Origin of the sequence: Paenarthrobacter nitroguajacolicus (assembly GCF_029952445.1) — a bacterium.
Taxonomy (GTDB): domain Bacteria; phylum Actinomycetota; class Actinomycetes; order Actinomycetales; family Micrococcaceae; genus Arthrobacter; species Arthrobacter nitroguajacolicus_B.
Map to the genome: position 1 here is coordinate 1 of NZ_JAQPPK010000020.1, position 57671 is coordinate 57671.

The window sequence follows — 57671 nt, forward strand, 5'->3', positions numbered from 1 at the left end:
CATCCACTGGTACAACAACGAAAGGATCTCCACCAAACTCGACGGTCAGAGCCCGGTCCAATACCGGACCCAGACCCTCGCAGCCTAAAATCCCAATTAGCCAGTCCAACAATCGGGGACCAGTTCATCAGGGGGTGAGTGGGCTGCGTATGATCGGGCTCGGTCGCGAGCTGACACTGAGTGGGGACCAGCACCTGGCGTTTGGAGATGATTGTTGAAGCTTCCTTGACAACGGCTAATAGGAGATCGCGACAGTTGCGGCGCCAATATCAGTGCGACAAAATTCGGGAGGTAGCCCACCATGGGCACTATTCGTCTCAGCTTGGTTCCAACGTTGATCTATGCGGCCCTTTCGACGGCGATAGTTAGTTCCCTTGGCATGCTTCTGGTGCCTTCAATTTCCGTTCAGATGGGCGTGGACGTCGGCACCGCGCAATGGATGCTTACGGTGAACCTGCTCGTTGGCGCCCTTGCAACTCCGGTGATGGGTCGACTCAGCGACGGGCCGCACAAGAAGAATCTGCTTCTGATTTCCCTGGCGGTCATTTTCGCTGGTTCTGTGATCGCCGGGACAGCAACTAGCTTCCCGGTGTTCTTGGTAGGCCGCGCCTTGCAAGGTCTGACTTATGGCGTTGTGCCCGTGACAATCGCCCTCGCGCGTAGATACGTTGAGCCGGTCCGGGTTCAATCATCGATCTCGACTCTTTCGGTCACAGTGGCCTCGGGCATCGGGATTGGGTATCCCCTGACGGGCATCATTGCCGGTGTCTGGGCCTATCAATTTGCGTTCTGGTTTGCGGCTCTGTTTGTTCTCAGTGCGGTCCTCGTCGTGTGGCGAAAGATCCCCAAAGGGCCGGACCAAGCGGCTCCCGTGTTCTCCTTTGACCTCTTAGGGGCTTGCGCCCTTGGGAGCGGCCTTGGGCTGCTGCTGTTGGGCATAAGTGAAGGACCGAAGTGGGGCTGGCTGTCGGCCTGGACCCTTGCGTCGTTGTCGCTATCAATCATTCTGTTGGGTCTTTGGATTCGTCTAGAACTCAAAATCGAGCATCCGCTTATCAACTTGCGGGCCATGCGCCATGGAGATGTCCTTCTAGCCAATGTTGCGGCCATTGGACTGGGCGCCGCCCTGTATATCGGTCTATCCGTGGCGAGCCTAGTTGCTCAGGCCCCCGCATCAACCGGGTACGGCCTTGCAATTCCGGTCTTCTGGGCGGGCTTCGTCATACTTCCTCTATCGGTGGGAAGTTTCCTCGCGAACGAAATCGTGCGTCGGATCTCCCTCAGAACAGGCCTGGCGCCCTTACTTCCTGTTGGGGCACTCCTCATGGCTGTCGCCGGTACTTTGCTGTGGTTGACACATGCCTATTTGTGGGAGATTCTGCTGGGCACGTTGGTATTCGGACTGGGGGTGGGCGCAAGCTATGCCGCCATGCCCGCCCTGATTGCTCAAAACGTTGCTGCAGAAGAACTGGGCAGCTCCGTCAGCTTCAACCAAGTCCTTAGGACGGTTGGCAGCTCGTTTGGCACAGCAGCATCGGCCGCAATCATCGCGGCGCACTCCACAACTGACCACCAACCAACAGGAGATAGCATCAGCATGACGCTCGAACTCGGTGCAGTCGTGTGCCTCATGCTCTGCTCTGCGCTGTTACTGAATTCGTTATGGAGGAAGCGCGCTCGGCGCGGCCAGTGCAACACTTGATGCGCGTTACGGCCGCCCTGCCGTGTGATTCGCTGGTGAGGCTGCCTGCGGACTCTCCTTAGTACCTGACCGTCGTTTCCGACCGAGTGGAGGTTTAAGGACTTGCAAGACGCCCCTCGTCGATAAACGTCCACCGCGGGTATCTTCAGAGCGACGCGGCCTGGATGCTCGACCGGCCCTGCTTCGTACTGAGGCATCCCGTACTTCCACTCGGTTTTCGCCTGGCCCACCACGGGTTCCAGTTCGATAGGAATCTTGGCGCTGCTGCCTGTGGGCGACGCGTCGCCCACAGGCAGGCAACGCCCTATGCGTACGCCCGTGAAGTGCTGCAGCTTTCGCTAGAGCCCTGCATGTCTGACTTAAGGCTGCGTAGTCTTCCCTGACTTAAGGCTCACTAGTCATACAATGGTAAATAGAGCTCGTACGCACAGGAGGAAAAGATGCCGGATATGCCAACAGTGTCGATGCCGTTCCCCGCGATGCCTGTTCTACGGCCTCGACAGCAAGTCGAGAGCCAAATCAAGCAAGCCATTCTCGATGGTTCGCTGGGAGACGGAGTCCGTTTGCCGGCCGAACATGCTCTGGCTCAAACTTTCAACGTCAGCCGGGCAACGATTCGGGAGGCATTGAGATCTTTGGTTGAGGCAGGTTTACTGACCAAGGGACCTGGTATGACAAGTGGCCTCTTTGTGCAAAGAGTCGACCACAATACATTCGCTCGTGTAGTTTCTGACCGGTTAATTAGCGTCTTGGATATCGGGTCGGTATCCACGGATGAAGTTTCGAATTTTCGGGATCTGCTTGAGGTTCCCAGCGCACGTCTTGCGGCAAAACATCGGCGGGATGACCATCTCGTGGAACTCCACGACATCATCGACCGTGAGCGGGCGTCCACCTACGATGATCCCCTCATTTCCGAACTGAATGCACAATTCCATGGTGTGATCGCAAGTGCGTCGGGCAACCGTGTGCTTGCCGCCTTTGTGTCTGCGCTGCACCGCACGGCGCGCCCCCTCGCCTTCGTAAACACCGATGAGGCGCTGGGGAAGGAATCGGTCACGCATCACATCAGGCTTTATCGGGCCATCCAAGCCCAGGATCCGGTGGCTGCTGCAGAGGCGATGCAAGCGCATTTGAACTACCTGCGCGACCACGCCATCGCAAAGGGCCATGGTCACAATGAGTCCCCCGTTCCCGACCGGGCTAGTACGAACGGGCACTCGACTGCCCGCGCGACTAGGGCTTCTTGACCTATCGCCATCCGCCTCAGACGGCCGCAAGCGCGCACTGGCCCTCAGGCAAGCCGAGCCGAATTTTGCGCACTATCGGACGTCCGGTGTCAGGTTAACTGCAATCCGGAGCAGTAGAATCCGTGCAGAGTGTGAGCAAATCGGACCAAAACAAGAACCTATGACGAGTTGTTTACTGAATCTGGTTATCTGGAACAGAGCTGATCGATCTTCGGGCTGCAATTGGCTACAGTCCAGGTAACTGCCTCCCGAAGGCTGGCCGAGGCCGGATCCATTACGTTCGTCTAGAAACGCTTCCTCCGAGCAAACACCGGCCTCGCCGGGGGCAGTAGTGGCTTACCGCGATGGGGCCTTGCTCCGGGGGCCACGGCTTTTCCGGCCTCAAATGTCTTCTGCGCAAACGTCACCGAGAAGACACCTTGCCAAACATGCCGGCGAGAGGGGAGAGCAATGAAGTGCGGGCGAGGACCCACCCGGCCGCGATAGCCAGCACAGATCCAAGGAAGATCCAGAATCCAAGCCAGCCGTCGGCATCTTGTGCGGCGTACATGTGGTTGAGGTTGCGCAGGAACCCCGTGAGCATTACGAGGGAGACGTGCAGGACGATGAAAACGACGAAGTACAACATCACCGGGTAGTGGACAGCCCGCGCCCACTCGACGGGGTAGGCCTTCGATAGCCGCTGGGCTCGCTTCGGCCAGAATCCCGACATCCGGAACCCGGAAAGAGCAGCGAGCGGCGCCGCGAGGAAGACCGTGGTGAAGTAGGCAAGCTGCTGCAGGCTGTTGTAGTTGTTCCATCCGTTCTCGACCGGCCACTCGAACGATATGTACTGCAACGCAGCTGATAGCGCGTTCGGAAAGACGTCCCAGCTGGTCGGGATGAGCCGGGCCCAGTGCCCGGTGAGAAACAACAAGACCACGAAGATCAAACCGTTCGCCAGCCAGAGGATGTCGAGGCACTGATGTAACCAGAGGGCGATGCTGATCTTGGTCTTACCGTTCCGCGAAGTCCAGTAAGCCTCGGGGCGCTTCTCATGGCGCACGCGTAGGCCAGAGCGGATGATCAGGACCATCAGGAACACGTTGAAGAAGTGCTGCCACCCTACCCACGGCGCTATCCCGGGTGTCGCAGGAGTCTGGTACTCCCCCGGGAACCGTGTCAGGAAGTCCTGTGTGGCCGGCATGCTGAGCATGGCTCGGGCGAGGAAAACCACTGATACGGCAACCACTCCGGCGGCGATGACACCGAGCAACTGGACCAGGGTCCGTCGGCGCTTTGCGTTGCGTTCCGCCTCGGCGTGCGTAGGGGCATCTTCCGGCGTGTTGGTTCGCATGAGGGTCTGAGACGCGGCCACGTCGTGACTTGCTGGGAGAGGCGAATCGGTAACCGGCGCCGCTTCGTCCTCGGTGGCTTCCAAGACTGCAGGAGGTGGGTCTACCTGCCTGACGGTTGCGGTTCCTGAAGGAGGCCAGGGCTCTCCCCCGAGGACGCGTGGAAGGCCCCGTCGAAGAGTGGAACCGCTCTCTTCGGGCGTCTGATGCTCGGATGCCGTCGACGTAGCCTTTACGAGTTCGTCAACGACCGAGGCTTCGACGTGGCGCGCGGGTTTGAAAGAGAGCGCGGCATGGTCGGTTAGACCGGCTTTGGACGCTGGGCGCGACTCGCGATGGATGCCGGCTGGGGAAGCCAATGCTATGCGCGAGCTGGACGGAGGCCATGGATCCCCGCCGGTGACGCGAGGCAGGCCCTTGCGCAACACGGGCCTGACCGTTTTGGTCTCGTCGAACGAGGTTGTCTCGGATGTCGGAGACGGTCCTGCAAGCGACGTCGGCGGACAGGTGTTCGCAGCCGTGCTTGTCTGGGCTGAGCTGTCGGTAATGCTGGATCCTGGGCCGGCTTCGGCCGGGGAGTAGCTTTTCTCCGCAAACTTGGGCTCAATACCTGCGGGTGGCCAGCCTTCGCCACCGCGGGTGCGGGGCAGTCCTCTGCGTACCGTCGTCATCGTTATTTCTTCCGCCCTCGCAGCGCGTCTACCACCTGTGGCACGACCGTGAACAGGTCACCGACGATCCCGAAGTCCGCCACGTCGAAGATGGGCGATCCGGGATCCTTATTGATCGCAACGATTGTCTTGGCTGTCTGCATACCGGCTCGGTGCTGAATGGCCCCCGAGATGCCGATCGCGACGTATAGCTGCGGCGAGACGGACACTCCGGTCTGCCCTACCTGATGTGGGAAAGGAATGAAGCCGGCGTCAACGGCGGCACGGGAGGCGCCAATCGCGGCATTGAGCTCGTCCGCGAGGTCCTCGACGAGTGAGAAGTTTTCCTTGGACCCCAACCCGCGACCGCCGGAAACGACAACCCTGGCGCCGCGCAACTCGGGGCGGGATGAGGCGATCTGTAATGCTTCGACAACAGTACCCACCGCGACCGCAGCTCCGGACGGCTCCACTGTAAGTTTCTCGACGCGGGCTTCCGGTGCCGACTTTGCCCGGGTGTCGATCGTGCCCTGGCGGACTGTAATGACCGGGGTTCCAAAGGTGGGCGCCGAATGGGTAAGGTAGGCACCTCCGTAGACCGAGTGGTGCGCCACGATGCCCTCGTCGTCACGGGCGACATCGACGGCGTCCACTGAAAGTGCCAGATGCTCGCGCACTGCCAGGCGCCCCGCGACGTCACGCCCGGCGATCGAGTTTGAGATTAGTACCGCGTCCGGCTGGACCGTGCGGTAGGCAGCCTGCATTGCGTCCACGATGGGTACCGCAATGGGTCCGTCGTCGACGTCAGTGGTGAGAACGAGCTGCGCTCCTGCGGCGACCGCGGAATCCACCGCGTCCTTTGCGCTGTCCGCCGGTGCTGCCACCAGCGCTACCGGAGTGCCCAGCTGAGCGGCAGCGCCGATCAGCTGGGCGGTCGAGGGCGCCGCGGCACCACTCGGAGTCACATCGATGAGGACAAGGATCGGGCTCTCATAGTGGGGCATCGTTACACCAGCCTGTTCTTCACAAGGAAATCGATGAGCTGCACGGCCGCGTCGCCTTCGTCCACGATCTTCACGCCACCTGCGCGTGGCGGCTTCTCCGATACGGCGGTGAGAATTGTCTGGGGCGCCTCGGCCGGGTCGGCCGTCACGCCCAGATCCGCGAGGGAGAGCACCTCAATTGGCTTCTTTTTAGCTGCCATGATGCCTTTGAAGTTTGGGAAGCGTGCTTCAGGAAGCGCCTCTGTGATTGACACGACGGCCGGAAGGGGCGCTGTTACCTGCTGCGATCCGTAATCGGTTTCACGAGTTGCGGTCACGGCATCGGGTGCAATCTGCACGGCGCTGAGGTTGGTCGCTTGGGCGTAATTTAGGTGTTCGGCGAGCATTGCGGGTATTACCCCGCCGGCCCCGTCCGTGGAGAGATTGCCCGTAATGACCAGATCCGCTCCGCCGCGCCGGATCGCCGCCGCCAGGACCGTGGCGGTCAGGCCCAAGTCCGCACCGTGCAGTGCCTCGTCGACGACGTGCACGGCGGAGCCAGCGCCGATCGCAAGTGCCCGGCGTATGGATGATGTCGCAGACTCCGGCGCCATCGACAGCGCCACAACCTCTGCGTCAGGGTTCGCGTCTGCATATTTGAGCGCGACTTCGAGTGCCCGCTCCGTGATCTCGTCGAGCACTACCTGGCCTGCCCCACGATCGGCGAGGCCCGTCTCCATGTCGAGCCGACGGTCCTCATAGGTATCGGGCACCTCTTTTACCAGGACGAAGATCTTCATCATCTACCTCTCAAACTCACGGCTTGGGCCTTCAGCCCTGCTGTGCATCGATGGCCATTGTCAGACCGCAATAAGTGTTCCCGGTACAGCAATGGAATCGCAGCCCTTCGTCGTCCATTCCAACTCGCTCGCAGCTCTCGCTGCTTCATTCAGCCTCTCGATGATCCCAGGCGAGAAAGGCGTTACTTTTCTGGTGCCATGGTCCACATTGAGAAGCAGACTTTCCAAAGTGCAGGCAATTCGCTGTCTTTTCACATCGCGAAGCATCGCCACGGTCCGTACTCCGCAGGAAGACGCCTCCACGAGACGTACATGCGTCGTGTACTCGGCCCCGAGTCGCAGCTCGGAGAGGTATCTCGCATGGTGGTCGACAGAGAACAGCCCGCACTGATGCCTGGGTGCGTAGTCGTAACCCAGCCCACAGTACTCGAGCCCACGAATTGTCGTGGTCGTCAGGATACGCAGATACACGTTGACGTTCATGTGATCGTTAAAATCAATGTCCGCAGTCCCGACGACACCCCGGTCGACGACAGGAAGCCGGAGCACCTCGTCGTCGACCGGACGTCCGCCTCGCATAAAAGATTCGCTCCCTTTAGCTGGTCGCTTGTTCGAGCGGCTTCACACCCATGATCTCGCGGTACTCAGTGGGAGTGGCTACCTGGCGCCCGAGCGCCTCGACGATCTGCTTGATCTGCAGGAATGCCTCGAGGTTGCTGGTGAGTTTCTCGTCTTTATGCGGGTACTTCCAGACTGTGTCCTCCATACCGACGCGAATGTGCAGACCGAGAAGGGCAGCGGCCGTGGCAAGGAAGACAGAGGCGCGGCCCGCAGCGCAGACGAAGATCTTTGCCTCGGGGTCCACATCCCGCACCAGCTCGACCATACGGAGCAGCCCGGTGAACATCTGATGCGGGTTCTCCATCGGGCTGGCGCCCGGGATGGAAGGCAGTACACACCATACCTGGCCCGGCCCGAGCAGACCCGAGCGGAACAGGAATCGCTCTGCGTTGTTCACGTCTGCGTCGGTGTACACCGCAACGATGGGCGCGGCGCCGGCCTCAAGGATGAGGCGGGTTTTCTCGATCATGAGCGGAGCTGGCTTTGCGAACAGCGCGTCGCCGTTGTAAAGCACTGCTGTGTTGACAGGGACGCCGTCAAGGATGTTCTCCTTGATCGCGATTTTCATCTCGTCCCACTCGCCCTGCAGGGCCGTAACGTAGCAACCGTCGACCGAGATGCCAGGAAATTCCTCGCGCAGCGGGTTCACGACGGCCTTGAAGCGGTCGCGATCGAGGGTGTTGTAGCCGTTGTCGCCGCGCATGTGCAGGTGTATCGCGCTGGCGCCGGCGCGGGCGCATTCCTGGGCGTCCTTGAGTATCTCTTCAGTGGTAATGGGCTGGTTGGGGTTGGCGTTCCGAGTGTAGAAGGCGCCGGTAATCGCGGACTGCACGACAATCTTGTCGGAAACGTCCCACTTCGGCTGGATCTCCCCCTCGTGGAAATACGAGCGTGACGGATCGATGATTTCCGGGAAGCCGTAGGGCCGCCAGATCAAACGCCCGTCAGCGCGCTCGACGCCCTTCTCGACGCGATCCCAGTGCACAGTGTTGTCGTTGAGTCCCATTTCAGATTTCTCCTTCATTTGTCAAGCAACGGTGGTAACCACCGGTGATGATTGTCAGACAATTGGTTTTCTTATTGATATTTGTGTCAGTAAGGGTGTTAGAGCTGCTTCACCAAGGGCTCACCGATATAGTCGCCGTCTTGGATGTAGCGCAGCGGCCGCCCGGTTTCGATCTCCTCAATTACGTGAGCCATGAGACCGGGCAGGACGGAGAGAACCGCGAACGCCACAGTCTGGTTCGCGGACCAGTCCAAGTCGCGGCCGATGGCCGCGAGAGCACCGTCGATGTTGATGGGGATGTTTGTCTTGCCCGTCCTGGCAATAAACGCCCGGTTGATCGCTTGGATTTGTTTGATTGAGTTACCGTCAAGGCCGAGTTCTTCCGCGAGATCGAACAGGATATCGGCACGGAAGTCACTTGTCTTGTGCGTAGGGTGTCCAAATCCCGGGAGGCGCTTCTTCTGCGAGACGTACTCTTCGACGACTCGTTCGGCGCCTTCCTCGAACGTTCCGTCGCCACGCAGTTCGTCGGTGTGATCGAGTAGGTGAAAAGAGTGTTCGGGCGAGAGCGTGTTGCTGCCTGCGGCGAGGATACCTCCGGCGACCGCGGGAATGAATTGCGGGTTCCCGGACGCGATGTACCGAGCGGCGGTGATGGTCGAAGCGACGTAGCCGTGGTCGAGGAGACTGTTGAGCACGCCGTCGACCAATCGGGTTTCGGCTTCGTCGGGCAGTCTACCCGTGATCGAGAGGAAGGCGCCTTGGGTGTAGGTTGCCTTCCTCATGATTTCGGCGAGGGAGTACCCGCGGAGGTTCACGATGCCCTCGGTCACCTCGCTGACGCTGGTGCTGAAGTAGGCCATGCTATTTTCCTTCCTGTTCACGTCGTGCATCCGACGTGAGGTCTGTAACGCCGCGGGTGCGCAGCTTGTGCTTTTGGATTTTGCCGGTCGGGGTCATAGGTAGCTCGTCGACGAACTCGACGTAGCGCGGCACCGCGAACTTCGGCAGCATCGCCGCAGCTCGATCCCTTATCTGATCGGCGGCGAGGGTGCGGCCTTCTCGGCGGACGATGGCAACCATAACTTCCTGGCCGGCCACTGGATCAGGAATGCCGTAGCATGCCACCAGTTCAACGGCGTCGAGGGTGAGGATTGCCTCCTCGACTTCCTTTGCGGAGACGAACTCGCCGAAGCGCCGCATTGCATCATCGACCCGGCCTTCGAACCAAAGGTTCCCATTTTCGTCGAAGCGTCCCCGGTCACCGGAGTGATACCAGAGATTCCGGCAGGCTGAAACGGTCTTCTCGGGGTTGCCGAAGTAGCCTTGGAACATCGAGAATGGCACGCACGATCGAATGCAGATCTCGCCTATTTCCCCAGCGGGCAGCTCGTCGTCCATTTGGTCGCGAATGGTTACTTCGAACTCCGGAATCACCTTTCCGGATGAGCCGATGGCCCGTTCGCCGCGCAGGTCCCCCCAGACCGGAATCGTGCCTTCAGTGGAGCCGTATCCATCGATGATGCGCATATCGAAGCGCTGCTCGAGTTCGAGGTAAAGCTCTTTGGGTACCATCGCGCCATATGCCACACGGATCGTATTCTTCGGGTTTCCTTCCTGGGCGCCGAGTAGCGCGAGCAGCGCACCAACGAACACGAAGACCGTCGCGTGGGCATCGTTCACTTCCTGCCAGAAAGTTGCACGCCGGAATCCTGGAGCGATGAAGACCTCGGCACCAGCGACCACCGCGGCCATTACGCCGTAGCCCTGCGCCTGGTTGTGGTGCAGCGGAAGGACCACAAAGATCCGGTCATCCGACTTGATCTCGGCCTGGCGGCGGGCCTGCCAGCCGTTCATGTAGTGCTGGCCATGCGGGAGGATGACCCCCTTGGCAGGCCCGGTCGAACCGGAGGTGTACATAATCGCAGCGGGATCCGCGCGGGTCACTTCAGGAAGCTTACCGATCCGACTGGTGCCCAGCTCTGCCAACGACACTGTCTTGAAGGGCGATCCTATGTCTCCGCCTACGATCACGATCGTGGTGAGATCGGGTAACTCGTCACGCAACTGGGTGAATTGAGCGATATAGTCCACGTCAACGACGGCAGCGACTGCTCGGGAGTTGCGCATCGCATGCAGAAGCCGTTCGCTGCCCATTTCGGGGTTTAGTGGCACCTCCACAAGCCCCGCCGTGGCGAGCCCAAACCAAGCCGAGATGAAGTCCGGCCCGTTGTCGAGCATGATCGCAACGCGATCTCCTTGGTTGATGCCCAGGCTAAGGAATCCAGACGCGGTACGTTGCGCGCACTCCCAGACTTCGCGGCGGGTCGATTCCCCGCCCCCATGGGCAAGGAAGACTCGATCCGGATCCTCCGCGGCGTTGCGGGCGAGCAGCGCCGGCAGAGTGCGCAAAGACGGATCGTCCATTTTCATCCCCGCAGCGCCCCTTTAGCGTCGATGCGTGTGCGTAGCAGCACCAGCTCTTCGGCTGTGGGGCCGGCGGTGATTGGCACGTTCTCGGGGACGATGATGCTGAACCCCGTGCTCTCGACGACCTTGTCCACAGAGACACCGGGATGAACCGACTTCAGGCGGGCACTGCGCGTTTCTTCGTCGAAGTCGAACACGCACAACGGGGTGATGATCGAGCTGGGACCGCCATTGGGAAGCCCCAGGTCCTCACGCAAGTTTTTCTCACCGCGACCGTATCCAAGAGCTGAGATATAGTCGACGCGATCGACGAGGACGCGGGGGTCATGCGAATTGGTCACCAGATGCCACGTGCCGTTCTGGGCCGTGGCGTTGGTTGTACCGATCGGACCGGGACCGCGGAACTTCAGGTTCTTGTAGTCGGAGCCGATGCCGATCATGTTCGAGTTGCCGAAGCGGTCGATTTGGATGCCGCCACAGAAGAACACTCCGTTCGCGCGGTGCCGCTGATTGTTCAACAACTGGTCATGCTGGTAATACGCCTCGGACCACTGCATTGCGCCGACATCGGTGATGAACTCGAACTCCTCGATTACCGGGGTGTCACGTAGGTAGGCCTTGGTCATAGCAATCATGACGGTCATATTGGGACCGTGGTGCAGGTGTCCGAGCAGAGCGCCCGCACGTGGGACGGGAAGATTTGCCCCGACCTCGACCCACTGTCCGTCTTTCAGATCATGGGCAATAGCTGCTGCCATGACCTCTTTTGGGGATGCAGTCTCATTCATCTCGGCCTCAGAACTCGTTCAGGGAGAGCAGCGCGCGGATGCCGATACGCTCCAGGTAGTCAGCGTGGTCTGCCGGGCCCGTGATGAACTCGGCGATATAGGCGTCGAGCTCGGCACGGTCGCCGGTCTTCAGCCACGAGGTGGCCGCTGCGAGGTAGGTGTTGATGTGCTCGGCGTCCGGCACGTAGTACCCGTCGGCCGAGTACGGGTGAGAGCCGTAGGGGGCGCGGATGATGCCCGTTGCACCGGGAATGCTGGTGCGCAAGGGGTCGGCCTTGATGCGCTCGGGAGACACGACCTTCTCGACAGAGACATAGGTCTTCGTAGCAGCGTTGTACATCGAGATGTCGCCGTACCGGGTACCGTTGTGCTGCACGTTGCCGTAGATGTCACTCACTGCAGCGTGCAGGAAGGCGACATCGATGTTGATCGCAGGAACCGCGATGAGCAGCTCGTCGTTTATAGGGTCCCTGTACTCCTTCAGCCAGGGGTTTACCTTAGGCAGGTCGGTGCCAACGCCAGCCTTCCACGGGTTGTATGGCACCCGCTGCGCGGAGGCACGCAGCCCTGCGTAGAAGTGCGCCTCGTCAAGCTCGAAAATGTCGATCAGCCCGTCCTGGCCGGCCTTCCGGAAGGCGGGTCCGATGCCTGCGAAGCCCTCGGCGCCCACATAGGGTGAGATCACGTGAGAGGCCACACCTGCCGCGATAAGCAGATCGGTTTCAAGCCCCGAGGATGCGGCGCCGACGACCGTAAGGTCCTTGCGTCCATCCTTGATCAGTTGTCGCACGATGGCCATCGGGTGACCCGAGTTGATGAACCCGCCGATGGCGATAGTCATGCCGTCTTTGACGGCAGCCGCGGCCTCTTCGACCTCGACGATGCGGGATGCACGTACATCACTCACAGTTTCACCTCCCATTTCGGAGCTCCGGTAGTGCGGTAGTCGGTGGAGTACCACTGCGGGTGGCCGTGAATGACCTGTCCGCCGTCGATCGGCACGCTGACGCCGGTGATGAATCCGGCGCTCTCGTTCGAGGCTAGGAACGCAACCAGCTGGGCGACGTCCTCGGGCGCCCCAAGACGGCCCACGGGCGTGTTAACGCCGAGCACCTCGCGGTGGCTTTCGCCGTTCCCGCCATTGAGCATCGGCGCGGTCATGCCCGTCTCAACGACGCCAGGCTCGATGGAGTTGACACGAATGCGGTGCGTGCCAAGCTCGGATGCGAGTCCCACGGAGAGCATCTTCACTCCGGCCTTTGTGATGCAGTAGGCCCCAAGGAGGTCCGAGTACTGCGACGCACCTGAGGAGGCGTTGAGCACGATGGCTCCCCCACCACCCCGCGCAATCATGGTGTTCGCGACCTCGCGTGCGATGTAGTAGGTGCCGTTCAGATTGACGTCAACGTGCCGCTGCCACTCCTTAATCGGTTCGTTTACAAGCTCGGCCATCTTGCCGTAGCCGGCGTTGGCGAAGAGTGCATCGATGCGTCCGAGTGCGGTAACGACGTCGGCGACGCCCTGACGCACGGTTTCGAAATCGGTCTGGTTCACAGCCGCGGCGTGCACTTTGGCACCTTCCGCCTCGCAGAGCGAGACCGTCTCGGCCAGGAGCTCTTCGAGCCTGTCGAATACGGCAACGTCGTATCCTCGTCGAGCGAAGGCGACCGCGGTCGCCTGCCCGATATCTCCCGCGGCGCCAGTGACTAGCGCGACAGGACGTGTCTGTTCGCTCATTGTGCGGTATACCCTCCATCGAAATTGAGAACAGCCCCGGTCATGTACCGGGAGGCATCGGATGCCAGGAAGACGAGAGCCGGGCCGATCTCGGCGGGCTGGCCTACCCTGCCAAGTGGGATCTTGCGCAGCAAGGCCGCGGTCGCGGCCTCATTGGCGAGTACCTCGCCTGGCATATCGGTTGCGAAGTAGCCCGGCGCCAAAGCATTCACCCGCACATCTTCACGCGCCACTTCGACAGCAAGCGCCTTGGTGAGCCCGACGACGCCCGTCTTACTCGCCACATACGCGGCCTGGCCGCGCACGCCGATCACGCCAGCCAGCGAGGAAATGTTCACTATTGACGTAGACCGTGTCGTGTTGCGTCTGCGCAGGAACGCCTGCGCCGCTGTGAAGCTGGCGGTGAGGTTGATATCGACGATGCGCGCCCAGTCCGCATCGGTGACATCGAGTACGGCGGCCTGGTGCGCCTGCGCGGCATTGTTGATAAGCGCATCGAACGGGCCGACAGTGTCGGCGAGCTCGCCGAACGCCGACCGTACGGCGTCCGCGTCCGTCATATCGAGAACGCGCGTGTGTACGCACCCACCCGTGGCACGGATGCGGTCGGCGACTGCTGCCAACTTTTGCTCACGGCGTCCTGTGATGATCACGGTCGCCCCCGCGTCGGCCAGGGCTGAGGCCCCTTCTGCGCCCAGCCCGCCGGACGCGCCGGTGACGAGCACGATCCGGCCGTCTAGCCGGAAGGCGTCAAGGGCGCTCACAATCGGATCCCCATCGAGCGCGCGACAACGATCTTCTGGATTTCGCTGGTGCCGCCGCCAATTTCCAAGTATTTGCAGTCGCGGTAGTGGCGTGACACCGGGTATTCGTCGGTAAAGCCGTAGCCACCGAAGATCTGCACAGCTTCGCGGGTCGCTGTGCAATAGGCGTCGGTGGCATAGAGCTTGGCGATGGCAGCGATACTCGCAGCATCCGGGTCCTCGGAATCGACCGCGTCGGCGGCCCGTAGTGCAAGTGCTTCCCCTGCTTCGATCGCGACCCGCATTGTCACAAGCTTGTCAGCGATGAGCTGGTGGCTCGCGATCGGCTTACCGAAAGTTGTGCGTGCCAGCGAATGTTCCAGACAGCGATCTAGGAGGTCTCGCAATGCGCCGACGGCAAGCGCGGCGAGGAGCATTCGCTCCTTTGCCAGTCCTGGCGTAACGCCAGACCATCCGCGGTCCACCTCGCCGAGGACGGCGGAGACAGGGACCCTGGCGCTATCGAAAAACACTTCGCAGAGGTCCAGCCCCTTCAGTCCCATCTTGGAGAGCTTCCGGATTTCTACGCCCGGCTCCTTTGGATCGATGAGGAGCAGGGTGATGCCGTCGTGCTTCTTACCGTCGGTCGACGTACGCACCGCGGTAATGATCACGTCGGCCACCGCGGCGCCTGTGATGAAGACCTTCGACCCATTCACCACGAAGTCGTCGCCCTCGCGAACGGCGGAAGCGCGGAGGGCTGCCGCGTCTGAACCCGACCCTGGCTCCGTTAAAGCGAACGCAATGTTCGCGCCTTCGCTAGCACGTGGCAGCCACTCGTCCTTCTGCTCTTGGGTGCCCATGCGATCGATCGCCTCGGCTCCGAGCACCCAGAGCGAAAAGAAGGCTTGTCCGATCACCAGATTATGACGGGCGAGTGCATCGTGAATCACTACGAGATCGCGGGCTGACGCCCCGCCGCCTCCTGCGCTGGCCGGCACCGGGAGTGCCGCCCAGCCCTGAGCTGCGAGTGCGTCCATCACCTCAGCGGGGTAGCGCGCTTCACGATCGATCTCGGCCGAATACTCGTCTGTGACGATGCTCCTGCAGATCTGATCAATTGCCTTGACCATCAGTTGCTGGTCTTCGGTGGTCGTTGCCATGGGGTCCTCTTCGACTTCCTGTATGTATCGATACGATTTCATGCTTGTCCGACAATTGTCAAGCATTGCAGTTGCGTCGAATGGTTTCATCGAATCAGGTATCGTCCTTGAGGAATTCAATCGGCTGACGAGTCTTGAACGCCCTACATCTCCGTCTGAGAGCACATCATGATGGTTCGGTGATTGTCGGTGAAGGCAATTGATCTAGCTTGACAGACAAATGACCAACGCACAGGATGTTGCAAGGAAGCCGCTAGGGGCACTCCCTTTGAATGTGTAAGCCCACGGGCGACACCGGGATCAAACGAGGGAGACGAATGACAGATAAAACCTTCGCTGTGATGCTTCTCCTGCAGCGCTATTTCGCAGGCATTGATTCACGGGATTGGGCTGCCGTTTCGGACTGCTTCACTGACGACTCGGTCAGTTCATACGGGATGTCAGCCGAACCCTTCTGCGGCGGTGGCGTTGTAGCCGATTTCATCCGCCGCACACTGGAGGGGTGCGACAGCAGCTTGCACGTCCTTGGCAGCTGGTCTTGCAGGGTAAAAGGTGACATCGCTGAGATCGAAAGTCATGCTGTGGCGTCGCTGCATATTGCTGCAAAGGGCGTGATATCCACCCGCGGGATACGCTACCGTGACCAGGCGCTCCGCATCGGAGACGGTTGGCGCTTTACGGAGCGGATTCACGAGCCCTTGTGGCAGGTCGATGCACCGGCTGTGGTTCCGAACATCACATGATTTCGGCTAAGGCGGACGTTGAATCTGATGTGCCTGCGGGTGGGCGTCCGCGGTTATTCCGTCGAATGCCGTCCACTAAGGTGAGCTTCCGTGCCAGGACAGCCTTAGGATCGCCTCGGGGCTGGTCCTGGATTAGTCTGCCCAGCAGCTGTCTATGTGTTTCCACGGGAGAGTCGGCAGGCTTCAGTGCTGAGCACGCCGACCTTCACTCGGCTTCGTGTTGTGGCTCCTTCTGGGAAACCGAGACAAAACGAGTAACTAGCCACAGACCGAGAGTTGGCGGGAGTGGGCGCTTTCGCCTCGGCATTCAATGTCCCGGCCGAATGGACGAAACCACTGTCAGATCTCCCAGAGCAGCAATGCGCGGACGCCGGTGTACAGGGCGCCGGCGATTGCAAATCCGTATTGCAGCCGCATGGCCGTCCGTGCCGAGGTACGGCGTGCCCCAAAAGTGCCAATAGCGACGCCGAGAGCAATTGCGATAATCATCGCAGCCGCCGTGGACGGTGGGATATGAGGAAACCAGGATCCCCCTGTGAAGAAGTTGGCGGTCAGGAACACAGGCGCGGACGCGACAAATATCGGCTGCACAGAGGCGGAGAAGCTCGGCGGTCGCCAGTCGGTGAGCCGGGAGTAGACTGCCAGCGGCGGCGATCCCATGGCGGAAGATGTCGTAAAGAAGCCCCACAACACTCCTGCGGTCAGCCGCACCATCCGCGTATCCGTCGTGCGGCCGATGGGGAACATGTTGGCGGCGAACAGAGAGACGATTAGGAGTGCACTGATCGATAACTCAAGCGCCCGCTGGGGCGTGTTGGCGAGTACCCAAGCCCCAGGTACAGCCCCCAGAATCCCCCCGACAAGAATTAGGAGAGCGCGGGTCCACTGTACGTGAGCGCGGAGAGACCACAAGACGACGAGACCATTTAGACCGCCGATAACGATGATCGCTGCAACGGCGTCGCGAGGCCCAAAGACCACAACATAGACCGGGGCAGCGATCAGAGCGAAACCGAGTCCCGTCATGCGGGCAGCTACCGACCCCAGAAGCGATGCGGCAGCTGGCAGCAATAATTCCCAGGGCACAGGACTCCTTAGACAGTGTGGCAGCGGCGCCTGCGGTCGTCGACTGACGGGCGGGCGTTATTGGTCCTTGATACGCATGTGAGCGCAGGAACTACACCGTTACGGCGATTTCCTTCGGGTAACACCTGGACGCCGACGACACTGTCCCGGCGTCACGTCTGCAGGCAGCGTATGCTCTGTGATGGGCTGGTGGCTGGTGGCTGAATACCCCATCGCTGAAAATCGTGGAGGTTCCAGGCGAAACGAGCTGCGGCACGGTCCGGCTCCGTTACCGCCTCCGTTCGAATGTGCGTGTGACGCTCACCGGAGGATGGCCGCCTGCCTACGGCCGAGAACTTGAGAAAGAGGGGGTGTGGCCATAACGTGAAGCGCATCCACTCGCCTGCGGGCGACCCGTTTCAATCCCGCTGCTTGCTCCAAGGTCTGTGCTGTTTCGTCAACGGCGTATCAAACCGGCAAACTATCGGTGGCGGTTTGCCGGACCCAAATCTCCAGTCCTTATAACGCTGAGCAGTCTTCTCTCATTCGGCATTGACGACCGTGAGTTCGACCCCATCAATTTCCGGCCGCATCCTGACCTGACAGCTGAGTCGGCTGTCCTCAGTGGCGTCCTCGTCCGCTTCGAGTAGGTCCCGTTCGTCGTCAGAGGCGCCACGGATCTTTTCCTTCCAAGGGGAAGGCAGGTAAACGTGGCAGGTGGCGCAGGACATCTCGCCGCCGCATTCGCCTTCGATCCCGGGCACCCCTTCACGAACGGCAGCGCGCATGATGCTCTCGCCATCTGCGACTTCGATCTCTTGAACCCCTCCGTCTGCGAGGTGCATTTTGGCATTACTCATGTTCATATCCTTTGAAGATTGGTGATATCGGGTGACTTAATGGCGAGAGGTGAAAGTGACCGGCATCCGGGCCAGCAGGTTTGCGCCTGGAGAGTCGTTCCCCCAGACCGGTTCCTCGGCGAATTCCACGTCGAAGCGGTCAAAGATTTTCTTGAAAGCGGTGGCCATTTCCAGTCGGGCAAGGTGGCGGCCGAGACAGTTGTGAACGCCTGCGCCGAAGGTAATCCCGCTCTCGCCGCGGGTAATATCGAACGCAGTGGGGTTCTCGAATCGACGCTCGTCGAAGTTCGCCGACTTTGTGAACCCCACCATCCAATCGCCTGATCGAATCTCCTTGCCTCCGAAATCCATGTCCCGGTTGGCGATCCGAAGCCGCGTCGGCGAATTCGACGCGTGGCGGAGCACTTCGTCCGTCGCACTGTTCATGAGTTCAGGGTTCTCGCGCAGGAGCGCCAGCTGATCCGGGTTCGTCATGAAGAGCCATAGTCCATATGACAGCGCGTTGCGTGTGTTGCCGAGCGCACCCTCGAACAGGATGAAGATCGTCGCCGTCGCCTCATGCAGACTCATCGGGTCCCCGTCGATTTTCGTCTGGACGAGGACAGAAAGGAAGTCGTCCTTCGGCTTCTCCATACGCTCTTGCGCCAAATCCTGCGCATAGTTCCAAAGCGGGCTGTGATCGCTCCCACTGTAGGCAGCTTCTGTTGTCGGCGCGAAACCTCGGCCGCTGGTGTGGACGCCTTCTTGGACACGAGCCCAATCCTCATGGGGAACCCCATACCAGTTCAGGACAACCTGTGTTGCCACCGAAAGTGCCAGGCCATTGACTATCTCATCTTGCCCACGATTGGCGAGATCATCCACGATACCGTCCACCGTGGTCTCGGCTAGCTGGCGGAGTTTGCCTATTGCCGGCTTGCTGAAGTGCCGGTTGAGCGGCCGCCGGTACACGTCATGTGTAGGGTTGTCGAGGAACGGCATTAGCACGTCGAACCCTTGGGAGAAGCGCTCCTCGGGAGTGAGTCGCTTAGGCGACTTCGGAAGGTGGGTGTCCCATCGGTTACTGTAGTCCCGGTCGTTTAGCAGCAGCTCTTCGACATCATCGAATCGCGTGATCGCCCAAAAACTCTTCCCGTAGAGTGGATCGTCCACCCAACGAACCGGGTCATCATTCCGGAGTCTACGGAATCCTTCAAGGTAGTCGTCGTTGCGGTACCACTGGGGATCCAGCAGCTTGTCGTCGAGGTCGTCGACAGTCATGGTTTCTCCTTCGTTTTCCAAGTCAAGGATCGCTGTCCCGGTTCGGGCGCGATCGCACGAGCGGGGTGTGGGTGTGGCTCCAGCGCGAGCACGAGGCGGAGCGGGTCGAGCAGAGTTCCGCGAGTATAGACCCCGCCCAGGAATGCCGCACCCCGGCTCGTCAAAGCTGGATGTTCAATAAGGATTTCAATTACGCCGTTCACCTGTATGCGACGGACCGATCCTTCGTGTTCGGCGAATGTGCCAGAGCTGATCCCAGCGATTGAAATCGCCGCACCCATCGAGCCGATCTCCACGGAGATCGATCCGACGGCGACATCCATCAGGGACCCGTGCGCCCGAAAGCGAACCGACCCCTCAAAGACGCCGCAGAGCTCGTCTACCGCAGCTCGGTTTATGATTTCGTGGGCGGGAAACCGTCTTTCCGAAGCCGGGGCGACCCATTCGATCGTTCCGTCCTCCGTGCCGAGGACGTACTCTCGCAGGGAACGCTTGATGCCCCATTCCACATAGGAGGATGAAACGTCCCAGACTGACTGTTGAGCCTGGTTATTCATTGACGCCTCCTTCCTCGTCCAGCCGACTCTCCAAGGCTCCCGCGTCGAAGTGTCGGCTTGCTACGTGCTTCATGAATAGAGTCTCAAGGTACGCTTGCGCCTTTCGGAGCCAAAGGTGCGAATACATCTGGAACCGATTAGCTCGTCGGAATCAGTTCCTTCAAGGAGAGATCCTTGTCGAGCAGCCGCTCGCGGTCGACGGCTGCCTTGGCCGTCACAAGCGCCTTGCCCTGTGCAAAGTCCCGCACGTTGTTCACTGTGTCCACGGCGATCACTACGCCCTGGCAGAGGTAGACGACGGAGAATTTCCCAGAGCCCGGTTCGCCCCGAACTACGAGGTCGTCGTAGCCATTGAAAAGGCCCGCCGTCTGCAGTTTTACATCGAATTGGTGGGACCAGAACCAGGGCACCGATTCCTCCCGCGGTGGACGTCCCATGATCGCATCGGCTACTCTCTTGCCTGATTCGACTGCGCTGGGTACCGATTCGAGGCGGACCCTGGTTCCTCGCGAGAAGTCGCTCACGCGGTTTGCGCAATCGCCTACAGCGAAGATCCCGTCCAAAGAGGTACGGCCCTGCGCGTCCACCTCGACGCCGTTGGAAACGGTCGCCCCGGCGTCCACCAAAGGCTGAACATTGGGCACGAGCCCGATGCCGACCAGAACGGCATCGGCGGAAATCACCTCGCCGCCGGCGAGGCGAACACCCGAAACCTTGCCGTCCTGCTGCTCGATTGCCTCCACGACTGCATCGAGCCGCACATCGGCGCCGTGCGAGCGATGCAGTTGAGCGAAGTAATCCGAAACCGGAGGCGACGTCACCCGTGCCAGCAATCGATCCATTGCTTCGAGAATCGTGAGTCGGGCACCGCTGTCCCGAAGCACCGAGGCAGCTTCTAGCCCGATAAAGCCGCCGCCGATCACAACAACGTCCCGCAATTGTCCGAGCCTGCTCTTGAGAAGATCCGCATCTTCGAGCACTCGAACGCTGAGAACTCCCTCGATGCCCTCGGTGAATGGCAGCCGACGCGCGTGCCCCCCGGCGGCCCAGACCAGGGTCCCGAACTCATACACGACGCCAGATGCTGCGGTGGCGGTCCTAGCTGCCGGATCGATCGATTCGATCGCCTGATTGAGCACCACCGTAATATGGTGCTGCTCCCAGTACTCCGGGGCGCGGAATTGCAGATCCGCAGCGTCCCGCTCGCCCCGCATGTAGGCCTTAGTCAGCGGAGGGCGCTCATAGGGTAGTTGCTGTCCGGCATCGAGGATCGTGATCGATCCTTCAAATCCTTCGGCCCGGAGGGAGAGTGCCGTCTGGGCTCCCGCCTGTCCTCCGCCGACTATCAGAACGTCTGCGCGTGTTTCGGCGGAACTCATGCGGACTCCCAGTCGAACCATGCCCGAATTGCCTTACCCATAATGAGCTCCTGATCTCCCGGCGCGAGGTGCGCAATGCCATCGAGGAACCGCTGCACGGTTTCCCCGTAATTTTCCGATGGATATCGGGTGTAGTCCGAACCCCAGAAGATCCGTTCTGGGCCGAACCACTTCATGAGTCGATCGACCACCTGCCGCACGACCTCCGCCGAGTACGTAGTGGGGAATGAGACCGGGAGGGCGGAGGCCTTGACGGCGATGTTCGGCAATCCGGCTAGCGATTCGAGCTGGTTAATGCGGTCTAGCGTGTCGAAGCCCGTCGCCGGGACGGAAGTCCCGAGGTGGTCGAAGCTAAGCTTCAGGTTGGGGTGCTTCCGCAAGATGGGGCCGAATTCCGCAAGGTCCCCGACCACAGGAAACAGGGAGACGGGGATTCCACGCTCTTCCGCAAACGCCCACACCCAATCCACTACGCCATCCTCGACCCAGCGGGCGGCTTCACCGTTGAACGTCATGCGGATGCCACGCAAATAGGGGCTCAGCAGATCTTGCTCGATAGTTGGGGCAATGTCTGGTCCGGTGAGAGGCCACCGACCATGAGCCATGAAGCGATGCGGGTGACGCTCCGCCGCGTCAACCACTAAGTCGATGCGATCGCCCTCGAACGAGGGTGGCACGACGAAGGCCGCAGATATCCCTGCCGCATCCATCTGGGTCAGTAGCGCTTCAGCGGTGTACTCGGCAGGGCCATGGGGAGCATGGCCCGTGGCGATGTTCCAGGGACGCTCGGATGTCTCCGCACCCCACAGATGCACTTGTGCATCGACGATTTCCATTCCTTCAGCCCTCCATGAGAGGCCGGTTCAGGCCCAGCATCTCGTCAAACCAAACCGGGTCGGGGCGATTCTCGAACAACGTGGTCCACCGGCCATCGAGCGCCTGCTGGTACGCCTCCTGGAGCGGCGGCACGACGTTACGGTATTCACCCGTGACTTGCACGGCCACCGGCTGAATCTCCTGCATGTCTTCCCAACGAGTGACGTACTTCATTGCGCCATTGACCGGCGGAGAGGCCGCGAGCACCATGAGTCGGCCGGGGAAACGCACTGCGGCTTCTTGCAGTGACTCCTTCGAGGGGGCGAACACCGGAACTACCCAGTCAGCGCCGGCCTCATCGTAGGCAGCGAGGCGTTGGAGGCTCTCCTCGAAGTCCATATGCAGCAGGTAGTCGGTACGGGCGAGAATCTGGAATTGGTCCCCAAAATGACGACGGATGAACGCGATGCGGTCCACCATCACCTGGGGATCGCACAATCGCTGCTCAAGGCCGACAGTTTTGGTCGCGCCGGCTTCGTCCTGGTCCTCGATCATGATCGCGTTGCAGCCGGCGGACGAAAGCTCGTCGAGCAGGCGTCCGAATTTGGGCAGACCGCCGAACCCTGCTTCGGCGTCCACCATTATTGGCAGCTCGGTGGCAGTGGTGATCTGGCGCACGATTCGCGCGAAGTCCTCAGTGTCGAGGAGCCCACGATCTGGATATCCATGCACGTTGTTGACGGCCGCCCCCGACAGGAAGAGGTGGGTCGCGCCGGCCGAGCGTGCTGTTGCGGCAGACAGTACGTCCCACACCGCTGGCAGGATCGTCATGGGCCCGAGTCCATCTGAGAATCGGGGAATTTTGACAGGCATCAGGGATCTCCTTGTCGTGTCTCAGGTGTGGTTACTGTGCCAGCACGCTTACATGGATGGGCGTGACGCCGGTCTTGACCTCTCCGCCCAGTACTCTGATGGCCTCTTCAGCATCATCGAAGTTAAAGGTGTGGGTGTGCCAGCTTGAAAAGTCGAATCTCCCGCTCAGGATCGCCCCGATCGCCAGCTGGTATCCACGGGAACTAACGCCGAGAGCACCGACCACCTCGATGGACTTCAGCACAATGTCATCGGAAACGAAGTCAGGAACCACCCGCGCGCCTTTCAAGCCGCCGAGGACGACCCGGCCACCGACCTTCACAGCTTTGATTGCGTCGATGACAGGGCGGGTCGCAGCAGGAACGACATCCAACACCACGTCGAAACTCTTCTGGCCGACCTGGTCAATCAAACTTGCAGCATTCGCCGGATCAGTGACGATGGTGTCAGTGGCGCCGAGCGCCCTTGCGATGTCCAGCTTGTCGCGGTCTGTCTCCAAACCTGAGATAGCGATGCGGTTGGCCCCCGCCATCTTGGCGGCAATAACGCAAGCGAGGCCACGTTGCCCAGCGCCTATGATCAGCACATCGTCACCGATCCCGATACGCCCTTTCAGCACGCCCCATTCGAAGCCCGCTGAGAGCGGATTGAACATCAAGGCATCCTCCGTGGAGAGGTCCTCGGGGAGCTTGTGCAGCACGGTATTGCCCTCAAGAATCATCTGCGTGGCGAGTCCACCCCAGAGGCCGTGCCCAACATCCAGACTCACATACCCGTATTGCGTCTTTCTCGGGCATAGCACCTGTCGGCCCGACATGCAGTAGACACACACTCCGCATCCTGCGTGCGGTTCGACGGCGACGCGGTCACCCGCGGAGACCTGCCAACGCTCTGCTGCCTCAGGCGTGATTTCTCGGATACGCACGACCGGTTCGTGACCAATGACCAGGGGATACTTCATGATTCCCGTGTCATCGAAATGGCCCACATACTGCTCGAAGTCGCTGCCGCAGATTCCGTTGGCCTCGACATCGACGATCGCAGCCCCAGCGGGGAGTTTCGAGGGGAGTTCTAACTCTTCCACCGCGAGGTTACGGGCGCCGCGCTGCACCCAAGCCTTTGTCATACCGTTAGCCACGTTGCTCCTTCGAATGTCGATTGTACATCCAAGCCTACTTCTTGCTTGTCTGACATTACAGTAAATGTACCAAAATAAACAGGTTGACGGTAGGGGTTTCCGAGCCCTAGGCGAACAGGCGGCAATCCCAACACATGCATCCGCCCATCCGAGGGCGCGCGCGGTCGTTCCAGGCATCGCCCAAGCTCAGGAATCGCAGGCGCTCGTGGCTGTGCCGTGCGGGTCCTTACACAATCCGGGCCGGTGGTTTGTATCCCGCGGACATAGCGTGTGTGCCCCCGTCCACCACGGCGATCAGGCCGCTGGTGTAGCTGGCCTCGTCCGAGTTCAGGAACAATGCCATCGCAGTTTGTTCGCGAACTTCCCCGGAACGCCCGAGGGGGCACCGCGAGGCGCGTTCCGCGTAAGCTTCGGGATTTTCGTCGCGAAACACCTCTGTCATGGGTGTAAGTGTGAATCCGGGAGCGATGGCGTTGACCCTGATGCCATAGCGGCCCCAATCCGTAGCAAGTGCGCGGGTAAGACCGGTGAGACCGTGTTTGGACGCCACGTACGCAACGCCGTGCGTAATTCCCGCGGTGCCCGCCCCCGAGCCCGTATTGAGAATGGCCCCGCCTTCACCTTGTGCAATCATTGCCTTGCCCACCGCTGAGGCCACAAACCAAGCGCCGTTGAGGTTGACGTTAATCAACTCCAGCCACTCTTCGTCGGTGGTATCCTCGGCCGGCTTGAATAACCCCTTGCCCGCGTTATTGAAGAGTGCGTCGATTCTCCCGGAAGCGCGCATCGCCTCATCGACGAGGCTCCGCGCGGTTGCCGGGTCTGAAACGTCTCCCGTAACCACGTGCAGATTTGATTCAGTCCGGTCGAGGAACGCGTCGGATCGGCGTCCGTTCGCGATCACGATCGCCCCTTCGTCCAAAAGGCGCTCGGTGATATCCAGGCCGATGCCGGTCGTTGCCCCGGTGACGATCACCGTTTTTCCCTCATAGCCGTAGGGGCGGTTCTCGGGTGTCTTCCTTGTCGCAACCATGTTGCCCTCTCTGAAGTAGCAGACAGTCCCGCCGATAGCTGACGGTCTGCCTTGCGAGGGGCCCCGGCCGCTTCCGAGACCCCGTGAACATTCTCATCATGTCAGACATAGGTGAAGGATGGCCGCTTAATCTTCCTACAGACTAAATTTCAGCAAAAGGACTATTTACCCGTTGTCTTACAAAGAGTACTCTCGACCCAGGACGCTTCTCGTCCAACCCAGGCTCAACGGCCTATCGCGCTCAATGAGGAGACATACATGAGAAGCCACACTCGACGTGACGCATTAAGAATTGGGGCACTCGCTGCATCGGCCGGCCTCCTGCTCAGCGGCTGTGCTAGCGGCCCCGCCGGCAGCGAGTCCGCGTCCAAGACGGTCAAAATCGCGCAGCTCAATCCTTTCCAGGCAGCCGACTACCTACCCCAGATCGCCCAAGAGAAGGGCTTCTTTCAGGAAGAGGGAATCACTGCCGAGTTCGTGGCTTCGCCACAGAACCCGATTACCCCTCTCCTCGCTGGCGACGTTGACGTCGCCATTACCGGCGTCAACGGCATGGCCGCGATCGAGCAGAACCAGGAAGTACGCTTCATCGCCGGGTTCCCCCAGCGCATGGCCATGTCTCTGGTGGTTCCGACCAGCAGCCCCGTCGCCCATCTTGCCGGCAAGTGGCCGGAGGCGCTTGAGGCGTTGAAAGGCAAGAACATCGGTGTAACGGTTCCAGGCGCGCTCGTGGACAACTTGGCGCACGCAATGCTGATCAATGCCGGGATCAGCGATAAGGATATTAAAGTGACCCCCGCCGGCGACGGCTCTTCGCTGGTCGCCGGACTCAGCCAGGGTACGTTCGACTCCGGCCTCGTGCCGAGCCCGCTCTTCGAGCCGCTCGTGGAAAAGGGCATTGTGGTGCAGGTGATCAATCTATACGACGGTCAGGTGCCGGGCCTCAACCTCCCCATTGCAACGCCAATCGTTTCAGCAAAGTGGGCGGACAAAAACCCCAATCTCGTGGCCGGTTACCAGCGCGCAGTCGCCAAGGCTAACCAGTGGGCGCTCGACCCAGCTCACAACGACGAACTCACCCAGATCGTTGCGAAGAAGCTCGGGGTCGCCCCGGAGACCATAACGGGACCCATCAAGACTTTCCGCGCGGCGCTCGGCAACAGTGTCGAGTTCACCCAGCAGCAGTTTGAGACCGCTGTGAAGATGTTGAAGGATAACGGCGTGCTGACTCGAGATCTCGCATACGGGGACTACGTGCTGCCCTTTAAGGGCTGATACCGCCGACGCGGCCGCGCGGACATCCTGTGTCCGGGCGGCCGCACGCATCGTCGACACAGTGTCCGCTGCTGTCGCGCTTCCCCTCACGAACCGACCAAAAGGAGATGTCTTGACCAACATCAGTTCGACGACCGACCCTCGCATCCGCATCGAGTCGGTCACCCACTTTTTCGAAGACCCCGATGGCAACCACACTGAGGCGAGTAAGGCCGTCAACGATGTGTCCTTGTCGATAGCCCCCGGGGAGTTCGTGAGCATCATCGGGCCGAGTGGGTGCGGCAAGACCACACTGCTCAACCTGCTCGCTGGCTTCATCGAGCCCACCGAAGGTGGTCTCTTCATCGACGACACTAAGGTTTCCGGTGTTCAGTCCGACCGCGTGGCCTTCATGTTCGCGCGCGATAACCTGCTTCCTTGGCGGACAACTCTTGCGAATGTCATGTTTCCTCTCGAAGTAGGACGCACTGGGAGCCGTCTCAATTCCTCCGCTCGAAAAGATCGTGCGGAGAGCCTGCTTAGCCGCGTCGGCCTGGGCGGAGCCGAGCATAAATATCCGTCCGAGCTATCGCACGGAATGCGCCAGCGCGTTTCCCTCGCACGCACTCTCGCGGGCAACCGAGGCATCATCCTCATGGACGAGCCGTTTGGGGCCCTGGACGCCCAAACACGTGTGCAGGTCCAAGGCGAATTTGCCAAGATATGGGAGCAGGACCGCCCAACCGTCCTGATGGTGACACACGACCTCACCGAGGCGATCGCACTGTCAGACCGCATCGTCGTCATGACGCATCGCCCGGCCGCCATTAAGGCCATTTACGAAGTTGGCATCCCTCGGCCCCGCGACGTACTCGATCTACCCTCCCTCCCGGCGTTCCACGAGCTTTACGCAAAACTCTGGGCGGATCTGCGCAATGAACTTGAACCCGAGAAGGAACTTTCCACATGAGCACCACCGAGATCATCGCCACCGTCTCTCCGAACATCGGCGTAAACCGTGCGGCCCAGCGCAGGCGACGTCGGCGAATCCTGGTAACTGCGACCCAGGTCGGTGTCGTCGTCCTGGCCTTGGCAGCGTGGCAGGTGGGCGCCGACGCCGGTCTCATCAACACCTTTTTCTTCTCCTCACCCGTGCAGATTTGGGACAAGCTCGTCCGCTGGGCCGTGGATGGAACGCTGCTTTCGAACACTCTCGTGAGCCTCTACGAGGCTTTCCTCGGATTCCTTATCTCGGTACTACTGGCCATCCCGATCGGTATGTTCCTTGCACGTTCCACATTTTGGGACGCCGTTAGTCGCCCGTTCATAGACATGGCGAACGCCACCCCACGCTTCGCCCTTGCGCCGCTGTTTGTGATCATGTTCGGGCTGGGGTCCATGATGAAGATCGCCCTGGTCTTCACTGTCGTCTTCTTTATCGTGCTCATTAACACCATCGCAGGAGTCAAAGCCGTCGAAGAGGACTTCGTAAGGCTGGGGCGCATCAGCGGGGCAACCCGGGGGGCCCTTTTCATCAAAGTCATCATCCCGGCAGCGGGCGGTTACATCCTCGCAGGCCTACGACTCGCTGTCCCCTACGCTCTTGCCGGGGCTGTTGTTGGCGAGATGCTCTCAGGGTCATCCGGCCTCGGCTACCTTGTGGCGAATCAGTCTGGACTACTGATTCTCTCGGGCGTATATGCCGCAGTTCTGGTTCTGGCGCTGCTTGGCTGGGCCCTGAACTCCATGGTGAACTTCGCCGTGTCAAAGACACCGTGGGCACATTCATTGAAGAGTTCACGGTGAGCAAGTTCACGAAGGGTCAAACTCTCTCGCTAGCCCATAGCATCGCGGGTACCGCATAGGGACGTGCTCGCAATCAGCATGGGGCTTCAATGAAGGAACCGCCTTTGTCAGCTGACCGGGAGAGACCTTCGTCCTTCTCATGGGCCAAGTGCCGCGTCGGGAACTCGGGTAGTGAATAGGCATGCGTCTCGGTGACCCTCGGCACAGCGATCGGCTCACTCCGACTTCCAACCCAATCAAGGAATACCGAATATGACGAATTCATTTCACGGCTACGGAGCGGCACAGCGTGCTGCGCTGCGACAAGCACTAAAGAAAGGCAACGTTGCGGCGCTGGGATGCGTCGACGCTCTGGGTGCACGAATTGCGGAAGACGCCGGGGCCCAGGCTGCATACATCAGTGGCGTGTCCCTCGCTGCGGCATGCGGTGTGCCTGACGTGGGGTTGCTCACCCAGACTGAAGTGGCCCAAATTGCTTCGCGTGTGGCTCGTGCCGTTGAGATCCCTGTACTCGTCGATTGCGACACCGGATACGGGGGGATAGCGAACATCAAGCGAACTGTAGAGCTTTTCGAGGAGGGCGGGGTTGCAGGCATCCAAATCGAAGACCAGACGTTTCCAAAGCGCAGCGGTGAACGGGAGGGCCGAACGCTTATCAGCATCGAAGAAATGCAGGCGATGATCCGGGCTGCAAAGGCAGCTCAGAAAGACCCCAACTTCGTCATTATCGGACGCACCGACGCGATCGGTACCACCAGTTTTGAGGACGCACTCAAAAGAGCAAAGGCCTACGAGGAGGCGGGGGCTGATGTTGTCTTTCCCGCGCTTCCACAAACACTTGACGAGCTCAAAGCCTTTGGGCGTGAAATCAAACACCTCATGGTGACTTCCTCTGAGAGTCGCATGACACCGATCATGACCGTGAGGGAGTATGAGGCCATCGGAGTGGGTCTTACGGTATACCCGATGTCGCTCACGTTTGCCGCCGGAAGCGCAATGACGCGGATCGCAAAGGAAATCCTGGAAACTGGCACGAACGGTCCTTTCCTCGAACGAAGCGATTGGTCGTTCGAAGTGCTTGAGCACCATGCACGAATTCAGCCTTGGCTCGACTTCGAAGACGCAGCGCGCGGGCAATGAAACCTACGATCGAAACCGACGTGCTCGTACTCGGCGCAGGTGCAGCCGGGTCTGCCGCCGCGTTGACCGCACGGGAGGCTGGGTGCGACGTCGTACTCCTTGAAGTATCTGAAGCAACACGGCACACACCGAACTTCCGAATGGCAGGGGCATGGGTGATGTCCTGCCCCGACATCCCGGCCGGCCTGGAGTATCTTCGCGCATGCTCAGGTGGACTGGTCGACGAGGACATGCTGCAGAGCTGGGCTGTGGAATCGCGCGCATTGTTTGAATGGCTGGAACGCTACGGCATTGAGATGCGGTTAAGCGAAGGCATACGTGGTCCCGAGCATCCGGAGTTTCCCGGCGCCGAAACTCTAGCGCTGCGTCGGGCCTGGACTTCCCTGCCCTCCCCGATCCAGGGACAGCCGGGCTGGTTCGCTCCTGAGCAGGCATGTTTGGGTGGGGAGGCGCTCTACCGCGGAATCATCACCGCCGTCCTAAACAGTGGAGCGCAGCTCTTCTGGGACTCTCACGCAACGTCGCTCATCATCGACGAGGGTGCGGTGAGGGGAGCCCATACCTCGATTCAGGGTCACGAGTACGAGATCCATGCAAGAGGCGGAACCGTTATCGCCACTGGCGGTTTTGGCGGATCTTCCGAGCTAGTACGGCAGTTCATAGAGGTGCCGAGCACTGAGTTCTACGGCAATCCATTCAACGACGGCTCCGGGATGCGTCTCGGCATGTCAGCCGGGGCAGATCTCGTTCGCATGAACCGCCTCATAGGCCGCGGCGTAGGAGCCTTCGACGACGCTGAGAGTGGACTCCGGCTTGGTTTCATCCTTGACCTCAACGGTGGCGGGTACTTGATCGTCGACGGCAACGGCGACCGCTACATGAACGAGAGCAGACAAGCCAACCTAGCCCACGACGTACTATACGACATGATCGACTTCGACTCGACCAGCGGATCATACCCACGATCACCGTCTTACTATCTCTTCGACAGCGCACGACTCAATGCAGGCCCGCTCACGTATCCAGATCGCGGAGTCTCCACGGTTGGACTGTACTCATGGAGTCACGACAACCTCAAGGAGATCGCCTCCGGATGGATCGGGGTCGGTGATACCCCCTCCGAGGCCGCAGCGGCAGTGGGCGCGAACGCCGGACGCTTCGACGAGGCAGTAACAGGCTACAACCGTGCCTGTGATGCTGGCGCCGACAGATTCGGGCGGCCCGGGGAAACTCTCGTTCCCCTCCGCGCACCATTTTACTGTGTGCCTCTATTCGTGGGAGGCCCGCACACCACGGGGGGCCTCCGCCGTAACGGCCAAAGCCAGGTGCTGGCAGCCCTCGACGGTGCGCCTATCACAGGACTCTACTCGGCGGGCGAACTCGGACAAGCAATTGGCCTGCTATATCCCATCCAGGGCTGCTCACTGTCCGAGGCTTTCTGCTCCGGCATCGTAGCCGGTCGAAACGCTGCAAGGGAAGCCGGTTATCTGTAAAGCCTCCTTGTTTGCTGACCGCTCCCGAAGGGAGCATTCTCTTTGGGCATTGAGTGGTCTGTCCTCACCAGCCTCCTCCCCAAGCTGGAGGAAGAGGTAGACGTCTCCGGCCCGTCAGGGGAAGCACCGTCCGTCGAGTGGAAACTACGTAGGAGGGGGCTCCACAACTGGGTTCGCGCCGCCATCCCTGAGAGATACAGAGCGATTCCGGCTGGACAGTTTCCTCCCACGGCGGAGCGAGGCCATCTGGGATAGAGGAGAACCGGCTCAGACCGCTGTGCAGAGATTTCATATTTCGGCCGTTCAGCTCCCTTAGTTCTCAGGAAGCGTGAGTCGTTGCTTCGTATCCCAGGACAAGGTAGTCCCTGCCTAACGCTAACCACCCGGAGCTATGGTGGATGTAGCTGTCTCAATTGTGGGCCCTGCCGTCGCGGCGAAATACCTGTCGTGCTGCCGGCAAGTCCAGTCAATGTCACACGGCCTCCGGCCGACAGTGGCCCGTCAGCCCAGAAAGAAGCGCTACCAATGGAAACCATTACGTTCAGGAATAAGCACGTAGATGTTGCTGCAGACATTCACTTCCCGCCCAACTTTGACGCAGCTCAGAAGTACCCCACCATCGTTAGCGCGCACCCCGTGGGAAGTTGCAAGGAGCAAACCTCTGGTTCTGTCTACGGCAAGGCCCTAGCAGAGGCTGGTTTCGTCGTGCTTGCCTTTGACGCTTCATTTCAGGCCGGTAGTGCCGGTGAACCCCGGCAACTCGAGGATGCCGGCTGGCGTGTCGAGGACTTCCGGTGCGCGGTCGACTACCTCGTAACTCTTGACTGCGTAGACGAGAACCGCATCGGCGTGTTTGGCATGTGTGCGGGTGGTGGCTACACCTGGGCGGCCGCAATGACCGAAAGGCGTTTTAAAGCCGTGGCAACCGTGACTGGTGTCAACCTAGGGCGTCTTCTGAGAGAGGGAGACAAGTCTCCGGACGCGGCAATCAAGACGTTGGAGGCCATCGGAGAACAGCGCACGGCGGAGGCACGAGGAGCAGAACAGCGACTTGATAGTTCTATCCCGCCATCGGTCGAGAAGGCCAAGGAAATGGGCCTCGTCCCACCACTCCATATAGATGTTGCCGAGGCGACTGAGTACTACAAAACGCCCCGTGGTGCCCACCCTCACGGAACAAATCTCTGGTCCTTCTCCTCAATGGCTCCCACCGTTGGGTTCGATGCAGTTCACTTAGCAGACAAGTTGTTGACCCAACCCTTGCTGCTGGTTGTTGGCAACAAACCTGGCGAATTCGGCGCCTACAGGGATGCACACACACTGTTCGACATGGCAGCCTCAAAGGACAAGGAAGTCGTCATCATTCCTGACGTTTCTCATTACGACCTGTACGACAAACCGGAAGCTGTTCAGCCTGCCCTCGACGCACTTATACCGTTCTATAGCAAGCGCCTTTAGTCCCATGGTTTGTGCGCGGTTGCAGACCGGCGAGCACAAAATGGGGAGTCTTCGAAATGGAGTGCACCTACCCGCTTTTTGGCCCCATCGGCTTGTATTTCAGGCCGTTTGTCCCAATACCTACAGTTCGGCCGTTGGAGGAGGGCTGACAAGCAATAGAAATCGGTTGTGGAATTCCGTTCCCGTGGGGGCGCTCCAAGTGACTAGCTGTTGATTTGGGTCCGTCGCGCAAGTCAATGTATCCCACTCCAGCACCAGGTCGCCTACACGCGGGTGTCGAAAGCGCTTGACTCCGCTGTTCCGTACAGCCACTAAATGCTCCTTCCACCAGCGCTGGAAGTCCTCGTCCATATGGGCAAGTTCATCCACCAACTCTGCCAAGCGTGGATCCTTCGGATTGCGCGCAGCTTCCCTGTGTAACTGCGCTACGCACAGTCGACCGGTTGCCTCCCAGTCGGGGGTAGAGGGATCGGACCGCCGGGTCTATAAACAGCTGTCGCACGTAGTTGCATTTGGTATGTCTACGTCGTGCGGCTGAATTTCCTTGCGGCGAGCTTTCAAGAAGTCGCCCAACTGATTCAGATGCACGTCGCACCAAGTTTGATTCATGACCAAAACTCATATTCTCCGTGCCCAAGGAACAACATATCCACGGGCAAGCTCGTTCTATTAAAAAGATGTGACAGTGATACCACTACCTAACTAAGGTCGAGGTCAGCCGAGTGGCGCCGCTTCTTGCCTTATCCATCGCTCCAATGGTCGAGGGAGGAAGACTGACCTCGCTAGATCTAGAAATGTTGCGCATGTCATCTGGATGAGGGTACAAACGACTGTGCAAGGGATTTAGCGCCCGATACGACTTCCCAGGGGCACTCTACCCGCCATGCTCCTCTGCGGAAGGTACGATGTGACGCTGTCGCTCAGCTGTTGTCTGTGCATAGTTAATTCCTCGGTGTGATTGCCAGTGTCTACACGCGTCGATCGGCTTCGTCGCTGCCGCGAACGACTAGGCCCCGCTTGACGAGTCCACCGATCAAACCAGTGACCGTGGACCGTTTTACGTCCAACTCCCTGGCCAAGTGTGCCGGGGTGATGCCTGGCGTCTCACTTACTGCGAGAAGGGCTGCGAAGCGACCGCCAGAAAGCTCGCGTCCAACGAGCATCTCGTTGTAGCTTTCATCTACCCGGCGCGAGGTCGCCAAAAATCCCATGGCGAACTCAGCTCTACTACTGCCGTCGATTTGGCGCAATAACAGCCGCTGACGAGTACCTAGAATCTCATACATTGGCACCATATTATAAGGCGCCTAACTAAATAATCTGGGTTATGGTCCGGCTTCCCGGGTGGTTACTGCGTGAAGCCGGACCATAAGGGACAAGCAGCCCTTACCAGTTGGGGCGGTCGCCCTCAGTCCCTGGCTTGTTTACACCAAGGCTCTCCCGCTGGTGCTTCTCAGGGCGAGTGACTATTTCAGTAACGAGCGCGGCGACGCTCTTACGAGAGACCGTCGTACCCTTGAACGGCTCGTCGCGCTGGGTTAGCTCATAATCGACCTCATCTGCGTCAGACAGCCAGGCTGGTCGCAGCACGGTGTAAGCCAATGATGAGGTCTCAATGACATCAGATGCGGCAGCATACGTGTCAAGCGTGGACGCCCCTATGGTGGCGCGGTTCCAGCGGCCGAACTCCCCCGGAACCTCGTTGTGGATGCCCAGAGCGGTTACAAAGACCAACCGCTGGACGCCTTCGGCTTTCATGACATCGACAATTGCCCTGGCCTGCTCGTCGATGTTGCCGGAGAGATTCGCATACACGACGTCCTGCCCTCTAACAGCCTTGGCAAGCACCGAGCGATCGGTCGTGTCGCCCTCAATCACTGTTGCGCCTGGAGGCACTACCCCAAGGCGACTCTTCTTGCGGGCGAACAGGGTTAGCGTGGCGCCCTGCTCATCGAGCATTTTGATAGCCCAGGAAGCTATCTGCCCGGATGCACCGAGCACAAGGACTTTTGTCATGAAGTTTCCTTTCAGGATGATTTGGCGGGATGCCAGCTTTGCCCCGACCCGACCCGGCAGTGCGGGCGGCGACCCGCTGCGCTTTAGAGGTTCTCGGTAAAGAACGGTGTCAATTTGCTCATAGCCTGAGCCACCGGTTCGTCCTTGTCGTAGAGATCATAGTGCGACCATCCCTTGACCACCGTAAGTTCCTTCTTCGTCGACCGGGCCCGGCGCACGATCTCGTAGCCGTCGCGGTACGCACCGAAACCGCCCTGGATGTCGCCCACGACTACGAGGAGTGGCTGGGTCAGCAGTTCCTCGGCCAGGTGGAAAGCGTCCCAACCGTAAGCGGTCCCCATGTGCGAGCGGAGGGTCTTGTTAAGGCCGTTAGGCTTCGCGCCGCGAGTGGTCTTGTAATATTCGGTCGCGCCGAGGATATCAACGTCGGTGATTCCGAGCTCTTTCGCCTGTTCGGTGGATTCCGGCAAGCCACCGTCAACCTGCCAGTCGGCGCCCTGGGCTTCGGCGGTGCGCTGTGCTGCAATCTCCTCGAGTTTCGCGATCACCGCTTCCGCGGAGCCCTCGGTCTCGCGCAGCACGCGGCCGTAGTTCGCCCCAGTGATCGTTGCGATTGCCTTATACCGGCGTTCAGTCATAGCGGCGTTGATCGCGTATCCGCCCCCGCCGCATATTCCGATCAAACCGATGCGCCCGGCGTCGACATACGAGAGAGTAACGAGATAGTCAGCGACGTGGCGGAAGTCTTCCACACGCAGGGACGGGTCTTCGGTGAAGCGCGGCTCACCTCCGGACTCGCCTTGGAAACTCGCATCGAAAGCCAGGGCCACGAAGCCCTGCTCAGCCAGCTGCGCGGAATAGACCTCACCCGAGGTCTGCTCCTTGCATGAACCAATCGGGTGAGCTACGACAATGGCCGGGTACTGCTTGGACTCATCAAAGTTCGGCGGGTAATAGATGTCCGCCGCAATCTCCCAATACATGTCGCGGTTCTTGAACGTAACGTGCTCGACATTCGACACGAAGCACTCCTTCTAAATCAGCTAGTTGGTTCTGACCGGAGTTAGGAACCGGCCCTGCCCTCGTCGTTATCGTCGAGTTCGGCAATACTTCAAGGCTAGGAAGCCTTTCCCGATTGAGGCAGATGCCACTGGCCCACCCCAGTCATTCCCGGGGGCGGCCGGGATCCTCGACAGTTGCATCTTCCTCGAGAGAAACCCTTGGGCCTTGGGATGAGGGCATATTCCAACTGCCCAACAGCCGTAGTGCATCTTCAGCCGGAGAGCCCACCTCGGGCAGGAACGTCACCATCTGTAGCCCGGGGGCGCCCGGAAGCTGCAGGGCCTCGTAGTTCAGTTCAAGCTCACCCACTACAGGGTGCATGATCCGCTTCTTCCCGCGACGGTGGGCTGACACATTATGTGCAGCCCACATGGAGCGAAACTCAGGGCTGATCGTGGACAGTCTCCCAATCAACTCGACGAAGGCCTTCGAACGGGGGACGCGGGCCAACTCGGATTGCAGAGTCCTCACCGCGTCCTCAGCGACGATCGTCCAGTCCGGAAAGGTGACGTGACTGTGTTCATCGAGAAACATGTAAAGGGCTAGGTTAGGCAGACTCGTTCCGCTGTGCCGCTCGTACACGTCGGCATACAGGGCCCGGCCAAGTGAATTTGTGGCCAGCAGGTCAAGGCGTCCATTCTGAATCGACGCGGGCAGCCCCGGCATGGCATCCATCAACTGCCGCACGTTCGCGTGGATCTTCCCTTCCTGCGCAGGCTGTCGAGGACGAGGTCTGGCGGCACGGCAGAGATCCAAGAGATGTTGACGTTCTACATCGTCAAGCTGGAGTGCGGATGCGATCGCATTGAGGATCTCTTCCGAGGCGCGCGCGATGTCGCCACGCTCGATCTGGGCGTAGTATTCGGTGCTTACACCTGCGAGGACCGCAACCTCCTCGCGACGTAAGCCATTGACGCGGCGTTTGCCGCCGCCCGGGGGAAGCCCCGCTTGTTCCGGCGTAAGTTTGGCACGCCGAGTCATGAGGAACTGCCTCACCTGTTGCGAAATGTCCATCGTTCAAGGCTATGCACTCAGCCGTCGAGTAGACACTTACCAGCAGCCCACCTCAGAAATTGATGCCGGCATAGGCCACGGCAATCAGCCTAGTGCGAGCCATGCATGTTCCGACGCGTCCAAGGATTCAGTATTTGGCTGTGCACTCCAGCCACCTTCTGTGGAGCCGTCACTACTACTTGTCGCTCGCGGGGACCGGATCGCGCAGGACAAGCACGATAACGATCAGAACGAGTATTGCTGCGGTAAACGTCACTGGAATCGGCCCGAGTGAATCGGCAAGAATAAGCAGAGCCCCCGCCGGTACTACAAGATTGACCAGCCTGTCAGCGTTATCTCGCAGGGCGATCCACCAGATACCCATCACGAACGCTGCAACGGGTGCAGTGAACGTAAACGACGCAGCGATCGTGCTGAGTTTAGTGTTCTCGGTGAGCACATCGATCTGCACTTCGACTCCAGCCGATAGAGCCCCCGCTGCTGCGAAGACAAGGTAGTGCACGTATCCGTAGCGGAGGGAATTTCCGAAGGAGCTGATGGATTCATGATGCGGCGGCCAGAAGTAGATCCACCACAGGGCCGCAGTGGTGACGAGAGCCAGGACGGAAATCGAAATGAGGGGCCCTAGCGCGGCATTATCATGCAGGGCTTCGATGATGGCGTTCCCAGAGGCCAGCAGACTTTCACCGAGAAGGATAAGGGTAAATAGTCCATAGCGCTCGGTGATGTGGTGGGGGTGCCATGGTGTCGTTCCACCAGTGCGCTCCGCAATGATTGGGACTGCAAGCTCGGCCACGATCAATACGATCAACGCCGCGGCGGAAAGAACAGCCGGAAGGGCCAACTGGAGCAACCAGAGCAGTTGAACGATTCCGATGCCGGCCGCATACAGCTGGGTGGCACGTCGGCTGTCACCAGCCAACCGGGAAGCGCGGAGCCACTGGGCCACCATTGCCACACGCATGACCACGTAGCTGAGAACGAGAATGGTGTAATTACCATCGCTGAATGCAGGGCCGATGCCTGCGGCGAATACCAGGACTCCGCCCATTTGAACAAAGGTTAGTAGCCTGTACAGCCAGTCGTCTGTGGCGAAGGAAGTAGCGAACCACGTGAAGTTCATCCAAGACCACCAAATGCCAAAGAAGACCACGGCATAAGCTATCAGTCCGTCCAGGATGTGGCTTTCGGTGAGAGCATGATGAAGTTCAAGACTTGCAATGCTTACCGCGACGACGAAGACCAAGTCGAAAAACAGCTCTAGGGAGCTGGCGCTCCTTCCTTCTTCGTTGGGATCACGGGGGCGCATGGGCACCAGTCGGAATCGCTGTCTACGTGCAAGTTGTGACATGGACGATGGTTTCCTTTCAAGAGTGCAGTCGCCGGGACCAATTTCGCGCCGATCCTGTTGCTCATTCCCCCGATGCTCTCACGCCCAAGTCCCAGATGCGGCGACACGATTGCCCTACCCTAACGACCTCCCATCTTTGCTAACCGCTGGATCCACCACCACCACGTAAGTAGTTACACCGCTACGTAAGTAAAGGCATCGAGCACTATTCGGCCTTCAAATTCCGACCCGACGTAACTAGAACGGCGAAAAGACGAGCTCAGCTCGGGCGAAGGAGCTTTCATTCCATTTCAGCCTGAGCTACACCCCAACCTGACGTCAGTTTGGGGCATGAATCTCGTCAGAATAGGGTCCTGAATGCCTTCTTTGACAGGCTATGGACAGGAGACTAAGACCTCAACCTGACATATGGGTAGCCGCTTCGCTGGCCAGCATCCCACCCAGAATTGGCGAAGCCCCGGTCAAATAGTGGTTGACCGAAAAATTGATTCTGCCCAAATCACCTGATGGTTCGCTGGGAAGCTGGCGTGACGAAATCTGATCGACTTGGCTTAGCCTTCGCACTCGATGCAGTATGAGTGGCCGCCGCTTTCGCGGGCCAGTTGGGACCGGTGGCGAACCAAGAAACACGAGTAGCAGGTGAACTCGTCCTCGGCTTGGGGAATTACCTGCACAATCAATTCTTCGGAGACGATTTCCCCGCCGGGGGTCAGACCCTCATCGAGGGCATCGGCCTCGTCGAGTTCACTGACGACGCTGCGTGCATCGGGTGCGTTGGCGGACTGCAGTGCTTCGAGGGAGCGCTCCTGGGATTCTTTGACGTCGGAGCGTACTTCGTCGTAGTCGGTTGCCACTTGGCTGATTCCCATTTCTAACGGTGTTGCCTGTTGTTCAGGTCTGACGAGTTTGCAACGCTGCCCGTGACTGTCTTGTTCCCGGCGCCTCTGGTTGCCTCATGCCGTCGACGGTTCATCACAGGCTTGAGGTTTTAGCTTCGGAGTTCAACAGTTCAGTCATCGTCGCTGGATTCCGGCATCGTGCCCTGCTCAAGCGCGGCAGTGATTGCCTCCGGCGACGGCAGGGCGGCTTATCTCATTTGACTGGGCGCAGGCGGGACCGGCGCCTTGGCCGGGTTCATGGCTGGATGCCCCGAACATCGGGGAACCAGCCCGCGGGTGCTTTCTTGGGTTCGAGGTGTTCGGGGTCCCGGTGTTTTTGCATGTCGCATTTGTGGAACGGACCGCGTGGGTCCAGGAGGACGCGCATGTGGTGGTCTGCGTGGTCGCGCCACCAGACGCTCATGCCGGTAGCGCCGTCGAGCCGGAGGTGTTCCCATGCCCTCCATAGAGCCTCTATGCGGGAGAGCGCTTCGGGGTGGAAGTACCACTCGATGCACCACTTCAGGGCGCGATTGTCGACGTCGCGCACGTAGGTTGGGAGCAGCTGCTCGTGCAGGAATTCCTCGGCTGAGCCGTACACCAGCTCCGGTGCTTTCGGTTCCTCGGCTGGTTTCTCCGCAGACACTCCTGAGTCCCCGCTGCCAGGGGCTGGGGCGAACAAGCCAATGTCGTTAGTCATCTGGGACGCTCCTACTTCGTAACCCAAGGGTTGACTGTCGATGCAGCTGGCACAGCTTCAGCGGGTTCTTCAGGACGCGGGCTGTATCGCTTGATGGATGCCTCCACCGCCTCCTTGTGTGGTCCGGTGTACCAAGGCATCGTCCGGACCAGCGTGGCGGGGGCGCCTGAGGCGAGGACGACGGCGCGGCCACGGTCCAGTTCTGCGAGGTTGGAGACATCGAAGATGCGTTCCTTGCTCTCTTGGCGGGAGCGGCTGGAACCGGACTTGCCGGAGGACGTGGAGACGTTGATGTAGCTGTAGTCTCCGATCAGGTCCGAGAGTGCACGGAGGAAGCCTTCTTCTGCGACACCGCCGCCGTAGACCTTTACGTTCGCGGCTGACCAGATCTTCCGCATGTTCGCTTCTCCCCACAGCTCGACCCCTTGGGACCAGGACTGCAGGATCCCCATGACGATCAGGCCTTTGGAGCCGTAGTGGCTGAACTGGTCCGGCAGTCCGGCCCAGCGGACGACGTTGGCCAGTTCATCGAGTGCGAAGAGCCCGGGCTTGGGAAGCCGCCCGCCGCTGCGCTCTGCCCGTTCCTCCATGGCCTCGGCAATGGCTACGGTCAGGGCTGTGGTGAGGGGTGCTGCTGAGCCGGCACCTTCTTTGGAGAGGATGTAGATCGTTTCCTGCGAAGCCGCGAAAGCATGGGGGTTGAATTGCCGGCGGGTATCCGTGGATACGGTCGCTCCACCGGTGGGGGCGACCCACCGCAGCGTGTTGCGGCTCTTGAGGCATTGGATCATCTTCTCGGCCGTGCCGAAGATACCGTCACGCTGCTTATCGGCCAGCTTCAAGGTGGATTCAAGGCCCTTGTACTGCAGCTCGTAGTCATGCTCGCGAAGGATCTCAATAGGCTCTTGGCTGACCTGTTCGGTGACCCAGATGTAGACCTGTGTGATGGGCAGCTCCCCGAGCGCGGCCGCGAGGAAATACGAGGACAGAATGTCCTCGGCCTTGGGATCGAAGTAAGCGTCAGGCTTAGACCCGGGCACACGGGAGCCAACGGAGAAGTGCTGGGTGAGCTTGTAGGCCTTCTCTTCGTCGGTGACGTAGGAGAGCGGGTTCCACCACCAATCAGGTTCTTCCTGGGCGATCTTCTGCGGATCGAACACCCATACCGGGGCCGTGCTCTCGCGGACGCCACGGGTGCCGTCCACGATGTCGCGCTTGTTCGATGTGGAGACCACAGCGCCGGGTGCGTCCAGAACGGCGGGCATGACCCGTGAGGTTGATTTACCGGTTCGGGGACCCCAGATGTCGAGGGACAGGTCTTCCCAGGACTGGATGAACTTCTGACCTGTGGAGACGACCTTGCCGACCACGATCCCCGGAGCATCCATAACGCCCAAACGCTCGGCGGTCGCTTTCGCTCCTTTTTCCGAGAACGCCGCCAGTGACTTCCCGCGTCCGAGGTAGCGGGCTGCCTTATCGACCCGGGCGCGCTTGGAGGCACCCTTCCTCCAGGCCACCAGGACAACAATGGTCAGGGCCAGCACCACGCCGGCCATGAGGCAGGCGACCACCGTGGCTTCGGTGGGCCACGGGACTCGGCCCTTGGCCGGGCCGGCGATCAGATCGATGGGGTGGGCTGGTGGAGCGGCAATGCCCGCCATCCACGAACCGAGGTGCAAGGCGGCGTAGGTTCCGCCGCCGAAGACGACGATGAAACCGATGGCCAACCAGACCAGCACAGCGTCGCCCATCCCCATTCCTTTACGGTTTGGTGCGCTCACAGGGTGCCTCCTTCAATCGGTAGGACCGGGGCTGCCGATTCCAGCAGGGTTTCAGGGGTGGAGTGCCATTTCCCGTCGGTGTCATTGACGCCTTCGGGGCCTTTCTCCAAGGAGGTGAGCCCGACCTGCACGGGGATCCCGGGACGGCCACCGACCTTGATCAGGAACTTTCCCCGGCCCGGAGGTTCGACGTCGACGCCGCGTGAGTCCCACGCGGGCGGGTCTTGCCAGCCAATGAGTTTTTGCTGCTCCTGCCGGGAAAGTGGAATGCCGGAGGTCAACAAAGGCATCTCGGAAGCGGGGAGGCCCCCGCAGATAACCATGCCGGAGCGTTCGACGAAGCCCCGGGCTTTCATCCGGTCTTCCTCTGCCGGCAACGCCAACAGGTCGGACATGGTGTGGGAGATCATGATCTGTCCAACACCGACGGAGCGGTTCAACCGGGTCAGGGCGTCCACACGGTCCACCATGCCCTTACCGGCGCGCAGCGCACGCCACAGCTCATCCAGGACCACAAAGTAGTTCCGTCGCGGCTCCAGCCCGGTATCGGCCAGGGCGTTGGCCACGTTGACCGTGCCGAAGCCGTAGGACCAGCACGCGAGCAGGACGGCGGCCTGGAGGTCCGTTTCGGTCTCGTCAATGCTGGAGACGTCGAAGACCACGGCGCGGTCGCGTTTCATGGGCTGGCTGGTCTGGCGGGAGAAGATTTCTCCGAGTTTCCCGCCACCGGTCAATCCCAGCAGGGTTGCTTCCAGCGCCCGGGTTTCTTGGAGGTAGACGTTCATGTCGCCCCGGTCCAGTGCGACCTGTCGCAGCTCGTCCGGTGCGGAGACAATCACGTCCAGCAGGTCCTTCAACACCGGGACACCGTCGAAGCGCTCATCGAGGACCCGCAGGGCGCGGTCTAGGATGGTTTGTTCCTGATCGGTGGGCGGGTTGTTCCGGCTGATCGTGATCAGCGAGACCACCATTGTCAGGCGGCGGCCGTGCGCGTCGGCACGGACGCGCGCTGCGTCTTCAGGGTGGCCGTTGTCTTCCAGGAGCTGAGCGGCTTCGACAGCCTGGCCCGGGTCGAGGATGTTCAGGTACCCGACACCACGGCCGAGGCGGATGACCTGTCCGCCTAGTGCCCTGACGGCTTTGACGTGCTCGCCTTTGAGGTCACCAAGGATCAGCGGGTGAACCCCTTGTGCGGAGAGTCCGATGAACATCCGCCGGACGACGGTGGACTTCCCCAGCCCGGGCTTGCCCAGGATGAACGCAGACGGGTTGGAAATCAGGCGTGCGCGCTGGAACCAGCTGATCGGGTCGCAGCAGACCGTGGCCTGTGTTTCTTCGTGCCGTCCCAGCGGCACGCCGATCATGGGCGAGGACGCACCGGAGGAAAAAGGCCACAGCCCGCAGACCTGAACCGTGGTCCCCCGGTACTGTTTCACGGAGGGGACGAGCTGGGCCATGCCCCCGCCGCGCCGCGGCCAGCCACGGGCACCCGGACCGGCAGAGCGGGGCTGCTTCTCAGCCTTCTTCGGAGCAGCCTTGGCCGGTGCGGTGCTGTGTTTCGAGGAGCGGGTGAAGAGTTTCGGGAGAGCCATTACAGAGCATCCTTAATCTCAGACGGGACCATGCTGTGCTCGGGCAGCACCAGGCCCAGAGGCAGTGACGCGGCGAACACGGTGTCCTGCGCCCCGTATGCGGGACGCAGCAGCAACCTGGCGCTACCGGAACTCTGTTCCACAGCAGCCACCGCGTCTGGAAGGCGTTCCCGGTCGGTCACGGTGGCCGTGACGACCAAGCCGAAGTTCACTAGGCCGGCACCTTGGGCTTCTTCTTTCGCGGTCTGTGCCGCTGACCGGGCATCCACCAGCGCACGGGCGGATGGCCGGTTTCCGGAAGTGATACGGACGTTGGCGTTGTTCTGATCCTGTTCGACCACGGCAGCGGCGCGGGCCGAATCCATCGGACGGTAGAGCAGGGACACGCGCTTGCGGTCAACGTCCCCGTGAGGGGCCAGCAACCGCGACAGGACTGATGAATTCACCGATCCACGCGGGGCGCCGGTCATGGTCCAGGAGACTGAGAACGCCGAATCGTGGCGGTAGTTCTCCCAGTTGGACTGGTGCGCGGTGGGGCCGACCTCGCCCCAGGTCAGGGACACCGGAGACCCGGCCGCGTGAGCTTCATCGATGATCAGCGCTGCAGGAGGATCGTAAGCGACACGCACGACCTCGCACAGTTCCTGCGCTGTCGTCGGACGGGCGATCCCGGCACCGGTGGACTGCAGCCGTGCCGACAAGCCCGGAATCCGGGAGGCAAGATCACGGGCGACTTCTTCAGGGGTCCGTTTTTTTGCCCCTGTACGGATAGCGGCCTTGAACGTCAACGACACCCAGGCACGGACCGTGGCTGATCCTTCCGGGTAGGTGGTCACAACCTCGTTCAGCATTTCCCGGGCGAACTCAGGTGCTTCCGGGTCGATGTTCATCAGCACTTCGTTCCGGAGCCGGTACCCCGAGTCCGGGGCCGTTTCCACGGTCACGGCTGCGGAGTCCAGCCCTGCCTCATCGGAGAGCCCGGCGAGCCAGCCACCCCAGTTCGCCACCCACGCATCAACCTGCTCGGGGTCCACCAAGGAGGCCCCATCGGGTTCGGTTGAGAAGATCACGGTGAAGTGACTCGTGGTGGGCACGTGCAGCATCGCGAAGGGACGCTTGTAGGAGTCGGTGAATTCGTACAGGGTCGACTTCGCAGCCAAGCCCGGAAGCTGGTACATGCCCCACGGCGTTACGCCGAGCGGGCCCGAACGGTAGAGATTTGTGCCCGAAGACCGGGAGACCTTGAAGGCCAAACGAGTGCCGGCACGGTCAACAATGGACTGGCCATGCTTGTCCTTGACTGTCAGCAGCAAGGCGCTGACACCGGCAAAGGCAAGAACGCCCAGGCCAACGAACAGGCCCCAAATAGCGAAGCTGATAATGCCCGCCAACAAACCTGCGAACACGATAGCGGTGCCGATCGCGCCGAGGTTGGCCAGCCCGGCTGAGCGCGGTACGCGCCAGTTGCCGTAAGACGGTTCTTTGTATTCGGTGTTAATTGCTGCCACTGGGGCCCTCCCCGGTTGAATCCTGCGCGGTCTTTTCGATTGCCTGCGACGTCGAGGACGCCGCCTTTGCTCCTGCAGCTACAGCCACCCCCACGGGTCCAGCTGCCGCTGCTCCCCCACTGGCTGCTGCTGCCCCTCCACCGGCACCAGCTGTCGCTCCAGAGGATCCGGTCCCGGCCGTACCTGCCTTGGCCGCTGCCGCTGTGCCGGCCGCTCCACCCGGCCCCGTGGCGCCAGGGATGGGCTGCCCTCCTCCGCCTCGCGGGCCGGACGTTCCATCGGCGCCCTTTGGTGAACTGCCGGTCTGGGTGTTCGACGTACTTGTCGACGATGAAGGGGTCGGTGAAGCATTGCCCCTCCCGCTACCACCACGGCCAAGGGAAACTGCACCTGTGGCAATGGCACCAACAGCTGCTCCCGCTGCGGCCCCGCTGCCGGAGGCGACGGCACCGACCATCGGTGTCACGAAACGCATCAGAGCTGGCAGTGCAAACAGCGCTACAACCATCAGCGTGAAACCGGTGATGGAACCGATCAAGGCGTCCTTCTCCCCACTGTTTTCCATGAGCAGGAACGCAACTGAGTACACGATGGCCGCTGCTGGTTTGTAGAGAAAAAAGGCGATGGTCCAACCCACAGTTCTTTGGAACCACTGCCGTCCCATCTCGGTGTTCGTGAACGCGGCTGTGGTGGGCAGGATGCCCGCAAGAATCACCAACATGCCGCTGCGAACGATCATGAGGACTATCTGGACTAGGGATGCAAGCAGGCCGATAAGACCCAGAACGATGAGGATGAAAACCCCCACACCTGTCTGGTTCGCCATGGTCAACAGCTGCATCGACTCGGCAAAGCCCTTGCCGTCCGTGGAGCGTTTGATGATCTCGGCAGAAAAGGCGTCGGCTGCGATCACCAGGATCGAAATCACCCCCAGTCCCAGACCTGAAACCAGGGTCAGAGTGATAAGTGAACGCAGCAGGTCTTTTAGAGGTGCGCCCCGCTGCTCCCAAATCAGCCGGATGCCGCCCAAGATGACGGCCAGGACTGCAAGCGCCAAAGTCCATGGCATCAACTCACTATTGACCAGGGAAACAACCGGACTGGCTGTAGAGCCGTCTTGGCTAGTTAGGTTCACCGTCGGGGTTGAGACCCAGAAAGTAGACAGAGTCGTCACCATCTGACTCATGCCCTCCATGATGGCCTTGGCGAGATTGTTGATGGTGTCGTCGGCTATCCCTGCCGCGACTTCTCCGGCACCTTCTTTGGCTTTGCAGGCCAAGTCCCAGACTTCACATGCCATGTCAGACCCCGTTCCACGGGATGAATGAACTCAGGTCACTGATCTGACGAATCGTTCCTCCGCCTGCAGCGGGCATGTCCAGTTTCCAGTCGCCGGCTTCCCATAGCAGCGATGTTGAAAGTGCACCGTATCCGCCGTCCTCGGTCTTGAACGCCAGCTCCACAACCGCCGCCGTTGGCGAGTACGAGTGAATGATGAAACCTGCGATCTGGACCTTCGGTGAGCTTCCTCCGCCGACGTCCTTCCCCTCGTTGATGGCCTTTACCGCTTTGTCCCGGGCTGGGCTGTCAGCGGCAAGTTCCAGATAGACCTGTTTTGCATAGCCGTTGAACGAAGCTGCCCAGATGTTTGCTGTCGCGTAGAGGGCCCCTGTAGGCGACTGCGCAAAGCACGACCTCAGGCCGTCCTTGCCTACCGTTCCGGGGCCGACCTTTGAGGGGTCTGTGGGAACGGCCATGGTTCCATCCAGCTCCCACTTGGACTTGGGTGCGGTACCAAGCGCTGTTTCCTGGCTGGCAGGAAGCCCACAGACGCTCTTGGCAGAGGCAGTAGAAGCACTGGGACTATCTGTGGCGGAGTTGCTGGATGCTGTTGGGGCGGGTTGGGCGTCTTCTTGTCCTTTGGGGAGCAGGAAGATCACGACGGCTGCTGCGACTAGCGCGACCACCAGCGCGGCAGCAATGATGAACCCGGGTTTGGTGAACGGATTGCTTTCGGTGGTGCTCTCTGTTGACTGGCTCAAGATGAACCTCCCGTTGTTGGTGCTGGCTTAGACGAACGCACGGACGATGCCCGCAGCACCGGTGATGATGATGCAGCCGAGCAGGACCCAGCCGAGCTTGGCCAAGGACTGGCCGCCCTCGCCGCGCTGGAGCTGGATGACCATGGTGATGCCGACGATGATCACGCCCAGAACACCCAGGACGAGGCCGATACCGGAGGCCCAGTTCAGGACGGTGAGCAGTCCGCCGGCCTCTGCGGGGACGACGGGGGTGGGATCGGGAATGTTCGGTGCAGGCGCCGGAGTAACAACTGTTGCAAGTGCAGTGATTGAGTTCATGGTGAGACCTTTCAGTGGTTGGTGCTTGGGTTGGTTTCGGTAACCAGGGTGGTTACGTCGGTGATGAAGCGTTGATATTCGCGGGCCGTTGGTGTGGTGATGGAGTCTCCGTGCCGCCATGCCTCGACCCAGGGAAGGGTCCAGAGGCGGGGCGCTCCCCCGCCGACGATGGCCGTGAAGTCCCGGAGAGCTTTGGGTGTTTTTCCCGGTGCGTCCGCGAGGACAGCGAGACCGAGCAGCTCCACATCGGGAGCGGCTCCCGAGGCCCACTGGGTCAGAGCGCTTTGAGCGGTCGTCAGGCCGTGCATGTCAGCCCGGCAGACCAGCAGCACGCGAGGCTTGGACCCGTCCTGCAGGACGGGCCAGCAGTGCCCGGTGGGGCGTGCCCCGTCGAGCAGGTCAGCGGTGCGGCTCTCACCAGCACCGCCGTGGCTGCCGACAACCCACAACGCTGCGGCACCGGACATGGTGCGGCTTGCCAGGCGATCTGCGGTGTCAGGTTCGATCATGCCTTTGAGTGGTGTGCTGATCACGGCAGCCGGCGGGACGTGCACATCCGATATTTCCACTTCGACTTTCTCAGCCGGGGTGGTGATCCAGGGGTTCAGTGACAGTTGCATGTTTCCTCCTCTCTTTGAGTCGATGTGGAATGGGTTAGAAGCCTTTGGCGACGGCGGCCGCGGCGGCCAGCCACGCCCGCTGGGTTGCGGGTTGGAGAGCTTCGTAGCGGATGGGGCCGTTGACCAGGGCGGGATCGTAGGGGATCCGGACGACGGCGCGGACGAAAGGTTCAAACCCGTCAGCGATCCGCTGGGCTTCGGCCTTTGCCCGTTTGAGTGCGTCACCGGTCATGCTGCGCTTGGCGTCGGTGGATTCGGAGACGATCACGACGGCGTTCCGTGCCAGTTCAGCGTCGTGGCCACCACGGGATTCGAGGGTTTGCAGCGTCAGCCTCGCGGCTTCGGCCCGGTCCTCGATGGCGGTGACGGGAACGACGAGCTGGTTGGTGTGGTCGATCATGCGACGCCAGTTCGCGGCGCGGGCGGTGTTGCCGGAGTCCATGACCACCAACCGGTAGTAGCGGGTCAGTACCTGGTGGGCGATGTCGACTTCCTCAGCGGTGACCTCGTGGTCGCCTTCTTCGTTCTCATCCGAGCGCAGCACGTCGAACTTGTCAGCCGTTTGGTGGTGCACGAACTTAGCGATCTCAGCAGCATTCGTGGACGGAGAGAGCAGTTCCGTGGAGGAATCGATCAGGTCCAGGACGCTGCGGTTATGCGCACCCTTTTCCGTGCGCCAGCCCAGCGTGCCTTGGGATTCGTTGTTGTCCCACGCGACGGTGGCCGCGCCGCTGTAGCGGGCGAGAATTGCCGAGAGCATCACGACGGTGGGGGTCTTGTTGGCCCCGCCCTTGCGGTTGACCACGGCGATGGTCCGGGGGCCGGGCCAGTGCTGGGACACGGTGCGGATATCTTCGCGTTCGGACAGCTCCTCCTGTGAGGGGTCCATGCGGAATCCGAGCCGGGTGAGCGCTCCCCGCCAGCCCTGTGTGGCGGGTTCCAGTACCGGTGCGCTGACCAGGAAGGAGGTTTCCTTCAGGCTGCGCCGAGTCGCCGGTACTTCCGTCGCGGTCGCGGCTGCCTGCGGTGCTTCTGCGTCGGGGATCCGCTGCCCGGTCGGGATGGTGGCCTCGGGCGCGGTCGAAAGGTCCGTGTGTGCTTCGGCCACCACGTGGGTGGGCGGCCACGGCTGGGCCTCCACTGCCGGTGCTGTTTCTTCGACGGGGGCAGGCTGTACGGGTGCGGCTACCGGTTCAGGAGCGGCCACGGGGACGGTCTCGATGATGGCCGGTGCTGCGGTCTCGGGCGTGGTTTCCGGTGCCTGCGCACGGCGGCGGGCGGGGCGGGGTTCGTAGGAGACGGATTCGATCTTGTTGTCCGGGTGGACGATCAGTTCGCCGTGTCCTTCGGGATCCTCGATCAGGACCCGCACCGGGCGCTGCAGAGTCTGCGCTTCGCCTACGACGAGGGCGAGTGCGTTGTTGCGGAGGTCCTGCAGGGAGTCCCCGTCGGGGACGACGCGGGAGTTACCGGCAACGACGACCTCAGCGGTGCCGTTGTCGCGGACGATGGCCTTGATGTTGGGAAAGGCCAAGACCTCGGTTGGTGTAGTACCCATGAATTTTCTTCCTTTACGTGTGTGAGATGGAGGGGCGTGGCGCTTAGGACGTTGGTGGTGTGAGCCGGTTGACCTTCCACGGCGCGTCCTTGCCTGTGCGGAGCAGCTGCAGCGTGTAGGTCCCGGCGTTGGTCGGGACAGTGGCAATGACGCCGTAGCCGTTGGTTTCATCGACGGTCAGCGTGGCCGGGCCGGTGACGCGGTTGGCTGGGATGTTGGCCGGGTCCACCGCTGAGTAATCAGCGGTGGCCTGCGGGGTGAGCCAGCGTGCAAGGTCGTTGGCCCACTGCTGGTCACCCAGGGTCGGGCGGGCGAAGTCGGCCATGGCCTTCTGCGCGACGTCCAGGGCCTGATCCTTGCTGGCTTGATCCCAGGAGATGCCGATGGTGGGAGGGACGGTCCCGCCCGGTGCCTGCGGACCGCTGCTGGCACTGAGTGAGACCGGAGCCGAGGGCGTGGCCGTCGTTTCTGCCGGTGCTGGCGTGGTGTTCGAGGCCGGGGCACAACCAGCACACAACAGTGCCACCGCAATAAGAACAAGAGAGGGTTTTTTCACTTCTTTGCCTCCAAGCCGGGCAGGTACAGGAACGCGGACGGAACACTGCTGCTGACAGTGCGGGTGTAGTAGTTGTGGTCATCCGGGGGCGGGTTGCCGTTGTAGCCCTCTTCGACGTAGGTCCCGTCGTCCTTGACTTCCTTGACGACGGCCACGTGGCCGAAGGTCGGGTCCGCTCCCCCGGTGCCCGGTGCGTACCAGACCACGGCGCCGACCCGGGGTGTCTTGCCGGTGGGCCAACCCTTGGCGTCCCAGCCGGCCTTCCACGTCACCGCAGAACCAAGCCGCTGACCGTCCGGACGGAAGGTCCCGTTGAGGAACTTGAACGGTGCGCTCGTGGATCCCATCTGCTGGTTGACCCGCCACAAGGCAAAATCCACGCACTCGCGGTAGTAGAGGTTCAGCGGTGAGGTGCTGGCCTCGTTAGCTCCTACCTGCAACCAGGTCGGAGAGTCCTTCCACGGGTAGTCATCCCCCGCGCCGGACTTGCCCGGGATCCCGCAGCTACCAGCGTCAACACCGACTTTGCCGTCCGAGAGTGCCTGGACGATCTTGACCGCTTCGGGCCAGTACTTCTGATAGTGGTACGGGTCCGCGTTGCGCTGGACCTTGTTCCCGGCAATGGTCGGTTCCAGCAGCTCCCAACCCGGGACGGCCTGGAGTGCCTTGACGAAGTTCGTGGCACTGATGGTCGGGTCCATGCGGTCCGTGTAGGAGCCCCACGCGCCGTTGTCGCGCTGCTGGAACAACCCGCGGGAGTCCGGGCCGGGGCCGTCGCCGTAGTCCAGCACACGCAAACCGGACTCCCCCAGGGCCACCATGATGCTGATGGTCTGGCCCTTCACTGAGAGGTTCAGAGCCTTCCCGGCCCCCATGACAGCAGCGGCGTTCTTCAACTGCTCCGCCGTGTACCCATCAACTTTCGCGTTGCCATCAACGACAACAGACACCGGACCGCAATCAGCCGCAGCAGGTTTCGCGGGCACCAGCAGGAGGATGACCGAGAAGACCAGCCCAAAGAATATGCCGGGAATGACAACGAGGGCCATCAAACCCAACGACTTACGCTGCATCACGAGCGGCCCCGTCTACGACTACAAAGGAACCAGAAGTCCCGCATCCAAGCGAGTCGATGACCTCCCCGCTGATAACCTTCCGGGCTGTCACTGGCGGGCCCCTGAGCGGGCACACGGCAAGGCATCCAGCGGCGGTTTGCCGAACGGCAGCATGTTCTTCAAAACCTGTCCCTCCCCCAACGGGCATTGCTTCCACATCTACGGCCACTCACCGACAGGATTGTTAGTCCAGTCGATTGTCAGCACGAATTGTCCAGTTAATCCCGCGGAATCGCTTGTCATACGTTCTCAATGAGGCGTGAACCCTTCACCGGCAAGTCTAACATTAAATGTTAGTGTATTATCCGGTTGTGATTAGATGCGGCAAAATAAGCAAGTGCCCCGATACGCAAAGCCCCTCACTGCCGTTCAACCTCAGGCCGAAGCGGCGATGAGCGCGTTCGGGATGAACCAGGTGCGTGCGGCTATCGTTCGGCACCTGGCACTCCACCCCGAGGGGGTCACCTCCGGGCAGATAACGCGCGAGCTTTCCGCGACATACCAGACCATCTTCAGGCACCTTCAGGACCTGGAAGAGCAGGGAATTGTCGCATCGGATGCCGGCGAGCAGCGGCATGGCCAGCGCGTCATCTACACCTTGAACAAGGCCGCCCGAGATAAAGCGCTGGCGGACTACGCCAAGTATCTGGACGGCAGGTAGACGACCGTCGCCGCCCGCGACTATATTGCCGCACGTCCGCACCCCAGGGCTTTACATGGTCGGCGCTGAAGAGGCGACCCGGTGGGTGTTCATCCCCGGACGCGCCCTTGATTTTGGTGAAGATCGGCCCGGGGATATATGCCGTGCAATCGCACACTCACTGCCATTAGGGCATCCACCCGCGTTCCATCGCCTGAACTTGAGCTGCGAGGGTACGACAATTTGCTGGAAAGTAAACACGCGGCCAGCCTACCTTGATCATGCTCAAGACATAAAACGCATGCTCAAACTAATTTGTGGCGAGGACGTTTAGTCGTCTTCGTCCAGGATTCGAGCTATCGCTTGGAACTTCTCAGGTGAGACACCCTTTAGGCTGCGAGCAGCAAACTTCTTCACTCTCTTCTCACGGAGAGTCTTCAACGACTTGAGCTGCTTCTCAATACGTTCCGGGATCTCTGTATCAAAGTCGTTGAGGTACGCGGGGTTCACGCCGAAGAAGTTGGCCAAAGCCGTGAGTAGTCGTTCGTCAGTCACCGTCGCTCCGGTGCCGTCCCGCATATAGAGCCACCTCGAACGAGAGAGAGTCACTCCTTGCTGTTCCAGGCCACGCCGGATGTCTTCAAACTCGTAGGGCTCTCCCCCACTGGCTACCATCACATCGAGCAAGAGATTCAGACGCTCCGATAATGTCTGACGCCACGCATCCCGCGCTTCGTTGAGGTTGGGCGACATCGCTACGCTCCGAGCAACGACAGGCTAAGCAGGTACGCGAGCCATGCCACGACGCCAATGGCGCTTCCCCATAGGGACTGAGCAATGCTTTGACGCTTCGAAGCCGCTCTTGACCAGATGAGGATAGGAAGAGCAACCAAAGCCGCGAACCACAGTGGAGATAGTGACGTCCCGAGGCCCAGCACGATGCCGGTGAAGATTGCAGTATGCACAGAAATGTTCCACCGCCACCGGCCCAGCGCAATGAGAGTTGCCCCTACGACAAAGGCGATGCCATTGGCAATAAGCAGGGCGGGCGCCCCGAGTAGGGCTGAAACAACTAGACCGACAGCCAGAACACCCGCGCAGGCCGCGAAGCTCAAGGTCTTCCGGCGGTCTTCCGGCCACCCCAGGCTCTTTCCAAGTGCGGGGAAGACAAACACCCCGAGAACGATTACCACTCCGAGGGCAGCCAAGGTGGCCGTCAACGCAGGGACGGACGCTGGCGCTGAGATGGCCGTCGCGACTGCGGCGACCAAAAGCATGACGCCAGGGTGGAGAACTCGACCGACAGCCTCTGCGGTGCGCTCTGAAGGGGTTTGCTGGTCAAGCATGTGCATTAACTTCCATCGTTCGAATCTTGGCCAGTTCGGCTTGAGAGAGTCTACCTTCCATGGTTGCATCCGATTCAAAACAATCTCTCATCTCAACGATCCTCCGATGTATCCGCATGGCAGGGTCACGGCTCATCATTTCCATCAGCCGGCCACGGTAGGGCCAGATGACATATTGATCAATTTCGGGCTGCAACTTGCCCCACAGGGGACAGAGACCCCATAGCACCCGCCGGGCGGTAAAACCCCTCCTGGCTGAGTCGATCCATCGAGGAAACGTGGGGATCCCAATTGCCAAGGCGAAGACAAAAGCGGAACTGGCTGTGAAGATCCTTTCCAGCGTTCCTAGGAACTCCGGAGGGGATCCAACCAAGTCGGTCAAGGTCATTGTGGCGTGGATCAGCGCGACGGTCAGAGCAAAGCCCGAGCCGATAGCTACGAATGTCAGCGACCGGCGCCGTCGCAGAGACTTTAGACGCCGGCTGTAGCGGACACTTAGACGCATTGCTGAAAAGGCCACGGTGGCAAGGTGCGCAAGCATCAGAAGGCTATAGACGGCGACCAACGGATTGCTCTCGTACTGGCGCATACCCGAACTGCTAATCGACGGAGCCGCCTGAATAAACAGGACTACCTGGCCCCCAAAGCTGGTCGCTGCTATGACCCAGGCGAAAATGACCTGACGCCCTAGTTGCGAAGGGGCCATTGCCCTCCATATGCCTATGTGCATTGACATCAGAGTCGCTGTCAGGAACGCCCGCTGCACCAGAGCGAGATAGTTAGTACCTCCTATCGCTGCATCCACCGCATAATAGATCGGCTCGACAAGGAAGATTGCCGTCAGAGAGCCAAAAAAGCTGCCGTAGATCCACGAACCGTGTATCCGGCGACCCCTGGAAAGGTACATCGCCACGGACGACATCAGAAGCACAACGGCGGAAATGGCCAGCACAACATCAGCGAGGGTCAACCTATTACATCCCCGAAACCCAGAATCTCGTCTTCTCTCTTGCCCGAGCGGATCTGCGCGTAGAGGTGGTCCGCTAGCAGCTCAGCCTCTGCTTCGATCCCGGTACGCAGTTTGGTGTGTCTCCAGCCGTGAAGAACCTTCCGCGGGTCTAGGTCCGGGAACACAACTGCTAGTTCCTCCCCCGACATGGGCTCCGGATCGTGTTGGAGCAGAACGTGTGAGATTTCATGCAGGATATTCATCTCACCGGCGAATTCTGACCGGTCGCCCACATGGAGCAAGCGGTTCACGTCCTCGCCCTCATGCCAGAAACCTGACATGTCCACATCAAGCAGGTCATCCCTTCGGGAGAGTTGAATGGGTCTCTCCGTGGCCAGCTCAACAAATCGTATGAGCTTGTCCAGACTTAGAGGCGAAGGCAGTTCCACCGCGCGCGTGAAAGCGGAGACTCGTCGGGTAGCCCGCCGTCTATCCATGGCCAATGCGGCAAATCTCCCGAAGTGGCCCAAATGCCGTTCTGCAAACCGGACAGATGATGCAATAGGATGCAGGTTGAGCATGCTTAAGTATTTTCAATCATGATCAGGAGTACGTGAGGGGAACAAAGAACATATGTCACATCCTAACTACGCAATCCGAGGCCGAATCGAAAGGCCCCTTCGACTGCATGGCCGATACGCTCCACTCCCGCAGATTTTAGTCAGCGACTCCAGGTGCGGCGGCAGGTCGCATCCGCAGACATATGAACGACACCTGGCTGCGGCTCTTCCGACATACCCGACCTTGATAGGACTTCTTGGGTCGTCGACTAGCTGCGTAACGGACTCATACGAACCGAGAACAAACTTTCTCTGCGACAGCAAAGATCATGCCTCAGAGGCCGAGCCGGGCAAGCTCTGTCAAAGAACGGATGCGACACGCCCGCAGACATCTGGGGTTTCGATAACAAAAACCGATTAGATAGCTCTATGGCACTCCGAAAGCTCGCACAGGGTGGACGCCCGTCTAAGGGCCCACGGCATACATTCAACGTCAAACCGGACATCACTCGCGCCGAAAAACTGCGTGACATCCTAGACATTCTTGACTGCAACGCGGTGGACTATCTAACCCCCCTTGTTGCTGCCCACATCGACTCCATCGATCTGGAAAAATTTCGGTCCGAGCACACACAGGAGACTTTGCCTATTGCAAAGGCTAGTTAAAAACTGAAGGCCCGCACTAGGCGGGCCTTCATCTAAGTATCTGTTCAGATCCAGTTCTTGGCGGGATCAGATCTGAACTTATAGAACACCCACCCCGGTGGGTGGATTTTCCATACCCCTCAAAGAGAGGCTGTTGTTGTCTATGGTACCGGATGCTGTTTTGGCGTCAACGCACCCACAACCGAGTGTCGTGTCAGTATCGTCCCCTGAGCAGGCTTGGAGCCTTGCTCCGTTGATTGCTGGTGCGCCGTCGTACCGTTTGGGGCGCTGGATTGGCCAGAAGTTTCAGTATCCGCGGCCGGCGAATGCGCCGAAAATCACACGGTCGTTGCCAGAGCGGCCTGCCGCGGTTGCTGTGCACGGAGTGGATGGCAGTGTTGCGACGTTGTGCCTGGACTTTGATACGTCCAAGGCCCTGAAGGGCGTTGTTGATGCGGACGCTGCCCGGGTGGGCCGATTGTTGTCGGCGTGTGGAATGACGTTTGTGGAGGACTTCTCCCCCAGCGGCGGCCGGCACCTGTATGTGCCTCTAGCGGAACGTGTGGGCGCGACCGAGGCTAGGGAATTGGTCGAAGCCCTGGCGTTGACGGCCACAAGTTTGGACCCGAGTCCGCACCAGAACGTCACGGACGGGTGCATCCGTGTGCCCGGGTCGTTGCATAAATCTGGTGGTCACCAAACCTTGATCACTCCCCTCTCCCGTGCGTATGACATCCTGCGCCGCCGAAACCGTTCATCCACGGTGGTCGAACTGCGGGCTGCCCTGGCACCGGAGCTGGCGCGGAAACGCGCTCTGAAGACCCGCTCCGCCAAGACAGTTGCCGCACAGCGCGTCGGCACCCTGCCGGCCCTTCCTCTGACTTCGAGCGGAGAGGCACCCCTGCGCCGGGCCGCCCGTACCGGGTTGTACGACACAGCCCGGTACAAAAGCCCGTCCGAGGCCAGGATGGCCGTCCTGAATCACTTCAGCGCCTGCGGATGGACTCTCAACCAGGTCGAAAAGGAACTTGGCGGCCAGTTCCCCGGGCTGGCCGCCCTCTACGGATCCCCGGAGCGCCAGAGACGACTGCTGCCCGTTGAATGGGTCAAAGCCCAGACCTTCACCAACAAGGCTTCACAGAAATCACTCCCCGGAAAACACGGGAAAAAGAGTGCACTTATTAACAACACAAGCCAAACATTAACCACAGGGGGGGCGGGCGAAAGAAGCAGCGCTGGTTCCTCGCAGCTCGTGAATGATCTGGAAAATGTCCTCTACGCGGTCTTGGACCACAGACTGCAATCCAAAGGCCGGCAAGGCCTCAGCCTCCGCCTGCTCATCCGTGGACTCTTGGGGTACATGAGGGCCAAAGAAACGGACATCCTCGACGTCGGCTGCCGTACCCTGGCCGCCGCCATGGGAAAACACCACGTCACCATCGCCAGGCTCCTGCCCATCCTCGCCGGCGCCTCGGACGGGATCCTTACTAAGATCGCGGACGCACACTACAAAGCCGCTGACGTGTACCTGATCCAGCTCCCTGAGCAGTACCAGCAACTGGCTCGGGAACTGACCTGGCGGAAAGGCAAAATCTATGCCATTAGGCCGGTCTTCCGGGCGTTGGGAGACGCCACGGCCTTGGTGTACGAGGCGATCGAACGCGGCCGTAGTTCCGCGACTACCGCGGATCTCGTCCGCACGACTGGGATCAGCCGCAACGCCTGCTCAAGTGCCCTGGCTGAAATGGAAAGCGTCGGTATGCTTCAACGTCACGGACGAGTGTGGAAAACGACCTCCGTCAACCTGCGCATGCTCGCCGCCCGTCTCGGCGTCCTGGACGATTACCTTGAACACATCGCCCGGAACCGCCGCGAACGCGCCATTTGGCATGCCCACCTTGACCGCTTTCGCGACACCGAAATCAACGAAACCAACCTCTACGACGCAGAATGCGACGAACATTGGGTCCCACCAGACGAGAACTTCACCCTGTGGCACACTGCAGCTTAAGGATGCAATGCTCACATTGTGTGGCAACGTATCTTGTGGCAGCTTGTATTAGGAATTCCATCGTTCGTGGGCGGATTGCCTGCTCATGTTTTGGGTGATACCTATACGGGCCCAGGAAACGCCTGCTGAACGGGCGGACTCGACTCCTCTGTTAACTCTGGACTCAGCTCTCTTCAGGGCCTGATATGCCGATTCCAATTCAGAAATTGCGGCAGCAGGCACGGCGTGCGCCGACCACTCTTGGCGTAGGGCCTCCTCGACACTGACTGATGGCACAGCGTCACCAAGAAAGGGCACGAACGCTTGTCGCTTCGATGGATTCGCGTCTTTGGGCGTCGGAGCGCGATTCCAGAGAGCGCCTACCCAGCCGCATGCACATACCGCACGCCAACCTATGACCAGGTCATCAGGGACAATTTCGTGATTAGGCATCAAAGGATGACGTCGTTGATCCCCTGTGAATCCTTCAACACGAACTCCTCCTTCTCTTATGTCAGTGGAGATGCGACCATCGGGGACCACCGCTCCCAACCATCCTTCGTGGATTCCGTCCAACATGTCCCAGCGCATAGTCCCCTAACAGCCCCGTATCGGCGTCTTCTGAGCAAAGTATCGCCGCTAAGTATGTCAGGGAATCCTGACAAGCAGGCCTCACTTCGAGTGCTGTCACTTTGATTTTGGGTTGATATCAACCTTGGAAGCATTCGCGAAATTCTTCGAACCTGAGCTGACTCAGCGCCCGGAGGTGTCGGTCATATTGGGCTCATTTGATAGCAATTTGAAACTACTATCAAAACAGTATTTGGGTGATATCAAACTAGTATCAGAATAGTTTCATCTTGACTGGCGACCCTGGCGGCCGCTGTCCCTAGCCTTCGCTGGCAATGACGGCCGAGGCCGGGCAACAGTCGTCGGTGTAGTCAATCAATATCAGACTGATACTGCCTTGATAGCAATATTAAAGTAGTATTGAATTGATATCGTAGTAGTATCGTCAACTTTCAAGACTCCATGCGGTAGGGGCGAGAACTATGCGATAGATACTAGTTTGATATCACTTTGCAAGTGATATCAAACTAATAGCGTGTCGCTAGTAGTTTGATACTCTCGTTCCGCTAGCCTGAGGACCATGATCATTGTCGTGGGAAGCGAAAAAGGCGGCGTGGGGAAGTCCACTGTCGTCACCAACCTAGCCGTGGAACTCGCCAAGCGTGGGCTTCGAGTAGCCGTGGTGGACGGGGACCGCCAGCGGTCTACGGCGCGCTGGGCGGTGGATCGCGAAGAGGCTGGGCATGAGCCACGCATTTTCGTTGTGGAGAAGTTGGGC

56 protein-coding genes and 1 pseudogene (1 of these 57 running past the window's edge) are annotated in these 57671 nt (G+C 60.3%); 14 read left to right on the forward strand and 43 right to left on the reverse strand.

The genetic code is table 11. From position 1 onward, the window contains the following. The 3 genes from PJL15_RS15030 to PJL15_RS15040 form a co-directional block, all read left to right on the forward strand. Positions 1-88: IS3 family transposase (locus tag PJL15_RS15030; protein WP_281451190.1), on the forward strand; the 88-nt coding region annotated here is incomplete at its 5' end. 213 nt (positions 89-301) lie between these two features. Next, positions 302-1702 (forward strand): MFS transporter, encoded by a 1401-nt coding sequence (locus PJL15_RS15035; protein ID WP_281451952.1) that lies wholly within the window; start codon positions 302-304, stop codon positions 1700-1702. A gap of 440 nt (positions 1703-2142) precedes the next feature. Further along, complete coding sequence (locus tag PJL15_RS15040) at positions 2143-2952, forward strand: FadR/GntR family transcriptional regulator (RefSeq protein WP_281451953.1); 810 nt, start codon at positions 2143-2145, stop codon at positions 2950-2952. Between the two features lie 403 nt (positions 2953-3355). On the opposite strand, the gene PJL15_RS15045 is transcribed toward PJL15_RS15040, so the two are convergent. Then, positions 3356-4309 carry a cytochrome b/b6 domain-containing protein gene (locus tag PJL15_RS15045; protein WP_281451954.1) on the reverse strand — a complete coding sequence of 318 codons (954 nt, stop codon included), beginning with the start codon at positions 4307-4309 and terminating at the stop codon, positions 3356-3358. Positions 4310-4649: 340 nt separating this feature from the next. On the opposite strand from PJL15_RS15045, the gene PJL15_RS15050 reads away from it, so the two are divergent. Then, complete coding sequence (locus tag PJL15_RS15050; RefSeq protein ID WP_281451955.1) at positions 4650-4868, forward strand: hypothetical protein; 219 nt, start codon at positions 4650-4652, stop codon at positions 4866-4868. A 91-nt stretch (positions 4869-4959) separates the two neighbouring features. On the opposite strand, the gene PJL15_RS15055 is transcribed toward PJL15_RS15050, so the two are convergent. From PJL15_RS15055 to PJL15_RS15105, 11 genes are all read right to left on the reverse strand, one after another. Continuing rightward, positions 4960-5940: an electron transfer flavoprotein subunit alpha/FixB family protein gene (locus PJL15_RS15055; RefSeq protein ID WP_281451956.1), complete on the reverse strand. Its 981-nt coding sequence runs from the start codon at positions 5938-5940 to the stop codon at positions 4960-4962. Positions 5941-5942: 2 nt separating this feature from the next. Then, entirely contained in the window at positions 5943-6719 is a 777-nt protein-coding gene (locus tag PJL15_RS15060; RefSeq protein ID WP_281452033.1) for an electron transfer flavoprotein subunit beta/FixA family protein, read from the reverse strand. A gap of 60 nt (positions 6720-6779) precedes the next feature. Continuing rightward, entirely contained in the window at positions 6780-7298 is a 519-nt protein-coding gene (locus PJL15_RS15065; RefSeq protein ID WP_281451957.1) for a thioesterase family protein, read from the reverse strand. 16 nt (positions 7299-7314) lie between these two features. After that, entirely contained in the window at positions 7315-8346 is a 1032-nt protein-coding gene (locus PJL15_RS15070; RefSeq protein ID WP_281451958.1) for a 3-keto-5-aminohexanoate cleavage protein, read from the reverse strand. Positions 8347-8444: 98 nt separating this feature from the next. Continuing rightward, positions 8445-9209 (reverse strand): citrate/2-methylcitrate synthase, encoded by a 765-nt coding sequence (locus PJL15_RS15075; protein ID WP_281451959.1) that lies wholly within the window; start codon positions 9207-9209, stop codon positions 8445-8447. A 1-nt stretch (position 9210) separates the two neighbouring features. Next, on the reverse strand, positions 9211-10779 hold the full coding sequence (locus PJL15_RS15080) for an AMP-binding protein (protein ID WP_281451960.1): 1569 nt from the start codon (positions 10777-10779) through the stop codon (positions 9211-9213). After that, positions 10776-11534 carry a CoA-transferase gene (locus PJL15_RS15085; protein ID WP_281451961.1) on the reverse strand — a complete coding sequence of 253 codons (759 nt, stop codon included), beginning with the start codon at positions 11532-11534 and terminating at the stop codon, positions 10776-10778. Before PJL15_RS15085 ends, PJL15_RS15080 begins: the two co-directional genes overlap by 4 nt. 37 nt (positions 11535-11571) lie before the next feature. After that, entirely contained in the window at positions 11572-12471 is a 900-nt protein-coding gene (locus tag PJL15_RS15090) for a CoA transferase subunit A (RefSeq protein WP_281451962.1), read from the reverse strand. Then, a complete protein-coding gene (locus PJL15_RS15095) occupies positions 12468-13301 on the reverse strand; it encodes an SDR family NAD(P)-dependent oxidoreductase (RefSeq protein WP_281451963.1) in 834 nt (277 codons plus the stop codon). The genes PJL15_RS15090 and PJL15_RS15095 overlap by 4 nt, the downstream gene beginning before the upstream one ends. Then, positions 13298-14065 (reverse strand): SDR family NAD(P)-dependent oxidoreductase, encoded by a 768-nt coding sequence (locus tag PJL15_RS15100; protein ID WP_281451964.1) that lies wholly within the window; start codon positions 14063-14065, stop codon positions 13298-13300. Before PJL15_RS15100 ends, PJL15_RS15095 begins: the two co-directional genes overlap by 4 nt. Next, positions 14062-15207, reverse strand: coding sequence for an acyl-CoA dehydrogenase family protein (locus PJL15_RS15105; RefSeq protein WP_281451965.1), 1146 nt, complete (start codon positions 15205-15207; stop codon positions 14062-14064). The genes PJL15_RS15100 and PJL15_RS15105 overlap by 4 nt, the downstream gene beginning before the upstream one ends. 317 nt (positions 15208-15524) lie before the next feature. On the opposite strand from PJL15_RS15105, the gene PJL15_RS15110 reads away from it, so the two are divergent. After that, on the forward strand, positions 15525-15950 hold the full coding sequence (locus PJL15_RS15110; protein WP_281451966.1) for a nuclear transport factor 2 family protein: 426 nt from the start codon (positions 15525-15527) through the stop codon (positions 15948-15950). A gap of 339 nt (positions 15951-16289) precedes the next feature. Here the strand turns inward: PJL15_RS15110 and PJL15_RS15115 are convergent, their stop codons facing one another. The 9 genes from PJL15_RS15115 to PJL15_RS15155 form a co-directional block, all read right to left on the reverse strand. Next, on the reverse strand, positions 16290-17036 hold the full coding sequence (locus PJL15_RS15115) for a sulfite exporter TauE/SafE family protein (RefSeq protein ID WP_281451967.1): 747 nt from the start codon (positions 17034-17036) through the stop codon (positions 16290-16292). 521 nt (positions 17037-17557) lie between these two features. After that, on the reverse strand, positions 17558-17875 hold the full coding sequence (locus PJL15_RS15120) for a 2Fe-2S iron-sulfur cluster-binding protein (protein ID WP_281451968.1): 318 nt from the start codon (positions 17873-17875) through the stop codon (positions 17558-17560). A gap of 36 nt (positions 17876-17911) precedes the next feature. Further along, entirely contained in the window at positions 17912-19135 is a 1224-nt protein-coding gene (locus PJL15_RS15125; protein ID WP_281451969.1) for a cytochrome P450, read from the reverse strand. Then, positions 19132-19692 carry an HtaA domain-containing protein gene (locus PJL15_RS15130; RefSeq protein WP_281451970.1) on the reverse strand — a complete coding sequence of 187 codons (561 nt, stop codon included), beginning with the start codon at positions 19690-19692 and terminating at the stop codon, positions 19132-19134. The genes PJL15_RS15125 and PJL15_RS15130 overlap by 4 nt, the downstream gene beginning before the upstream one ends. 137 nt (positions 19693-19829) lie before the next feature. Beyond that, positions 19830-21071 carry an NAD(P)/FAD-dependent oxidoreductase gene (locus PJL15_RS15135; RefSeq protein ID WP_281451971.1) on the reverse strand — a complete coding sequence of 414 codons (1242 nt, stop codon included), beginning with the start codon at positions 21069-21071 and terminating at the stop codon, positions 19830-19832. Next, positions 21068-21907, reverse strand: a complete 840-nt coding sequence (locus tag PJL15_RS15140; RefSeq protein WP_281451972.1) for an amidohydrolase family protein — start codon at positions 21905-21907, stop codon at positions 21068-21070. The genes PJL15_RS15135 and PJL15_RS15140 overlap by 4 nt, the downstream gene beginning before the upstream one ends. Before the next feature lie 4 nt (positions 21908-21911). Next, positions 21912-22718: an isocitrate lyase/PEP mutase family protein gene (locus PJL15_RS15145; RefSeq protein ID WP_281451973.1), complete on the reverse strand. Its 807-nt coding sequence runs from the start codon at positions 22716-22718 to the stop codon at positions 21912-21914. A 73-nt stretch (positions 22719-22791) separates the two neighbouring features. After that, positions 22792-23898 carry a zinc-dependent alcohol dehydrogenase gene (locus PJL15_RS15150; protein ID WP_281451974.1) on the reverse strand — a complete coding sequence of 369 codons (1107 nt, stop codon included), beginning with the start codon at positions 23896-23898 and terminating at the stop codon, positions 22792-22794. A gap of 226 nt (positions 23899-24124) precedes the next feature. Further along, positions 24125-24931: an SDR family NAD(P)-dependent oxidoreductase gene (locus tag PJL15_RS15155; protein WP_281451975.1), complete on the reverse strand. Its 807-nt coding sequence runs from the start codon at positions 24929-24931 to the stop codon at positions 24125-24127. A gap of 258 nt (positions 24932-25189) precedes the next feature. On the opposite strand from PJL15_RS15155, the gene PJL15_RS15160 reads away from it, so the two are divergent. From PJL15_RS15160 to PJL15_RS15185, 6 genes are all read left to right on the forward strand, one after another. Beyond that, positions 25190-26206 (forward strand): ABC transporter substrate-binding protein, encoded by a 1017-nt coding sequence (locus PJL15_RS15160; RefSeq protein WP_281451976.1) that lies wholly within the window; start codon positions 25190-25192, stop codon positions 26204-26206. 112 nt (positions 26207-26318) lie between these two features. After that, positions 26319-27155 carry an ABC transporter ATP-binding protein gene (locus PJL15_RS15165; RefSeq protein ID WP_281451977.1) on the forward strand — a complete coding sequence of 279 codons (837 nt, stop codon included), beginning with the start codon at positions 26319-26321 and terminating at the stop codon, positions 27153-27155. Beyond that, entirely contained in the window at positions 27152-27991 is an 840-nt protein-coding gene (locus PJL15_RS15170) for an ABC transporter permease (RefSeq protein WP_281451978.1), read from the forward strand. Before PJL15_RS15165 ends, PJL15_RS15170 begins: the two co-directional genes overlap by 4 nt. Before the next feature lie 252 nt (positions 27992-28243). Further along, on the forward strand, positions 28244-29131 hold the full coding sequence (locus PJL15_RS15175; protein ID WP_281451979.1) for an isocitrate lyase/PEP mutase family protein: 888 nt from the start codon (positions 28244-28246) through the stop codon (positions 29129-29131). Further along, entirely contained in the window at positions 29128-30624 is a 1497-nt protein-coding gene (locus PJL15_RS15180; RefSeq protein WP_281451980.1) for an FAD-dependent oxidoreductase, read from the forward strand. Before PJL15_RS15175 ends, PJL15_RS15180 begins: the two co-directional genes overlap by 4 nt. Positions 30625-31149: 525 nt before the next feature. Next, positions 31150-32082 carry an alpha/beta hydrolase gene (locus PJL15_RS15185; protein WP_281451981.1) on the forward strand — a complete coding sequence of 311 codons (933 nt, stop codon included), beginning with the start codon at positions 31150-31152 and terminating at the stop codon, positions 32080-32082. Positions 32083-32202: 120 nt separating this feature from the next. Here the strand turns inward: PJL15_RS15185 and PJL15_RS22740 are convergent. The 18 genes and pseudogenes from PJL15_RS22740 to PJL15_RS15270 all read right to left on the reverse strand — a co-directional run. Continuing rightward, positions 32203-32541 (reverse strand): annotated as a pseudogene (locus PJL15_RS22740) (transcriptional regulator); the annotation flags it as partial. 509 nt (positions 32542-33050) lie between these two features. Then, positions 33051-33293 (reverse strand): MarR family winged helix-turn-helix transcriptional regulator, encoded by a 243-nt coding sequence (locus tag PJL15_RS15190; RefSeq protein WP_281451982.1) that lies wholly within the window; start codon positions 33291-33293, stop codon positions 33051-33053. A 175-nt stretch (positions 33294-33468) separates the two neighbouring features. Next, a complete protein-coding gene (locus tag PJL15_RS15195) occupies positions 33469-34098 on the reverse strand; it encodes an SDR family oxidoreductase (RefSeq protein ID WP_281451983.1) in 630 nt (209 codons plus the stop codon). An 83-nt stretch (positions 34099-34181) separates the two neighbouring features. Beyond that, the gene (locus PJL15_RS15200) at positions 34182-35120 is read right to left on the reverse strand and encodes an alpha/beta hydrolase (RefSeq protein ID WP_281451984.1); all 939 of its coding nucleotides are present in this window, start codon (positions 35118-35120) and stop codon (positions 34182-34184) included. A gap of 142 nt (positions 35121-35262) precedes the next feature. Further along, a complete protein-coding gene (locus tag PJL15_RS15205; protein WP_281451985.1) occupies positions 35263-36174 on the reverse strand; it encodes a helix-turn-helix transcriptional regulator in 912 nt (303 codons plus the stop codon). A 175-nt stretch (positions 36175-36349) separates the two neighbouring features. Next, positions 36350-37525 (reverse strand): low temperature requirement protein A, encoded by a 1176-nt coding sequence (locus PJL15_RS15210; protein ID WP_281451986.1) that lies wholly within the window; start codon positions 37523-37525, stop codon positions 36350-36352. Positions 37526-38076: 551 nt separating this feature from the next. Beyond that, positions 38077-38379 carry a DUF4193 domain-containing protein gene (locus tag PJL15_RS15215; RefSeq protein WP_281452034.1) on the reverse strand — a complete coding sequence of 101 codons (303 nt, stop codon included), beginning with the start codon at positions 38377-38379 and terminating at the stop codon, positions 38077-38079. Between the two features lie 280 nt (positions 38380-38659). Beyond that, positions 38660-39103, reverse strand: coding sequence for a DUF4913 domain-containing protein (locus PJL15_RS15220; RefSeq protein WP_281451987.1), 444 nt, complete (start codon positions 39101-39103; stop codon positions 38660-38662). Between the two features lie 11 nt (positions 39104-39114). Continuing rightward, positions 39115-40884, reverse strand: coding sequence for a type IV secretory system conjugative DNA transfer family protein (locus tag PJL15_RS15225; RefSeq protein ID WP_281451988.1), 1770 nt, complete (start codon positions 40882-40884; stop codon positions 39115-39117). Further along, positions 40881-42476, reverse strand: coding sequence for a helicase HerA domain-containing protein (locus PJL15_RS15230; protein WP_281451989.1), 1596 nt, complete (start codon positions 42474-42476; stop codon positions 40881-40883). Before PJL15_RS15230 ends, PJL15_RS15225 begins: the two co-directional genes overlap by 4 nt. Beyond that, positions 42476-43984, reverse strand: a complete 1509-nt coding sequence (locus PJL15_RS15235; protein ID WP_281451990.1) for an SCO6880 family protein — start codon at positions 43982-43984, stop codon at positions 42476-42478. The genes PJL15_RS15230 and PJL15_RS15235 overlap by 1 nt, the downstream gene beginning before the upstream one ends. Then, a complete protein-coding gene (locus PJL15_RS15240) occupies positions 43971-45284 on the reverse strand; it encodes a hypothetical protein (RefSeq protein ID WP_281451991.1) in 1314 nt (437 codons plus the stop codon). The genes PJL15_RS15235 and PJL15_RS15240 overlap by 14 nt, the downstream gene beginning before the upstream one ends. Position 45285: 1 nt before the next feature. After that, positions 45286-46026, reverse strand: coding sequence for a hypothetical protein (locus PJL15_RS15245; protein ID WP_281451992.1), 741 nt, complete (start codon positions 46024-46026; stop codon positions 45286-45288). Positions 46027-46053: 27 nt separating this feature from the next. Continuing rightward, positions 46054-46344: a hypothetical protein gene (locus PJL15_RS15250; RefSeq protein WP_281451993.1), complete on the reverse strand. Its 291-nt coding sequence runs from the start codon at positions 46342-46344 to the stop codon at positions 46054-46056. Between the two features lie 11 nt (positions 46345-46355). After that, the gene (locus tag PJL15_RS15255; protein WP_281451994.1) at positions 46356-46964 is read right to left on the reverse strand and encodes a DUF6668 family protein; all 609 of its coding nucleotides are present in this window, start codon (positions 46962-46964) and stop codon (positions 46356-46358) included. A 34-nt stretch (positions 46965-46998) separates the two neighbouring features. Continuing rightward, entirely contained in the window at positions 46999-48522 is a 1524-nt protein-coding gene (locus PJL15_RS15260; RefSeq protein WP_281451995.1) for a chromosome partitioning protein ParA, read from the reverse strand. A gap of 43 nt (positions 48523-48565) precedes the next feature. After that, on the reverse strand, positions 48566-49078 hold the full coding sequence (locus PJL15_RS15265; protein ID WP_281451996.1) for a hypothetical protein: 513 nt from the start codon (positions 49076-49078) through the stop codon (positions 48566-48568). After that, on the reverse strand, positions 49075-50151 hold the full coding sequence (locus tag PJL15_RS15270) for a CHAP domain-containing protein (protein ID WP_281452035.1): 1077 nt from the start codon (positions 50149-50151) through the stop codon (positions 49075-49077). Before PJL15_RS15270 ends, PJL15_RS15265 begins: the two co-directional genes overlap by 4 nt. 379 nt (positions 50152-50530) lie before the next feature. Here PJL15_RS15270 and PJL15_RS15275 point away from each other — a divergent pair, with 379 nt between their 5' ends. Then, complete coding sequence (locus PJL15_RS15275) at positions 50531-50854, forward strand: ArsR/SmtB family transcription factor (RefSeq protein ID WP_281451997.1); 324 nt, start codon at positions 50531-50533, stop codon at positions 50852-50854. Between the two features lie 309 nt (positions 50855-51163). On the opposite strand, the gene PJL15_RS15280 is transcribed toward PJL15_RS15275, so the two are convergent. The 4 genes from PJL15_RS15280 to PJL15_RS15295 are packed head-to-tail and all read right to left on the reverse strand — an operon-like array spanning position 51164 to position 53577. After that, positions 51164-51586 carry a hypothetical protein gene (locus PJL15_RS15280; protein WP_281451998.1) on the reverse strand — a complete coding sequence of 141 codons (423 nt, stop codon included), beginning with the start codon at positions 51584-51586 and terminating at the stop codon, positions 51164-51166. A 2-nt stretch (positions 51587-51588) separates the two neighbouring features. Next, complete coding sequence (locus tag PJL15_RS15285; RefSeq protein WP_281451999.1) at positions 51589-52179, reverse strand: hypothetical protein; 591 nt, start codon at positions 52177-52179, stop codon at positions 51589-51591. Further along, the gene (locus tag PJL15_RS15290) at positions 52172-53149 is read right to left on the reverse strand and encodes a hypothetical protein (protein WP_281452000.1); all 978 of its coding nucleotides are present in this window, start codon (positions 53147-53149) and stop codon (positions 52172-52174) included. Before PJL15_RS15290 ends, PJL15_RS15285 begins: the two co-directional genes overlap by 8 nt. Continuing rightward, entirely contained in the window at positions 53146-53577 is a 432-nt protein-coding gene (locus PJL15_RS15295; RefSeq protein WP_281452001.1) for a hypothetical protein, read from the reverse strand. Before PJL15_RS15295 ends, PJL15_RS15290 begins: the two co-directional genes overlap by 4 nt. 1105 nt (positions 53578-54682) lie before the next feature. On the opposite strand from PJL15_RS15295, the gene PJL15_RS15300 reads away from it, so the two are divergent. Both PJL15_RS15300 and PJL15_RS15305 read left to right on the forward strand, forming a co-directional pair. Then, a complete protein-coding gene (locus PJL15_RS15300; protein ID WP_281452002.1) occupies positions 54683-56344 on the forward strand; it encodes a hypothetical protein in 1662 nt (553 codons plus the stop codon). 1129 nt (positions 56345-57473) lie between these two features. Continuing rightward, positions 57474-57671, forward strand: partial view of an AAA family ATPase gene (locus PJL15_RS15305; protein WP_281452003.1) — the 5' portion only. 435 nt of this gene lie beyond the right edge of the window; the window shows 198 of its 633 coding nt (coding positions 1-198); the start codon lies at positions 57474-57476; its stop codon lies beyond the right edge, outside the window.

What these genes read in the sequence shown, in the direction of transcription:
- PJL15_RS15035 (WP_281451952.1), top strand. Translation starts at nt 302, where the DNA reads ATGGGCACTATTCGTCTCAGCTTGGTTCCAACGTTGATCTATGCGGCC.
- PJL15_RS15040 (WP_281451953.1), top strand. Translation starts at nt 2,143, where the DNA reads ATGCCGGATATGCCAACAGTGTCGATGCCGTTCCCCGCGATGCCTGTT.
- PJL15_RS15050 (WP_281451955.1), top strand. Translation starts at nt 4,650, where the DNA reads ATGCGCGAGCTGGACGGAGGCCATGGATCCCCGCCGGTGACGCGAGGC.
- PJL15_RS15055 (WP_281451956.1), bottom strand. Translation starts at nt 5,940, where the DNA reads ATGCCCCACTATGAGAGCCCGATCCTTGTCCTCATCGATGTGACTCCG.
- PJL15_RS15060 (WP_281452033.1), bottom strand. Translation starts at nt 6,719, where the DNA reads ATGAAGATCTTCGTCCTGGTAAAAGAGGTGCCCGATACCTATGAGGAC.
- PJL15_RS15065 (WP_281451957.1), bottom strand. Translation starts at nt 7,298, where the DNA reads ATGCGAGGCGGACGTCCGGTCGACGACGAGGTGCTCCGGCTTCCTGTC.
- PJL15_RS15070 (WP_281451958.1), bottom strand. Translation starts at nt 8,346, where the DNA reads ATGGGACTCAACGACAACACTGTGCACTGGGATCGCGTCGAGAAGGGC.
- PJL15_RS15075 (WP_281451959.1), bottom strand. Translation starts at nt 9,209, where the DNA reads ATGGCCTACTTCAGCACCAGCGTCAGCGAGGTGACCGAGGGCATCGTG.
- PJL15_RS15080 (WP_281451960.1), bottom strand. Translation starts at nt 10,779, where the DNA reads ATGAAAATGGACGATCCGTCTTTGCGCACTCTGCCGGCGCTGCTCGCC.
- PJL15_RS15085 (WP_281451961.1), bottom strand. Translation starts at nt 11,534, where the DNA reads ATGGCAGCAGCTATTGCCCATGATCTGAAAGACGGACAGTGGGTCGAG.
- PJL15_RS15095 (WP_281451963.1), bottom strand. Translation starts at nt 13,301, where the DNA reads ATGAGCGAACAGACACGTCCTGTCGCGCTAGTCACTGGCGCCGCGGGA.
- PJL15_RS15105 (WP_281451965.1), bottom strand. Translation starts at nt 15,207, where the DNA reads ATGGCAACGACCACCGAAGACCAGCAACTGATGGTCAAGGCAATTGAT.
- PJL15_RS15110 (WP_281451966.1), top strand. Translation starts at nt 15,525, where the DNA reads ATGACAGATAAAACCTTCGCTGTGATGCTTCTCCTGCAGCGCTATTTC.
- PJL15_RS15120 (WP_281451968.1), bottom strand. Translation starts at nt 17,875, where the DNA reads ATGAGTAATGCCAAAATGCACCTCGCAGACGGAGGGGTTCAAGAGATC.
- PJL15_RS15125 (WP_281451969.1), bottom strand. Translation starts at nt 19,135, where the DNA reads ATGACTGTCGACGACCTCGACGACAAGCTGCTGGATCCCCAGTGGTAC.
- PJL15_RS15130 (WP_281451970.1), bottom strand. Translation starts at nt 19,692, where the DNA reads ATGAATAACCAGGCTCAACAGTCAGTCTGGGACGTTTCATCCTCCTAT.
- PJL15_RS15135 (WP_281451971.1), bottom strand. Translation starts at nt 21,071, where the DNA reads ATGAGTTCCGCCGAAACACGCGCAGACGTTCTGATAGTCGGCGGAGGA.
- PJL15_RS15140 (WP_281451972.1), bottom strand. Translation starts at nt 21,907, where the DNA reads ATGGAAATCGTCGATGCACAAGTGCATCTGTGGGGTGCGGAGACATCC.
- PJL15_RS15145 (WP_281451973.1), bottom strand. Translation starts at nt 22,718, where the DNA reads ATGACGATCCTGCCAGCGGTGTGGGACGTACTGTCTGCCGCAACAGCA.
- PJL15_RS15155 (WP_281451975.1), bottom strand. Translation starts at nt 24,931, where the DNA reads ATGGTTGCGACAAGGAAGACACCCGAGAACCGCCCCTACGGCTATGAG.
- PJL15_RS15160 (WP_281451976.1), top strand. Translation starts at nt 25,190, where the DNA reads ATGAGAAGCCACACTCGACGTGACGCATTAAGAATTGGGGCACTCGCT.
- PJL15_RS15170 (WP_281451978.1), top strand. Translation starts at nt 27,152, where the DNA reads ATGAGCACCACCGAGATCATCGCCACCGTCTCTCCGAACATCGGCGTA.
- PJL15_RS15175 (WP_281451979.1), top strand. Translation starts at nt 28,244, where the DNA reads ATGACGAATTCATTTCACGGCTACGGAGCGGCACAGCGTGCTGCGCTG.
- PJL15_RS15180 (WP_281451980.1), top strand. Translation starts at nt 29,128, where the DNA reads ATGAAACCTACGATCGAAACCGACGTGCTCGTACTCGGCGCAGGTGCA.
- PJL15_RS15185 (WP_281451981.1), top strand. Translation starts at nt 31,150, where the DNA reads ATGGAAACCATTACGTTCAGGAATAAGCACGTAGATGTTGCTGCAGAC.
- PJL15_RS15190 (WP_281451982.1), bottom strand. Translation starts at nt 33,293, where the DNA reads ATGGGATTTTTGGCGACCTCGCGCCGGGTAGATGAAAGCTACAACGAG.
- PJL15_RS15195 (WP_281451983.1), bottom strand. Translation starts at nt 34,098, where the DNA reads ATGACAAAAGTCCTTGTGCTCGGTGCATCCGGGCAGATAGCTTCCTGG.
- PJL15_RS15205 (WP_281451985.1), bottom strand. Translation starts at nt 36,174, where the DNA reads ATGGACATTTCGCAACAGGTGAGGCAGTTCCTCATGACTCGGCGTGCC.
- PJL15_RS15210 (WP_281451986.1), bottom strand. Translation starts at nt 37,525, where the DNA reads ATGTCACAACTTGCACGTAGACAGCGATTCCGACTGGTGCCCATGCGC.
- PJL15_RS15220 (WP_281451987.1), bottom strand. Translation starts at nt 39,103, where the DNA reads ATGACTAACGACATTGGCTTGTTCGCCCCAGCCCCTGGCAGCGGGGAC.
- PJL15_RS15230 (WP_281451989.1), bottom strand. Translation starts at nt 42,476, where the DNA reads ATGGCTCTCCCGAAACTCTTCACCCGCTCCTCGAAACACAGCACCGCA.
- PJL15_RS15240 (WP_281451991.1), bottom strand. Translation starts at nt 45,284, where the DNA reads ATGGCATGTGAAGTCTGGGACTTGGCCTGCAAAGCCAAAGAAGGTGCC.
- PJL15_RS15250 (WP_281451993.1), bottom strand. Translation starts at nt 46,344, where the DNA reads ATGAACTCAATCACTGCACTTGCAACAGTTGTTACTCCGGCGCCTGCA.
- PJL15_RS15255 (WP_281451994.1), bottom strand. Translation starts at nt 46,964, where the DNA reads ATGCAACTGTCACTGAACCCCTGGATCACCACCCCGGCTGAGAAAGTC.
- PJL15_RS15260 (WP_281451995.1), bottom strand. Translation starts at nt 48,522, where the DNA reads ATGGGTACTACACCAACCGAGGTCTTGGCCTTTCCCAACATCAAGGCC.
- PJL15_RS15270 (WP_281452035.1), bottom strand. Translation starts at nt 50,151, where the DNA reads ATGCAGCGTAAGTCGTTGGGTTTGATGGCCCTCGTTGTCATTCCCGGC.
- PJL15_RS15280 (WP_281451998.1), bottom strand. Translation starts at nt 51,586, where the DNA reads ATGTCGCCCAACCTCAACGAAGCGCGGGATGCGTGGCGTCAGACATTA.
- PJL15_RS15285 (WP_281451999.1), bottom strand. Translation starts at nt 52,179, where the DNA reads ATGCTTGACCAGCAAACCCCTTCAGAGCGCACCGCAGAGGCTGTCGGT.